This window comes from Salinisphaera sp. G21_0 (genome assembly GCF_017744115.1).
GTDB lineage: Bacteria > Pseudomonadota > Gammaproteobacteria > Pseudomonadales > Endozoicomonadaceae > Endozoicomonas.
Genome location: NZ_JAGHQW010000049.1, coordinates 1 through 40,810, shown reverse-complemented (window position 1 = coordinate 40,810; position 40,810 = coordinate 1). Strand labels below are relative to the sequence as shown.

At 49.0% G+C, this 40,810-nt stretch carries 38 protein-coding genes and 1 pseudogene; 18 read left to right on the top strand and 21 right to left on the bottom strand.

Going from position 1 to position 40,810, the window contains the following annotated elements:
- Nucleotides 1–323, top strand: a 323-nt coding sequence (locus J7439_RS19740) for a hypothetical protein (protein ID WP_209203669.1), incomplete at its 5' end; no start/stop codon positions are given.
- A 111-nt stretch (nucleotides 324–434) separates the two neighbouring features.
- On the opposite strand, the gene J7439_RS19735 is transcribed toward J7439_RS19740, so the two are convergent.
- Nucleotides 435–1,865 carry a transposase gene (locus J7439_RS19735; protein ID WP_209203668.1) on the bottom strand — a complete coding sequence of 477 codons (1,431 nt, stop codon included), beginning with the start codon at nucleotides 1,863–1,865 and terminating at the stop codon, nucleotides 435–437.
- Between J7439_RS19735 and J7439_RS19730 the strand changes: the two genes are divergently transcribed.
- The 6 genes from J7439_RS19730 (at nucleotide 1,864) to J7439_RS19705 (ending at nucleotide 7,668) form a co-directional block, all read left to right on the top strand.
- Nucleotides 1,864–2,124 carry a BatD family protein gene (locus tag J7439_RS19730; protein WP_209203667.1) on the top strand — a complete coding sequence of 87 codons (261 nt, stop codon included), beginning with the start codon at nucleotides 1,864–1,866 and terminating at the stop codon, nucleotides 2,122–2,124. The two genes, J7439_RS19735 and J7439_RS19730, sit on opposite strands and share 2 nt — an antisense overlap.
- Before the next feature lie 26 nt (nucleotides 2,125–2,150).
- Entirely contained in the window at nucleotides 2,151–2,462 is a 312-nt protein-coding gene (locus J7439_RS19725; protein WP_209203666.1) for a hypothetical protein, read from the top strand.
- Nucleotides 2,463–2,488: 26 nt separating this feature from the next.
- The gene (locus J7439_RS19720) at nucleotides 2,489–2,656 is read left to right on the top strand and encodes a hypothetical protein (protein ID WP_209203665.1); all 168 of its coding nucleotides are present in this window, start codon (nucleotides 2,489–2,491) and stop codon (nucleotides 2,654–2,656) included.
- Nucleotides 2,657–2,879: 223 nt separating this feature from the next.
- The gene (locus J7439_RS19715) at nucleotides 2,880–3,149 is read left to right on the top strand and encodes a hypothetical protein (RefSeq protein WP_209203664.1); all 270 of its coding nucleotides are present in this window, start codon (nucleotides 2,880–2,882) and stop codon (nucleotides 3,147–3,149) included.
- Nucleotides 3,150–3,694: 545 nt separating this feature from the next.
- Nucleotides 3,695–6,682 (top strand): DUF4200 domain-containing protein, encoded by a 2,988-nt coding sequence (locus tag J7439_RS19710; RefSeq protein ID WP_209203663.1) that lies wholly within the window; start codon nucleotides 3,695–3,697, stop codon nucleotides 6,680–6,682.
- A 443-nt stretch (nucleotides 6,683–7,125) separates the two neighbouring features.
- Nucleotides 7,126–7,668: a hypothetical protein gene (locus tag J7439_RS19705; protein WP_209203662.1), complete on the top strand. Its 543-nt coding sequence runs from the start codon at nucleotides 7,126–7,128 to the stop codon at nucleotides 7,666–7,668.
- A 62-nt stretch (nucleotides 7,669–7,730) separates the two neighbouring features.
- Here the strand turns inward: J7439_RS19705 and J7439_RS19700 are convergent, their stop codons facing one another.
- The 3 genes from J7439_RS19700 to J7439_RS19690 all read right to left on the bottom strand — a co-directional run bounded on the left by J7439_RS19700 (nucleotide 7,731) and on the right by J7439_RS19690 (nucleotide 9,859).
- The gene (locus J7439_RS19700; protein ID WP_209203661.1) at nucleotides 7,731–8,081 is read right to left on the bottom strand and encodes a hypothetical protein; all 351 of its coding nucleotides are present in this window, start codon (nucleotides 8,079–8,081) and stop codon (nucleotides 7,731–7,733) included.
- Nucleotides 8,082–8,094: 13 nt separating this feature from the next.
- On the bottom strand, nucleotides 8,095–8,688 hold the full coding sequence (locus tag J7439_RS19695; protein ID WP_209203660.1) for a hypothetical protein: 594 nt from the start codon (nucleotides 8,686–8,688) through the stop codon (nucleotides 8,095–8,097).
- Nucleotides 8,689–8,872: 184 nt separating this feature from the next.
- Nucleotides 8,873–9,859 carry a lytic transglycosylase domain-containing protein gene (locus tag J7439_RS19690; RefSeq protein WP_209203659.1) on the bottom strand — a complete coding sequence of 329 codons (987 nt, stop codon included), beginning with the start codon at nucleotides 9,857–9,859 and terminating at the stop codon, nucleotides 8,873–8,875.
- Nucleotides 9,860–10,372: 513 nt separating this feature from the next.
- On the opposite strand from J7439_RS19690, the gene fkpA reads away from it, so the two are divergent.
- Both fkpA and J7439_RS19680 read left to right on the top strand, forming a co-directional pair.
- Complete coding sequence (gene fkpA, locus J7439_RS19685) at nucleotides 10,373–11,119, top strand: FKBP-type peptidyl-prolyl cis-trans isomerase (protein WP_209203658.1); 747 nt, start codon at nucleotides 10,373–10,375, stop codon at nucleotides 11,117–11,119.
- A gap of 72 nt (nucleotides 11,120–11,191) precedes the next feature.
- Nucleotides 11,192–11,365, top strand: a complete 174-nt coding sequence (locus J7439_RS19680; protein WP_209203657.1) for a hypothetical protein — start codon at nucleotides 11,192–11,194, stop codon at nucleotides 11,363–11,365.
- On the opposite strand, the gene J7439_RS19675 is transcribed toward J7439_RS19680, so the two are convergent.
- On the bottom strand, nucleotides 11,366–12,709 hold the full coding sequence (locus tag J7439_RS19675; protein ID WP_209203656.1) for a sodium-dependent transporter: 1,344 nt from the start codon (nucleotides 12,707–12,709) through the stop codon (nucleotides 11,366–11,368).
- Nucleotides 12,710–12,924: 215 nt separating this feature from the next.
- Between J7439_RS19675 and udp the strand changes: the two genes are divergently transcribed.
- Together udp and J7439_RS19665 are read left to right on the top strand one after the other, a co-directional pair.
- Complete coding sequence (udp, locus tag J7439_RS19670) at nucleotides 12,925–13,698, top strand: uridine phosphorylase (RefSeq protein WP_209203655.1); 774 nt, start codon at nucleotides 12,925–12,927, stop codon at nucleotides 13,696–13,698.
- Between the two features lie 109 nt (nucleotides 13,699–13,807).
- Nucleotides 13,808–14,773 carry an OTU domain-containing protein gene (locus J7439_RS19665; RefSeq protein WP_209203654.1) on the top strand — a complete coding sequence of 322 codons (966 nt, stop codon included), beginning with the start codon at nucleotides 13,808–13,810 and terminating at the stop codon, nucleotides 14,771–14,773.
- Here J7439_RS19665 and J7439_RS19660 read toward each other — a convergent pair.
- From J7439_RS19660 to J7439_RS19645, 4 genes are all read right to left on the bottom strand, one after another.
- On the bottom strand, nucleotides 14,708–15,337 hold the full coding sequence (locus tag J7439_RS19660; protein WP_209203653.1) for a PqiC family protein: 630 nt from the start codon (nucleotides 15,335–15,337) through the stop codon (nucleotides 14,708–14,710). The genes J7439_RS19665 and J7439_RS19660 overlap by 66 nt on opposite strands.
- Nucleotides 15,334–16,287, bottom strand: a complete 954-nt coding sequence (locus tag J7439_RS19655; protein WP_209203652.1) for an MlaD family protein — start codon at nucleotides 16,285–16,287, stop codon at nucleotides 15,334–15,336. Before J7439_RS19655 ends, J7439_RS19660 begins: the two co-directional genes overlap by 4 nt.
- A gap of 82 nt (nucleotides 16,288–16,369) precedes the next feature.
- Nucleotides 16,370–17,140: an ABC transporter ATP-binding protein gene (locus J7439_RS19650; protein WP_209203651.1), complete on the bottom strand. Its 771-nt coding sequence runs from the start codon at nucleotides 17,138–17,140 to the stop codon at nucleotides 16,370–16,372.
- A 2-nt stretch (nucleotides 17,141–17,142) separates the two neighbouring features.
- Nucleotides 17,143–18,261, bottom strand: coding sequence for an ABC transporter permease (locus tag J7439_RS19645; protein WP_209203650.1), 1,119 nt, complete (start codon nucleotides 18,259–18,261; stop codon nucleotides 17,143–17,145).
- Nucleotides 18,262–18,947: 686 nt separating this feature from the next.
- Between J7439_RS19645 and J7439_RS19640 the strand changes: the two genes are divergently transcribed.
- Nucleotides 18,948–20,078, top strand: coding sequence for a hypothetical protein (locus J7439_RS19640; RefSeq protein WP_209203649.1), 1,131 nt, complete (start codon nucleotides 18,948–18,950; stop codon nucleotides 20,076–20,078).
- Between the two features lie 109 nt (nucleotides 20,079–20,187).
- On the opposite strand, the gene argR is transcribed toward J7439_RS19640, so the two are convergent.
- Nucleotides 20,188–20,646, bottom strand: coding sequence for a transcriptional regulator ArgR (gene argR, locus J7439_RS19635; protein ID WP_101745646.1), 459 nt, complete (start codon nucleotides 20,644–20,646; stop codon nucleotides 20,188–20,190).
- 640 nt (nucleotides 20,647–21,286) lie between these two features.
- On the opposite strand from argR, the gene J7439_RS19630 reads away from it, so the two are divergent.
- On the top strand, nucleotides 21,287–22,447 hold the full coding sequence (locus J7439_RS19630; RefSeq protein ID WP_209203648.1) for an HD domain-containing protein: 1,161 nt from the start codon (nucleotides 21,287–21,289) through the stop codon (nucleotides 22,445–22,447).
- Between the two features lie 16 nt (nucleotides 22,448–22,463).
- On the opposite strand, the gene J7439_RS19625 is transcribed toward J7439_RS19630, so the two are convergent.
- Nucleotides 22,464–23,978, bottom strand: a complete 1,515-nt coding sequence (locus J7439_RS19625) for an NTP/NDP exchange transporter (protein ID WP_209203647.1) — start codon at nucleotides 23,976–23,978, stop codon at nucleotides 22,464–22,466.
- 503 nt (nucleotides 23,979–24,481) lie between these two features.
- On the opposite strand from J7439_RS19625, the gene J7439_RS19620 reads away from it, so the two are divergent.
- Nucleotides 24,482–27,565 (top strand): hypothetical protein, encoded by a 3,084-nt coding sequence (locus J7439_RS19620; protein ID WP_209203646.1) that lies wholly within the window; start codon nucleotides 24,482–24,484, stop codon nucleotides 27,563–27,565.
- A gap of 147 nt (nucleotides 27,566–27,712) precedes the next feature.
- Nucleotides 27,713–28,606 (top strand): D-hexose-6-phosphate mutarotase, encoded by an 894-nt coding sequence (locus J7439_RS19615; RefSeq protein WP_209203645.1) that lies wholly within the window; start codon nucleotides 27,713–27,715, stop codon nucleotides 28,604–28,606.
- Nucleotides 28,607–28,762: 156 nt separating this feature from the next.
- Here the strand turns inward: J7439_RS19615 and J7439_RS19610 are convergent, their stop codons facing one another.
- On the bottom strand, nucleotides 28,763–29,701 hold the full coding sequence (locus J7439_RS19610; protein WP_209203644.1) for a hypothetical protein: 939 nt from the start codon (nucleotides 29,699–29,701) through the stop codon (nucleotides 28,763–28,765).
- Between the two features lie 420 nt (nucleotides 29,702–30,121).
- Between J7439_RS19610 and J7439_RS19605 the strand changes: the two genes are divergently transcribed.
- Both J7439_RS19605 and J7439_RS19600 read left to right on the top strand, forming a co-directional pair.
- On the top strand, nucleotides 30,122–31,396 hold the full coding sequence (locus J7439_RS19605; protein ID WP_209203643.1) for an ankyrin repeat domain-containing protein: 1,275 nt from the start codon (nucleotides 30,122–30,124) through the stop codon (nucleotides 31,394–31,396).
- A gap of 135 nt (nucleotides 31,397–31,531) precedes the next feature.
- A pseudogene (locus J7439_RS19600) lies at nucleotides 31,532–32,371 on the top strand (RNA-guided endonuclease InsQ/TnpB family protein).
- Nucleotides 32,372–32,420: 49 nt separating this feature from the next.
- Here the strand turns inward: J7439_RS19600 and J7439_RS19595 are convergent.
- Nucleotides 32,421–32,948 (bottom strand): metal-dependent hydrolase, encoded by a 528-nt coding sequence (locus J7439_RS19595; RefSeq protein ID WP_209203641.1) that lies wholly within the window; start codon nucleotides 32,946–32,948, stop codon nucleotides 32,421–32,423.
- Entirely contained in the window at nucleotides 32,945–33,841 is an 897-nt protein-coding gene (locus tag J7439_RS19590; RefSeq protein WP_209203640.1) for a hypothetical protein, read from the bottom strand. The genes J7439_RS19595 and J7439_RS19590 overlap by 4 nt, the downstream gene beginning before the upstream one ends.
- 142 nt (nucleotides 33,842–33,983) lie before the next feature.
- On the opposite strand from J7439_RS19590, the gene J7439_RS19585 reads away from it, so the two are divergent.
- Nucleotides 33,984–34,169, top strand: a complete 186-nt coding sequence (locus J7439_RS19585; RefSeq protein WP_209203639.1) for a hypothetical protein — start codon at nucleotides 33,984–33,986, stop codon at nucleotides 34,167–34,169.
- Nucleotides 34,170–34,212: 43 nt separating this feature from the next.
- On the opposite strand, the gene J7439_RS19580 is transcribed toward J7439_RS19585, so the two are convergent.
- From J7439_RS19580 to J7439_RS19550, 7 genes are all read right to left on the bottom strand, one after another.
- Nucleotides 34,213–34,821 carry a hypothetical protein gene (locus J7439_RS19580; RefSeq protein WP_209203638.1) on the bottom strand — a complete coding sequence of 203 codons (609 nt, stop codon included), beginning with the start codon at nucleotides 34,819–34,821 and terminating at the stop codon, nucleotides 34,213–34,215.
- Entirely contained in the window at nucleotides 34,799–35,545 is a 747-nt protein-coding gene (locus J7439_RS19575; RefSeq protein WP_209203637.1) for a hypothetical protein, read from the bottom strand. The genes J7439_RS19580 and J7439_RS19575 overlap by 23 nt, the downstream gene beginning before the upstream one ends.
- Before the next feature lie 23 nt (nucleotides 35,546–35,568).
- Complete coding sequence (locus J7439_RS19570; RefSeq protein ID WP_209203636.1) at nucleotides 35,569–36,789, bottom strand: protein kinase domain-containing protein; 1,221 nt, start codon at nucleotides 36,787–36,789, stop codon at nucleotides 35,569–35,571.
- A gap of 28 nt (nucleotides 36,790–36,817) precedes the next feature.
- Nucleotides 36,818–37,438, bottom strand: coding sequence for a hypothetical protein (locus J7439_RS19565; protein WP_209203635.1), 621 nt, complete (start codon nucleotides 37,436–37,438; stop codon nucleotides 36,818–36,820).
- Nucleotides 37,362–37,679: a hypothetical protein gene (locus tag J7439_RS19560; protein WP_209203634.1), complete on the bottom strand. Its 318-nt coding sequence runs from the start codon at nucleotides 37,677–37,679 to the stop codon at nucleotides 37,362–37,364. Before J7439_RS19560 ends, J7439_RS19565 begins: the two co-directional genes overlap by 77 nt.
- 263 nt (nucleotides 37,680–37,942) lie before the next feature.
- The gene (locus J7439_RS19555) at nucleotides 37,943–38,416 is read right to left on the bottom strand and encodes a hypothetical protein (RefSeq protein ID WP_209203633.1); all 474 of its coding nucleotides are present in this window, start codon (nucleotides 38,414–38,416) and stop codon (nucleotides 37,943–37,945) included.
- An 833-nt stretch (nucleotides 38,417–39,249) separates the two neighbouring features.
- Nucleotides 39,250–40,392 carry a serpin family protein gene (locus J7439_RS19550; protein WP_209203632.1) on the bottom strand — a complete coding sequence of 381 codons (1,143 nt, stop codon included), beginning with the start codon at nucleotides 40,390–40,392 and terminating at the stop codon, nucleotides 39,250–39,252.
- Between the last annotated feature and the right edge of the window lie 418 nt (nucleotides 40,393–40,810).

The window sequence follows — 40,810 nt, the reverse complement described above, 5'->3', positions numbered from 1 at the left end:
AAGAGCTGGATCGTTTTCCGATATTGGGGAATAGAGAACTTGAACTATTGGAACCCTATCGGAAAGAGATGATACTTCCGCAGTTAATGAGTGTTCTCCAAAAGATCAACCATTATGATGTGGATCAGCAGACACAAAACGCCTGGTATTCAGCCTTGGAATGCAGAAAAAAAGACCCTCTTGGGCTGAACGAAATTGACATTGACATTTGGGAATCGGATTCTGATTTATTGTCGCTGGATTTTGATTTATTTGCGACCGAGTCAGAACGGGTCAACAACAACCCAGCTATTCCCGCTGAATATACGCCTTTGAGCGTATAATAAATCTCAAGCACACTATGTTCACAGTACACAAAAAGCAGCCTCCACTCTTGGTGGCTATTTGATGATAAAAAAAACTGAACCCTGAAGTCAGACTACCACTCAATTGTTCTATGAGCTGTCGTAAGGTACTACTCCCGCAACAGCCCGGTTGATAATTGCATCAAAGAACCCTTCCCAGCTAATGATCAACCAGGTCTGGAAATAGCCTTTCATCAACTCCCAGAGATGCGTCATTACCCCTCTCGTTCGCTCCTTCAAAGCTTTTTGGAACTCAGGACTGCCCAACTGTTGCAGTTGATCAACCAGAAAAGCCAGTACCGTCAGGTAAGCGAGGTTGGTGGCCAGGTGTTGCTTACCGTGACCGTAGTTGTGCTCAAGGTGGTAGTCTTGCTTATTCAGGGTGTTGAACGTCTGATTTTCAATGTGCCATCGGCATCGGCCTCCTTTCATCAGGGCTTCAATGGTCTTTTCGGTTACAGGGATATCAGTCACCCAGCTCCAGGTATGGCGGTCACCTTTTTTGTCCGTTTCAACAAAATCCAGTACATTGACTTTCTCGTCGGGGTTGGACTTGTTAAGAGGAACATCGTTGGCAAAACGATACCAGTGTTTAACGCCAGTCTCCGGGTCAGTTTTGACAAAGCGCGCTACTTTCTCCTGCTTGTCCAGCTCATCCATAGCCTCAATCAGCGGCCCATGATTGCCATCCTTGGCAATGATGATGTAATGCCAACCGTAGCTCTTGATTAGACGAATGGTCGGTCCATCAGCATACAGGCCATCCAGCAAAATGATCAGCTTTAAATAAGGGTGATCTTTTTTTACATTAGCGAGAAAACGCTTGATTGCACTCTTCTCGCTGTCATTTTTGGTGCAACCATCCTGTCGTACAATGGCCTCGGGAGCCAGTGGTATCACCACTTTCTGGTCCGGATGAACAATACAGTCCCCCATCAGCTGATGATAAAAAGCTTCACCGGCTTTGCCCTGGTTCTTTGTGCAGCAGTCGTCACAGCTCAGTTTGCCGGAGAAAAAGGTTTGCGTACCATCAATGGCCAACAGGTAGTGGTTTTTCAAGCGGCCAATGGGAAACTCAAACTTTTGCAGGTACCCGGAACGCTGAACACGTGCAAAGAGTTTTTTGAAAGACTTCTGGAGCCAGTGCGGTGAAACAGGGTCCATTACCTCCCGCATTCGGGTGTCACAGGGCACCCGGCCATCAATGACATCAAACAGGGTTTCCAGGTTGTGGACCCGGACGGGGTCAGCCCGCTCGCTATCGAAGCGGAGCATGGAAGGCATTTTCACCTGCATCATGGCAAAAGCGGATTTGGTAAAATTGCCAAAAGGGATGCCATTCTTGCACTGATTGGGTCGATGATCAGGAATTTCGTCCAGACAGTCAGTAACCAGTTTGATCAGACGGCTGGCGGTCAGGTGTGAGCAATTTTTTTGAACGGGCTTGGCCCTTGGAGGCTGACCGAGAATAGCGCCCGTAGCGAGGATGGCAGAAAATTGACGCACGGATTCCATAGCCATGATTCCAACCCGTCCCGGAAAAATCACGTTGCCCGCGATTGAATACACCTGGTTTGATACAGCAAGTGGTGAGACTAAAACCTCCAGACTGCCTGCAACAGAGATAGATGTAGCCGCCGATCCAAACGCTAATACCTTAACCGTCGCCTCCCAGACCACATTGCCAACAGACAAGCCTGCTGAATGCCCGGAACCTGCCAGAGTCAGCGATGCAACATCGCAGGAATCTCCCGGCATCTGGCAGACACAAAGCCAATAATAAACAGCAAGGACTATCTCCACGAATTGAGTGTTAAAGCAGGCAATCCCATGCTGAAGAGCACCACAGTGGAGTGTGCACTCAAATACATAGACACAGAGAGCGAACTTCCTCCATTGTCGAAAGCATTGACCTTACTGAACCTGCCCTGCATGAAAAAGGGTTGGTCGGGCGTTGACCAGGCTGTTGAGAACAATCCGATCGATCTGACAAAATTATTGAGGTTTGCTACCTCTCCCACATTTAAAGACCAAGGCATAGAGAACGCCATTCTTGGAGCGAAAGACCATTTCCTTAAAATCGAAACTTATTTTAATAAGGTTTTCTCTAACAGATAAAAACCAGGGCATTGTGAGAGCCGCTAATGAAGCGAAAATCCATTTCCCTGGACTCACAACCAATTGAACCTTCTGATCAACAGTTTCTGGCAGTGCAACATATTGGCTGCCAGATTCTGGTAATGCACAAAGCCATTGTCTTCCCGGAACAGATATTTGCTGATATTTTGCCTTACACAGTATTCTCTGCTTAACCGTCTAATAATAAATTGTAATCAGGTATATTTAACAAAAGCCGTCACTCCAGCCTGACCAACTGAAACTGATGGGTGAAAGTCTCATATTGATCACGTCCACAGGCCTTGAGCTACAGCAAACAGACGTAACACCAAATTTTTTTCAACCTGAATGGAGAGCAGCCAAACACAGCTATGATTCTAACAGCAAAGAAAGAGTCAACTGTGAGAGGCCGCTCCGATGGAAGTATGTCAGTCACTGACCAATGTCGCCAATGATTCCTGTCCTGCAATTGACCAACTGCAGCAAAAACTGACTCTCCTTCTTCAGTCCAATAATCCCATCCAGCATTTTGAGGATCATGGAAACGAAATTCACTCCCTCTTTGTTCAGGCAGAGCGAGAAATACTGGATCCTGACACTCAGGTCACTAATTCAAAGTGGTTGGTTCGACTGTGGCTGGATGCTGCTATCGGTAACGTACCGGGCCAAGGTAAATATGGTCAGTGATAATGTGATTCCATTTTCATCAGGGAAGGATGATCTCGAACGTTAGTACTCATCAATATGAGACTTTCACCCAAACCGATCACAGTTAAAATGGAAAATTTTTCTATAATACAGTTTAAAAAAATCGGGATAAATTAATTAAGAGAACTTTTAGAATGCCATTGCCTCCTATGAACATTGATCAAAGGGTACATTATCCAGGGCTAAAAGTTTCAGGATTGCCTGTCACACCTGATGCCAAACGCGGCGATGAACAAAACCCGGTTCCATTAAATTGCGAAGCTTTGATACCCTGTAGCGCTAATCCATATCCTGTTCAAACTACAGATATTTCTGCAAGGGGCATCCTTCCCGTTTCACCAGTTCCAGTTCAATTTCTGGCTACAACCCAAATGACCGGTCAGCCGGTTGCTGCCGTATATTGTGGAAATCAGCCTGTCATTCCATTGCCGCAACAACAACCGATCAGTATGAACACACTGCCATGGCCAATAGAGCCAGACACTTACAATGCAGCATGCCATCCATTTCCCGGGCAGAATTTTATGTCAGTACCTTCTGATCAAATGCCAGGCTGGCCACTTTCCTGCCTGGTTGAGGGCCTTACGCATGATAAAGCGCTTCGCCAGGGATTTGAGAGCAAGACTGCTCCGCCTGAGGAAACCATGGTGAAAGTGGCTAGAGAAATAGCAATAATGACAAAGGTTAATCTGGATCCGGAAGCAAACGAGTTCGTGCCAAAAACACTGCAATGTTCTCAGGAGCAGGGATCCCGGAGAGATGACAGACAACCGGCAAACGCTTTTGCCATCAGCAATGAAAAAGCATGCCCATCCCAACAGCTGCACGCAAAGGATGAAGTACCGGTGGGAGCTATAAAACTCCCACAGGTTACAGGTCCGGAATCTAATGAGGCTGGTGCTGAGTTAATGCCTTCATCAGCCCCGGATGACGCGAATAGTCCCGGGACATATTTTTCAGTTCAACAAGTCCTGCAACTAGGGCACCCCGGTGCTGCCAGAAAAACTCCCTGGGCACTCAGGCTGCTTTACCTCGACTGCTTCGATTTTCATCAGAAAATGCGCACCGATAATACCTTTGATAAACAGGGGAACAGGATAAAGCTTTCCAGGAGCGAGTTAAAAAAACAACACAAGACACTACAAAACCAGCTGAGGGAAAATAACAGCACGGTAAAACTACCTCCGTTACATAAAATAAAAAAAATGCCATCGACTGATATACTTTTGACCAGACCAACAAGTTATGTAGATATTCACCCCCTGAGCAGTCAATTAAGCCGTACTGCAGCTTCATTAGACCCGAATAAGTTTATTAAGAGGGAACAAGTAAGAAACAGTCTGGCCGCACATTTGGCATTTTATAAGTGTTCTGGCAAAGAGATGAACCAGCTGAAAGAAATGGCCAAAACCAAAGAGGCAAGAGGGTACGTGGAAAAACTGGAAACAGATGATCTATGGAATCTGGATTTTACCAGCATGTACTATTATCCCTATTTTGACCAAAAGGTTGTTACACTCAAAGCCCCATTCATCAGGTCGGCAGAGACGATTTACTGTCATCCACGTTTGTCCAGTCAAGCGTTGTTACAACATGGAAAAAAACTTTTTGCTATCAGTGAAAAACAGCAAGCCATTAGTGAAAGCCATGATAAACAATTAGCAGACATTATCAATACCATCACGTCATTAGCAAAAACCCTGAGTATCAAGCTGAACCAGCAGGTGGATAACAATACGCCTGTCAAGGTGCCAGAAACTTTTTCCAGGCAGTGCATTCAGTGGCATATACAATTTACCTCTGATCTTTTTTACAAAATGATTAAATTGGGTGAGGAAAATACACAGGACATTGGAGATGCTATTGCCTACTCAATGGATGCTCTTCTTGTGAGTATTAACACACTGTCTGACTATTCTTCAAAATTTACCGAAGAGTTCATAATGCTTGCTGAGTCACTGTGCCTCTTGCTGCAAAGTCGCCCGCTTCAGCATTCACTGATGCAACAGGTAGCACAAGTACCCGGCAACGTTAAAAGCATTTGGCTTAAATCTATAGAGCAACTGGAAAGTACGACCCTGATGATTCTGGTAAAATCATTGCAGCACCCGGGGCTCTTAAACACCACCATGTGCCTCTTTAAAACGCTATCTGACCATGAAATATTTCGAACGGGACAAGCTGGCAATAACAAGATATCCATGATCCGATTAGCCAGAGTAGCAGCAGAGATTACTAATAATTTATTAACAACACTGACCAATAATTTCCTGGATGACCTTTCGACTCATAATCAATTTATACAACAGCTGAACAATTGCTGCTCGATACTCAATCAAGTGCATCAAAAAGTCATTAAGAAATCCAACCTTGTTCACACCGAGTCACAAAATCTGGAAGCTTGTATAAAGACTCTCCATGAAGCATGTCAAATTCGACTCACTCAAATTGACAAGGTACGCCAGGATTATCTTAATGAATTTGAGAGTGAGAAAAACAGCAATCAGGAGATATTACGAGAAAATATGAAAAAAAGGGAGCGGGCGAAAAAGAAGCAGGAAATAAGAAACAAAAGAAAACAGCAGCTTCAACAGGAGATCACCAGAGTAAAATCTGAACCACAGGAGAAAGAACAACCGGAATCAGATCATGCAAAGCTGGTTAATAGCATGAGCAAGCGATTGCAACTGTTTAATAAAAATCTTGAGTACGGTGAAAACTATGTTAGCGAACTGACGACAGTCGATTCTGTATTTCCTGAAATACAACAATCCCCCGTATTGGCTGTCTGGGTTTATGGTGATCTTGCCTACAACCTATACAATAAGTGTACGGATAAATTTAACCGGGCCACACTTTTTGTCGAGAAGTTCGACAAAATGAGAGCCTTCTGTGATGATGCTCTTAAGGAAGCTGCTCAACATCCATGGCGGTATGACGCCCAGTGGCTATATGATAGAAATCCAAATCAGCCAATCAGCATCAGCAGCATCAATTTCCTTACGCGGTTATCTGATCCAGAGAAGATTCAGGTCCTGATCAAACGTGCATTCACCAGCGCCTCCCTGTATCAGTCAGCCCTTGATCGAGGCAGAGATGCCGCCCATCAACTGACTCAGGATATGATGGTCGGCCTGGCTAGTGGGGAAAATGATCTGCAAATGTATCACCTGCAGCAAAGGGTAGCGTTTATCATTGAAGAAATGAACGATGTAAAGCAGTACCTGAAAGACCTGCAACCGGTGCCTGACATATCTAATCTTTTAGCAACAAGAAAGCAGCTTTTTAAAACACTTAAAACAAAAGAGGTTACCAGTGTGCCAGACGGTGGTAAAGCAGATCAGGGCAAAGAAGCAAAGGACGCCGTTTATAAAGCACTGCTGGAGAAATCAGAAAGTGAGTGGAAAGTTGACAGCTCAGTTTGTGAAATGCGCAATTCTGCCGAACAGCAGCTTGAGCAAGTCATTAAAGGTTTTACAGAACTTAAAACACAGCTGGAAGTCGTGCAATAGTCTCTTTCAACTAAGCAATATCCGGGTTAATAGCTAATATTTATAATTGGCTGACGTAAATATCAAATGGGCTGTATCAGGGTTGAACTTTCATAATGAAGGAGTGGTCTTAGGGTGTAATTCAATAGTTCAGTAATGTAATGTACAGGTTTAGCCCGGACTCAAATATCTCTTATGGATATCCTTGTTTACAGGAGTTGCAAAAAAATCCCTTACTATTACTGGCTGAGGTTTCAAGCTCACAACTCAGCGGGTTCGGTTATCCTGTACAGATACTTAAGCAGTCCCATTCTGGATATTTAAAACAACAATTACCGAATCAGGGTACACTCGGTTCTTCACGTACTCCAGGTGTTTTTTCAACTTCCCATTTACCCCCCTCTGTACATTCAACAGTTACTTTTTCCCAGCCACCACCACGCTCCATTGCCGCAGGCAGTCCGTTGATCAGGTACACTCAACAGCAAGCTCCTGCTAAAACTGTTGAGTTTAAAGCAACTGAATTTTCCGGCTCCGGCGAACTTCTGTCCCCCACGCCTGATCAGCCCCTGGCACTTAAGACACTAAAAGAGGTGAGAGAGTCCGATAACCACAGGACGAATAGAGCCAGATATGCCGCATCCGAAAAAGGCAGGAAGGCCATAGCCAGGGCCAAAGCTAAATACCTGGCATCCAATAAAGGCAAAGAGACCATGGCCAGGTCCAGGGCTAAATACCGGGCATCCGATAAAGGCAAAAAGACCATAGCCAAATACATGGCATCCGATAAATACAAAGAGGCCAGCGCCAGAAGATGGGCCAAATTCGCCGCAACTGATAAAGGTAAGGCAGACCAGGCCATAAGGTATACAAGGACAACAACCTATCGATTGGCTATAAAACAAGGCTTGAGTGAAAAGTTGGCGAGGGAAAAAGCAGAGCTGGCAGCTGGGGCAAAAAAAGCAGAATTAACACCAGAGCCCCCAGCTTTTCAGTCACCAGACTGAAGGAGCATTGCCAATCCGGAAGCGAGGTGCATCTGATGTAGCGCCCTGTTCGTTATGTGAGTTTATTTACTCAACCAAATCTGTGAGATGGTTGGATTGGAATGTAAGCATGTTTCTCTAACCTTCAATTGCACATCAGAATTGGTGGCAAATGCTGACAGCACCATAGATCGGACGATATTGTTTGAAATCACCTCAGCCTGTGAATCATAATCATTGTATAAATCCACTTTTACCAAATCGCTTCGGCAACCATATGGACCAATAGTACGATCAACTTTGAAGTAAAAAGTTCTGCTTCCCTGGGCATGGGCACCAACACTGATTACCTTCAATCCAGTTTCCGTACCGGCCGCAACAGTCGTTGATAAGAGTGAAAGCAATAGTCCAAGTATGCTAATGAATAGTCGCATTTTTTTCTCCTTTTCAGTCAACCTTCTGGCCGCTATTCAGTACCTGTGTAGTTGTCCCCATGATTTTACGTCCGAGTAAAATAGAAGGTCTGTATGGATGCAGTACCGCGGACAAGCCTGAAGGGTTATAGTCATCATCCGCAGGATTCTGGTGACCTGAGTAGCCACCGGCATCGCCACAATTGTGATAACAGCAGGGGGTATGTATCCATACGTGGCTATTGCCATCTCCTGCCACGATTGCCACGATTGCCAGGACAGTTACCGCAGCGACAGCTACACCGGAGAAGATCAATTCAGATCCATGTCTTGGCAGCTCATAGTACAGGCGTGAAATACAGTTGAAAGTCTCTCGGGCGGGTTTGATGGTATATTCCAGCAGGCTTTTGTGTGGTTTTCCACGGATCACATCTGTGGCAATTTTCCCAATACCATAGACAGCACCTCCGGTGGCAGCGAGCCCGGTAACAGCCACAGCGGTAACGTAATAGGCAGCAAAAACACCGCCATTTACCACCGTTGAGGCAATGCGAAATGGCATGACACAAGCCTTTCCAGCAGCTTTGCCGATACTTGACCATACGGAACGGCGACCGTTTCCCTCCATAGCAGGAGCAGGAAATTGGGTCTGACTGACACTCGTCGAAATTGGAGCGACACCTGGATAGCTCATAAAACCACCTCCTTGTTGATATAAAAATTAAGGTAATGCTTTATCAGACTCGGAATTTACAAAGGTATTCAATTTGATTGACTAACAAGACGGTTAGGAATAGTGTCATTCAGCCTGATTAAAATGCCTGGAAATAAATATAAAGCACCCTAAGCACCAGCTGGCGACAATAAAGACAACCAGCGCTGGGAATAACACACTCTGGAGAGTGATAGCCCGACTTGACTCTGGAAAAACCATAGCCCTCTACCACAGAAAGGGCTGGCAACCTGATGCCATGCTTACCCGGCAGAAGAACCACATGGCTGAGGGCCAGAAACTTGGCCACATGTTTTCGGGTTTCAGCTGGCAAATCAAGGCTCCAGAAACCCGCATCTGAATATTCTCCCGACGCTTTAGCCTGAGCAATGCTTTGTTTCACCCGGTAAAGGCCAGCGTTATAAGCAGCAATGGTTAACATCCAGTCACTGGTTCTTTGATAGAGGTACTCAATATAGGTCAATGCGACATCAGTGGCTTTTTCCAGGTCAGTTCTTTCATCACACTTTTTCGACACCTTAAGTCCGTAAGCCCTGGCTGTTCCGGGCATCAACTGCCACAGCCCCATCGCCCTTGCCGATGAACGTGCTTTGAGGTCAAGGTCGCTTTCGATCAGCGGTAGCAGGGCCAGCTCAGCCGGTAGACCTCTTTCCTGAATCTTCCTGTTCAAATAAAATTGATGCATCAGGATTCGCTGGGACAGACGGTTAAAATAATATTGGGGAAATGCTTTCAGCTGCTCGTTGACCTTCGCATTGTGATAGTAGGCCATTAACCGAAAACCATGGCGTAACGACTGCCAGCCATCTTTTGGGTCATGAATGCAGACCGACCGGTAGGGCTTATCCATTTGACGCTTATCCGTCTCTGCCATGTCCCCCTGTCCATGGCATGGCACAGGCGAAAAGCCCATGAAGACAAGAACCGCTGCCAACACCAGAAAATACCAGCCCGCCCGACAACCCGCCAAAAGTGGCCCGTCTTTTACTGAACTTTTATTGCACCAGGGTATCTCACGCTGCTTTCCGGACTGAATAAAAACGATAGTGCTAACAGCAGAATCCAAGCGACAGCTCCAAAGCAAACAATGGCTAACGTAAAACTCTATAAATTGAAACCAGAGATTTAAACTGGGACAAAAAGACAAAGATCATAAAAATATAGCGTATTTTACACCGGAAATTGGAGGCATGCTGTTAAAGACCGACCGACAGAATCCCCCCCCAGACAACCTTTTCCCCGGTAAACAGTTGGTCAAATGGAATTGAATCGTAATTCGTGGAATTGATATCTTCATGTTCCTGCAATAATTGATAGCTCTTTCTATCAACGCCTCAATTGATAACTTAAGCAGACCAGCATAACGTCGCCCCATTAAATTCAGAGAGAATTGATTTTGTATAAACCGGTAATGATATACCGTAAGGTAATAATGTGTTTTTTTTGAAAAATTATTGTTATTTGGTTCAACTGGCGTAAAGGCTGTGCCATTATTGATAGGGTTTTTACTTTAATCCTGATACAGGCAAGATCGTTCTGGCCAATACGGCATTTCTGGCCAAAAACAACGGAAACTGATATGAAGAAGGTTATTAAAATATCTGCTCTGGCAGCCGCTGTACTCTTGGCAGCAGGCTGTCAGGAAAAGACCACCCAGACTCCTGAAGTTGAGTTAAACACGGATGATCAGAAAGCCGCCTATGCCATTGGTGCCTCTGTCGGTAACTTTGCCAGCCAGACACTGAAACAGCAGGATGAGCTGGGTGTTGTCCTTGAGCGTGCGCTGGTTCAGCAGGGCTTGCTGGACGCCCTTGCCGATCAGGTCAAAATGAACGAGGAGGAGATGGGTGCAGCTCTTCGGGCTCATGAGCAGAAGATGAACACCGTCGTTCAGGAGAATGCTACGAAGAAGCGTGAGGAGACCCGTAAAACCGGTGCCAAATACCTGGAAGATAACGCTGGGAAAGAAGGAGTTTCCGTGACTGAGTCCGGCCTGCAATATGAAGTTATCAAGCAGGGAGACGGTCCAAAACCAACCGCAGCCGATACTGTTACCGTTCATTATACCGGTACGCTGACTGACGGCACTGTTTTCGACAGCAGCAAGCAGAGAGGGCAGCCAGCGACGTTCCCCCTGGCAAACGTGATCAAGGGCTGGACTGAGGGTGTTGCCCTGATGTCTGTTGGCTCTGAATATCGCCTGACGATTCCCGCTGAGCTGGCATACGGCGACCAGGAAGTTGGCTCCATTCCAGCAGGCTCCGTGCTGGTATTTGAGGTTGAGCTGATCAGCATTGAAGGCAAGGAAGAAGCCGCCAGCGAATAAGCCACGAAATAAATCTTCAGGCTGGTTACAATAACGGGCAGTACGACGACTGCCCGTTATTTTTGGTGAAATATGAACCTGATCTCTATTTTAGTACTTTTGTTCATCACCCTGTTTGTTGTGGTTAAGCTGACGGAGCGCCATGGCAAACCGCTGACTAATGAGCAACAGGGTAAGCTTGCCAAAATCGCCATGGTATTAATTTTTGTTATGTTAGTGGCGGCTCTGATCAAATCTTTGATGTGATCAAAATTGGAACAGTTCACCAATAATGACCATCAACAGCAATGCAGGGCTGACCCAGCGGATCAGGAGCTGCCAGGTTTTCAGGGATTTGCCCTGCATTCCCAACTGTTCAGCCAGCACTTTTCTTTCCATGATATAACCGCAAAAATAAAGCACCAGAAGCCCAACGGCTGGCAGCATAACCTGGGTAGCAAAGGCGGTATAAAGGTCAAACAGCGTTTTGCCATTTAAAGAAACCTGCTTCCAGACACTGAAAGAGAGCCCGGGTATTAACCCGACCAGAAATATCATAACACCTGCTATGGCGGCTCCTGTGGCGCGGAAGCCTGAACACAGGCGACTCATCACCACCACCAGCGGTTCAGCCAGATTGACTGCCGATGTCCAAACCGCCATGACCAGAAGAAGAAAGAATAAGGGCAAAACCAGCGAGCCAAAGGGCATTTGAGCCAGGGCAACCGGCAGGGTGATAAACATCAGCCCGGGACCTTCCGCCACCGACAATCCTTCACTGAATACCACGGCAAAGGTGGCAATACCGACCATCACTGCCACCAGCACGTCAAGCAAGGCAACCACCAACACCGCCTTAATCACCGACTGCCTCTCCGGCATATAAGCCCCATAGGCCATCAGACAACAGGCACCAATGGCCAGGGTGAAAAAAGCATGGCCCATTGCCTCCAGTACCACACCGCTGCTGACCGCCTCAAACCTGAAAGCAAACAGGTAATCAAGGGCTGGCGCAAAACCACTGAACTGACTGGCATATATCAGTAGAACCACCAGAATCATGTACATCAGGGGCATCAGCCAGTTGTTCAACCGTTCAATGCCTTTGGAAATGGCTCGACCACTGATGGCCACGGTCATAACAATAAACAGACCGTGGTATAAAACCACCTGCCAGGGAGATTCCAGCAGCTGTTGAAAATGTATCGAAGTCGCTTGAATGCTGTTGGCTGTAAGTTCCCCCGTGAGCGACTGGAAAAAAAAGTGCAGCACCCAGCCGGACACCACACTGTAGAATGAGAGAATCATTGTGGCCGCCATCGTTCCCATCCAGGCCAGCTTACTCCAGTGCCTGGTGTGGCCAGCACTGACCGCCAGCTGGCGCAGACTGCTGGCGGGTGAAGCCCGCCCTGCCCGGCCAACCACAATCTCGGCAACCATGACTGGCAACCCCAGCAACACCACAAAAATAATATAAAGAAGGAAAAACAGGCTTCCTCCGTTTTCACCGGCTACATAAGGGAAACGCCAGATATTTCCCAAACCGATGGCAGCCCCGGCAATGGCAAAAATAAACGCGCGATTGGAAGTGATTCTGTTTTCAGGCGGCATGGACTGTCCATTTTCTACTGGTATGTACTGACCAACAGGTCATTATCAGCATAGACGCAAACATATACTTATATATCGGATGGACTCTGAAGGATCCCAGAGCAGGCCTCCGATCAAATATTGATCCAGATCGATAAACACTCCCCATGGATGCGTCTATGATGGATGCTATGAAGTAAAGTTCAATGATCCAGGGGATGTTCCCGGAGGCATTTATGAGCAGCAGCGAAGTTTTTCATCTCGGTCTGAGCCAGAAGGTTCTGAATGGTGCCACACTGGCCATTGTCCCCGGTGATCCGGAGCGGGTCGAACGTATTGCCGAACTAATGGATAACCCGACCAGACTGGCCAGCCTCCGGGAGTTCACCTCATGGCGAGGGGAGCTGGAGGGTCAGTCTGTCGTGGTTTGTTCAACCGGTATTGGTGGACCTTCCACATCTATTGCCGTAGAAGAGCTGGCACAACTGGGCATCCGGACTTTTCTGAGAGTTGGCACCACGGGTGCCATCCAGCCCCATATCAATGTCGGCGATGTCATTATCACCACCGGTTCTGTCCGCCTGGACGGTGCCAGCCGACATTTTGCCCCTATCAGCTATCCTGCCGTTGCTGACTTTCAGTGTACCCGGGCACTGGTAGATACCGCTGAACAAGGGGGGCTTAACTACTGGACAGGCATTACTGCCTCCAGCGACACCTTCTACCCCGGTCAGGAACGTTATGACACCTTCACCCAGCGGGTCAGAAAAGAGCTACAGGGCTCTATGGCAGAGTGGCAGTCGATGGGGGTGCTTAACTATGAAATGGAGTCCGCAACCCTTCTGACCATGTGTTCAGCCATGGGGCTTAAGGCCGGGTGCGTTGCCGGGGTCATTGTTAACCGTACCTGCAATGAAACGCCGGACACTGAAAAGCTGGCCAGCGTTGAACCCAACGCGATTAACACCGTGATCGGAGCAGCAAGACGCCTTCTGGGCAGCACTGGCTGAATATTGAACCATGCCCCGGATGGGCACGGGTATAAGATTAGGAATGATACGACGTTCCGGTGAGACTCCTTTGATACAATCGTTACCAATACCTTTATCCAGCGGTCCTGTGGATCGACCCGTTGATACTCCTCCAACAGATCAACCACAGGCAAGCTGGAAGCGCTGGGCAGTGTGTATATTCCCAGCGGCTAACGCCATCGTGTCCGCAGCATTTACCTTGAGTGCGATCGCTTCAGGATGCTCCTTCGCAGCAGCAATTTTTGGAGTTCTTACCGTAATTTCTACAGACTGCGCTATCAATGCCTGTTCACTAAACAATACCCTTTCTACTACTCCTTCTACATTTTCCCGCGGCATCAATAGACTGAGTGACATACTCAGCTGCCTGTCTGAAAGCACCTCCAACATTGTGTACAACCAGGGGTACGAAGTTGTCGATGTCCCCGGCGATGGCAATTGTTTTTTCCATGCTGCCCTTGTGTCATGCGTGCAATGCTCCGGCCGGGATGCTCACACCTTACGTCAACAAGTGTATGAAGAAGCAAGAGAATGGCTACAGGATTACGAAAACAATCATTCACGTTTCAATGAATACGAAAGCTGCCATTCTGTGCCGGAAGAAGACCTTTACTTCTATTTAACGAGTGATTCCGAGCACGACGGCATGACCGGTCTGGACGCCATCAAATGTGATGGCGAATGGATGTATACAGTCATCGTCCCCCTGGTAGCCAGAGTGTTGCAAAAGCCAGTCATTACAGTAAATGACAAGGGCACTATTATGAGCGCTGTTGATGCTTATGGTTTCTACTTCCCCGTAACTGACGATCAGTTGAAAAACTTTGATTTAAATGGGATTGGAGACTTTGTATTACTTGAGAACATTGACAGCAAGCACTTCAGAGGCTGCAGAAAGCGCAACATCATGCCTGAAGATCAACACAGGAAGGTGTCCGAAGATACCATTCCCGAACCACCTGCCGGGCAGATTGCCTCACATGAACCCTTATTTGCCAGGCCCGGGAAAACCCTGAAGCATATCGTTTGCAACCCTTCCCCAGACCTGGCTTAACGCCTGAACCAGAGCTTGTGTAGAAACATCACTCTCCAGCGGCAGTGTATAGACTCTCTCCTGCCGGGCAATGACCTGCTGATCCTGCCCTTCCAGAGACCAGGCCACGTTCATCCGTAACTGGCGGTCCACCAGCGCTATGGACTGAACATCAACAAATGCGACCACTTCCGGGCGTTTATTCCGGACCCAGGGGCCGGAGCTTATCCAAGTGCCAGAGTGAACCTGTTGACGCAGATTTTGCACCATAGCCTGTGTCAGCAGCTCTGGTAAGGGCTCCCCCCAGTGATCATTCGCAGAGGACTGTAAACGAACACCACCATCGCTCCAGGTAATCGTTTTCTTATCCAGCCAACCGGCAACACTCACCGGAAAAACCCCCAGTGTAGCGGTGTCCGGCAGCACAGTCTGCTCTTGTGAAACCGTTGCCGCTACCAGCGTATAGTCATGATAGCTGGGGTTCCTGACGGAACAGCCCGAGATCAATATGATCAGGAAAAAAGCCTTTGCAGCAGCAGCGTTCTGACCCATAACAAGGTTCAATATGCGAAGGTAACGGCTCACCGTACATCTCCTGACTGTCTACCAAAGATAATCGAATCGGGTTGGCGTTGCAGCAGGTCAGCCAGATCGTCCACCGCCCTGGAAGCACGACTGATGTCTTTTGAACTCTGCGTCAGCTGGTACATCAATGGTGAGTCAGGTGCCAGTGTCTCTTCCGCTGCGGACATGGTTTGCTGAAGTTGCAGCATCGTTTCATTCAACTGCTGCGTGGCGGCAGGCAGCTGGGTTTTCAGTAATGCTGTCACTTCCCCGGCATCCCGTGACATGGATGCAAACTCACTGCGAATGCCCGCCATGCTCGAGGCCATCTCATTGGACATCGCTGTCATACTGACAAATGCCTTATCAACATCATCAATCAGTTTGTTCAGGCGATCATCTCCAGTCAGCCGGGACAGATTATCAAGAACTTCCGTTAAACTGCTGGCCATCTCCGCAATATTAATGCTCTCAAACCGCTCAATAAACTCTTCCAAATTATTGGGCACTGTGGGAATCTGTGGATACTCGGTGGCCACAGGCTGCATTTCCGGGAAAGAGTCAAAGAAATCCACTTCGATATAAAGCAACCCGGTCAATACACTCTGCAGTCCAATCTGGGCACTGAGCCCCTGCTTCAGCAACTGTCCCAGCACATTATGGTCACTGCTTTTCCCCTGCTCACTGATGGCATCCGGGTACATATCAATGGTGACCACATTCAGGACCTTCTGGTGATTGTGATACAGCCTGGTCTTGATGGTGACCACTTCACCAATTTTCACGCCACGCAGAGTCACGGGAGCACCAACATTCAGGCCTTTGATCGAGCTGTCAAACAGGACCTGATAACGCTGAACCGCCTTCCTGGAAAAACCATCCACATTAAGAAACAACACCAGGGCAAACGTCATGGTAATGATCAGGATGACAAAAAGGCCAACGGATACTGACAGGGATTTTCTATTCATAGGCTTCTCTCGGAAAAGCGAGCCTCACTAATTAATTCATTGAGTCTTAATTCATTGAGTCGCTTTGTAAATTCCCCCATCTTTAAACCTCACCTCTGGACAGGAACGCCCTGACCAGATCGTGTTTACTGTGGTTAAGCATATAGTCGGGAGACCCGGTATCCAGCTGGGTTTTGCTGTTGGCATCGAGGTAAACCCCATTGCTGCCAATGGCAAAAATACTGGCCAGCTCATGGGTGACAATCACGACGGTAGCACCGGTGGAATCTCTTAATTGCAGAATCAGGTCATCCAGTCGTCTGGCACTGAGGGGATCCAGTCCAGCCGATGGTTCATCAAAAAACAGGATATCCGGATCCAGGGCAATGGCCCTGGCCAGCCCTGCACGTTTACACATACCACCACTGATCCGGGACGGGTAAAAGTCTTCAAAACCGGCCAAACCCACCAGCGCCAGTTTATAACGCACCATATCCTGAATATCTTTACTAGACAGTGTCGTATACTGTGACAGTGGCAGGGCAACATTCTCGGCCAGTGTCTTATCACTGAACAACGCGCCCCCCTGATAGGTAACGCCCCAGCGTTTACGCATCGCCAACTGTCGCTCCGGGGATGCGGCAAAGTAACTCTGCCCGCCAAACAGGATATCGCCCTCTGCCGGCTGGTAGAGTCCAATCATATGTTTCAGGAGCGTGCTTTTACCGCAGCCACTGCCCCCCATAATGACAAACACATCACCTTTGCTGATTTGAAAATGCAGGTTGGACTGAATCAGGTTGCTACCATACTTCATGGTCAAGCCACGGGCTTCAATCACCACCTCCTGACCTTCCTGTTGCAGTTGCCCCATGCTCAAATTCCCAGGTGATAAAAAAGGATATTCAGCCCGGCATCGGCCACCACCAGATAAATAATGGCGGTCACTACCGCATTGGTCGTCGCCTGACCTACCGCAGCGGAGGAACGACCACAAGCCAGGCCGGCACGACACCCGGCCATGGCAATCATCAGGGCAAACAGAAAGCTCTTGGCGACACCGGTCATGATATCACCAAAAGAAATAGCATCCCGGAGCTGGTAAAGGTACATCAACCAGGTAATATCCATACTGGTAGCCACCAGCCCACCCCCGAACATGCCCAGAATATTACTGTACAGACAGAGCAGAGGAATGGTCAGAATCAGGGCCAGGGTTCTGGGTAACACCAGATAATCCATGGGTTTTATGCCCAGAGTTGTCAATGCATCAATCTCTTCATTAACCTGCATGGTGCCCAGCTGGGCGGCATAGGCGGCACCGGTTCGACCGGACATAATCACCGCCGTCATCAATGCTCCCATCTCACGCACCATGCCAACCCCCACCAGATTGGCGACATACACCTCGGCACCAAACTGTCGGAGCTGGACCATACCCAGATAAGCCAGAATCATCCCGATCAGAACACTTTGCAGAGTGATCATCGGCAAGGCAGAAGGACCGGATTGATGGCAAAAGCTAATAATATCTGACCAGCGGGCGGATCCTTTCCGGGATAACCAGCGGCACAGGGTCAGTGCCAGTTCGCCAATAAAAGCCAGCAGCTCCATCGCCTCATCACCCAGGCGGGCAACCCGGTTGACCAGCCGATGCAACAGGGATGGGTTTCTGTCCGGTAGCGCCTTATTGGGCGGTACGGTATTGGCAAGCCTGAACAGATCCCTTACATCCTCAGGCAGACCACTGAGATCAAGCTGGCAATGGGAAGGCTCCAGCATGCGCTGGCAGGCCAATAGCCAGGCCAGCAGTCTGGAGTCCCACGAGAAGTCATCACCGGTAATAAAGGCAACGGTTTTTAATTGATCATAATCCGGTAAAGCAGAAAGCTGATCCAGGGCTGGCAAAACACCATTAACCGTCCAGCTGCCCTGAAGAGTGATCATAACCTTTGGGTCAGACACTTTATCAAAGGTCAGTGTCGCCTGGTTCATGCTGGTTAATGCCTTGAAAAAAGGGCCAATAATAACAGGAAAACACCACCAACAGGCAAGCGTAAAAAATACTTACTGAATCATTGTTCTTTCACTATCTATTATCAAAACGGCTAAAGCGGGAACTATTTACCAGATATGCTTTCTTACTAAGGGATTGTCCCGGAAAAGTTTGCGGATTTCTGAGTTTCAAAGTTACGTTCGTCCTGATTGCTGTGCTTGTCGAAACTATTTTGGGACAGTGCCCTAGGAGACTGTCCGAGAATAGACTGCCCTACTGCGGTGGCAGCAAATTGGTCTAAAAAGTCGGAAATTTTTAGTAAATAGAACCACTATTAACTAAAAATTTCCGACTTTTTATCCTCAATTTTCTGCCATCCTCGCTACGGGCGCTATTCTCGGACAGCCTCCCAGGAGGCTATTCTCGGTCAGCCTCCCGGCTCCTACATTCTTGAAGTAACCTCAACCAGGTAATGTTCGCCATTATGAACCAGACATTGAGGGTGATTCACCCATGTGGGTCACAATATCTACAACCCCTGATCCCTACCACACGCCTGTTATGGTTAGGACGGGAGACGGGGAGTATCGATCCACTCGAAACAAAACTATGTCCCGTTACAACCCTACCATTGCCTCCCCCCGCCTCTTCAGTGTGGACCCCTACCTCTTCAGAGGTAGAAAAAATGGGCACAGCAGCCTTTCATAACCCGTTTGCTGTTCCAGACTACAGTCCCAGACCTGAAGAAAACCCTATATGCGAAGCGTTACTGCAAATAGTGGAAGGCAGAAGGTATATTGATCCAACAGATACCGATAAACCACCTGCTCCCAGTACTTTAAGGGGAAAGCCCATCATTGAAAACCCCACGCTCTTTGATGGAAATGGAACTGGCAGGCAAAACGGTTCACTGACGCAAACCGCTTCCTTGTGCAAAAAGGGAAAATCGAGATCAGGTATCACCGTTGCTGGTGAGACGGCTGTTGGTCAGGCAAATTCAGCCAAAGCACTCCCCGAGATACCTTCTGTTAACCACTATGCCATTATAAGCACGCTCAGAGCATGGAACGGAAAAGTGATAACCGCTGACTTTGGATATATCAATAAAGAACTTAGCGCAGGTTTTGCCAGCTTTTCCCCCGGGGGGAGTAGACTGCGCATTCAGGTACACTTCAGAAAGGATTTATCAAGCAGCGGATTACCGCTACATACACTGCAAAAAAAGTACGCTATATCAGGTAATTTGTTATTTGATGACGATGCGATGGTAAAGAGAGTTATCTCAATGCCTGCCCGATGCTTTATGAAAGAATCGCAGCAGCATATCCCACCCCACCCCATTCATCTTGCTAAAAACAGCATAAAAATTTTTAAAAAAGATTCAACGACACAACATTTACTACATATCCCCATCTTAACGAAAGGTCAGCAGAAAGTTTACAATACAATTACGTCGCTTTTTAACAAACTGCTCGATACCGATATTGTCAGCCTGAAAGGTACACCCAGAGCGAAATCCACACTTCAGGGGCAGGCATGCTGTCACCTCAAATCCGGCCAATTACTATTTATCAGCTTTAAAATCCCTGCTACTGCAATAGACCAGAGAGTAGATCCATCAGCTTACCTGAAACAGGGTAAAATTCGTGGCAGATTGAGATACGACCCAAAATGGTTATTCTCGAAAATATCAAATAATTCAACAATACTTCACTCATCACATCCCGGCATCCTACCAAATGAAAACAAGATTTTTTTTCCTGCCAACAGCATTACATTGTATTTTGAAGATCCCTCTCACTCGTCAACGTCTTAACCCGGATATTTTATAAACGTGGCCAGCCCGAACCACACATCTGATCACTGTAAAGCATTGCTACCAAGAGCTACGGGCACAAAGAGTGTTCCTGCAAAAACAGGAACACTCAGTTAAACATCCCGGCAATACTCAGCGTAATTTCTTTAATCTCCTGCACACTGGCAGGTACCACAAGAATAGTGTCATCCCCCGCCACACACCCCATAATCCCACCTTTTACGCCAATAGAGTCCAGGAGCCTGGCGATCATCTGGGCAGCACCCGGGCTGGTTTTGATCACAATCATGGACTCATTATGGCTAACGTCTTCTACCAGATCTTTTACCGCAATACTGGAATCCATCTTGCCCAGCTCAGGAGGCAGGCAGTAAACCAGCTCATTCAATGCATTGCGCGCCCGGACCGCACCAAAACGGCTGAGCATGCGCGATACCTTGGACTGACTGATATTGTCAAACCCCTGCTCCTGCAGAAGAGTCACCATCTGGCCCTGGGAGCCACAGCGCTCTTCTTTAAGCAACTGACGGAAAGAGCGAACCAGGGCATCCTGTTTTTGGCTAGTCATAGTCGTCAAATAACCTTCCAGAAAAAATACTGCTTTCAGGGTTATCAGTTATCGGAACATCCTGAGTAATGCAGCATTTTTAATCAATCACGTTCAGGAGGTCATAGACCTCCTTACATTCCTCGTTCCCATGCTTCTGCGTGGGAATGCATATCCAAAAACCAGCACAACCTTCAATTTTCCACTTGCTGAATGTGTTCGAAGGGTGAGAATTATAAATTGGCGACAATTATAGACACTTACCGTGCTAATATGGATTTTTATTCATTTTTTTGCTTATTTTATCTAATTGCTGGCGGATAAAGCCAACAATAGGCTGCCTACTAAGCCAGAAAATATGATTCCATTTGGCCAACTACTTAGCTGTCTGATTTTTTTTGCAGATCCCGACCTGCTGGCTACACTTGTCGGTGGTCATCCAGGCCGTGCTTACTAGTGCAGAAAAGCGTTAATACCCGTACATCCCGTTCATCCTGAGCTTGTCGAATGATGGTGCCACCGTACTTCGACAAGCTTCAGCACGAACGGTATGGGTAACAACGCTTAGCTACACTAGCTGTCCGAGAACAGCCTGGCTGATAACGTTCATTTATAAAACAGTCAGGCACACCGGATACATAATTTAGCAATGATCAAATTATTGAGCTGTCTGGTACCATTTATCGTTATCAGCCATGAGCTGTCCGCCGACGGAAATCAAACTGACATTGAAAGTCACATTGAAAGCCATATCGAAAGCCATATCGAAAGCATCGACACCTTTTACGGAACAATACCGTTTAAGGCAATGGCAAATGATCAATCCCGGCTACTCGCTTCCCTTCTGGCCCACCCGGCAGTCAACAGGCTGAAACATATCAACCAGTACGGCCCCATACAAATGGTGGACTCACAGGGCAGTAACAATGAACCCTACTCCCGTTACGACCATTCTCTTGGTGTCTTCTATTTACTCAACCGTTTCGGTGCCCCCTTCCCGGAACAGATCAGTGGCCTGCTCCATGACCTGCCCCACAGCACCTTCAGCCATGTGTCTGACTACCTGTTTTCTGACAGTTCAGCAGGCAACCCGGACTATCACGATTCACAGTTCACCAACTTTGTGGACAGGCACAGCATTACCCCAATCCTGAACAGACATCATCTGTCGCCTGAAACCATCCACCCAAAAAAAAATCCCTCGTTTACCCGGCTGGAACGGCCACTGCCAGACCTTGCTGCTGATCGGCTTGATTATATAGTGCAGGGCGCTGCCAGACGGAAAAAACTCACCAGTCAACAGGTGGATGCTATCCTGGCAGACCTGTTCTTTGACCCGTTATCGCAACACTGGTATTCCAAAAGCCTGGAATCCGCGCGGCTGACCGCCGATGCCAGTATTGAACTGAACCGGCATATTTTTGTTACCGCCTGGGGACGGGTTCTCTATCTCTGGACAGCCGATGCCCTGAAACAGCTGGTCAGGGCAGGAGAACTCCATGCCGATGATCTGTTTTTTACCATGGGTGACGATCAGGTCTGGCAGAAAATACACCAAAGCACCTTGCCCGGTGTACGCACGTTGGCCGGACAAATGTTGACCGCCTGGCATAAGGTGCATGAGGTCACCCATCCCGGGCCAAATACCATAACGTTTAAAAATGTCCGTTGTCGTATTGTTGACCCAAGAGTGGCAACCAATCACTCCGGAAATAACGTAACCAGCTGGCTGCGTGTTTCCGATATCGACCCGGCATTCAGGGACCGTTACCTTACCGAACTCAAGCGATGCCAGCTTTTTTATGCTGAGGTTGAGCCGTAATTAATAAAATGCAGCATTATGCTTGTTCCATATGCCTCTGCTCAGTAATTTCCGAGAACCGCCTGCCCAGGGAACGAGCAGATGCAATCCAGATCGCGAAGAAACAGAGAACAATCACCGCAACATAGGGCGCAATGGCAGACAGTGACCCCAGCATCACCATCAATATCTGCTGTATCAATGAACCCGTGGATTTTCCGGTGGGATTACCAATAATATCCACTGCCGCCTTGCCCTTTACCTTCTGTTCCGGCGTCAGGGGGATATAACTCATCTCCTTGGTGGGGTCGAACAGGGCGTATTTGGTCGATTTACTCAGAATATTCTGAATTGCCCCCAAAATAACCGTCAGCATTAACGGGGCAATCCCCAGGGAGAGTATCAGGCTTTCAGGCAACCAGTCGCGGAACAGGACAAAACAGAAAAACAGGGACCCGGTGACCAATAATATGACCGGCGTACACAGCGCCGCGAATGTCCAGCCGAAATACCGGATCACATTATTGGTGAGAAACAGCATCATAAAAATCGTCACCAACCCGGTGCAGGTTGAAAACAGTCCCATAAACTGGTTGTAATTATTCGGGTCCGGAAACTGCATACGAAGCTGATTTTTCCAGGTAACCTCCACCATATTGATGCACACCCCGTAGCTGATCACCAGCAGGGCAATGCACAGGAGGTACCTGGAATGAATAATCATTTTCAGGCTGTCGCGCAGGGACAGGCTCAGTTTTTCATTGGCTGGCTCATGGGCCCCCAGCTGATGGTATAAGCTGGGATCACTCAGGACATAACGGTTCATCCACCAGTAAATCAAAATAATCAACGCCCCGCCCAGCGTCAGAACCCCAGTCATCAGATTAAGGGAATACCCCCAGCAATCCACACCTTCGGGCAGATTCTCCCTGACTCCGGAGGCAATATAGACAAAATAACCTGCCGTGGGCAGCGCCAGATTGCCCATCATGCCAAACAGGGCATAAAACCGTTTTGACTCGGCAATGGTATTGATATGGTTGGCAAATCCCCAGAACAGCATGGACAGGCAGACACTGCCCCACAACTCCGACATGACATAAAACAGGGAGAAGGTCCAATTACGCATCACCGCAATCAACCCCTTGAACCCCGGTGGCAAAACACTTTGCAGATAGTCCGATGTATCATGAAAGTGCAGGGTTTCGCGGTTGGGATAGAGCCAGAGCGCAAAGAAAACAAAGAACAGAATAAATGTGGTAATCACCAGGTAAAAAAGCGTATTCCTTCTGAACAGGTTACTCATGCGCGAGTAAATCAGGGTAAACCCGATGGCAAAAGGGACATTAACCCAGAGCTTCAGAAATGGGATAATCTCGGCACCGGAACCGGCACCGGTGACCACCAGGGTATCTTTGGTATCCCTGAGAATCGTATAGTTAAAAAGAATAAGGTAGAACATCAAAATCATGGGGATAAGCTTTTTCAGCTCATGACTGTGAACCGGCCAGAACCGTTCCCGCCATTTGCTGAACTCAGGATCAGAACTCATTCAGAAACCTCCGAAACAAATAACGTCGCCCCTGTAATACGGCCTAACATAAGCCGAAGAAACAAACACGGAAGTCCACTATCAGCCTGAAAACCTGTTCATGAGCCAGATGCAGCCCATTACCGGGGGGAGGTTGTCAAAGAGAATTGACTCCCTGACCTCTCTGTTCAACCCTGAAACAACAATAGAAAAATAATGGTTATTTCATTCAATTACCAGTTTCAAAAAAAGAACGAAATAAAAAACTTTATAAGTTGTTACATTCGGACAAACAAATCAACAAAACCCTAAATTCAGGCGAAAAAACTCCCATTGAATCATCGTTCGCTCTTATAAAAAAATCTCTTATAAAAAAAACCAAAACATAAATAACAAATATTTATCACCACCAGACGCATTACAGCCTATTTTGAGTGATTAAATATTTATCACTCCGGTTTCTTATCTCAATGAAAACAGGTTATTGCTACTACCGTATTCTTCTTATGTTTTTATGCCTGTCAATGGCAAGTTTGCTGCCATATTCCGGTACTAGCGTCTTTGCAGCGGTTCATCAGGCTGAAACTGACCGGCAGAAGCAAACGCAGCAAAGCAAAAACGGGGAGATCAGTCGTCTGGTGAACACGCTGAAAACGGCGGTTGCCTGGGGCCTGGTGCCATTAAGTTCAGAAATTGCCCTGAACATCAGCAAAAATTATTTAAAACAGAATAATTACACCTTTCTTCAAACCTTACTGAGAATTCACGGCAGTAATATCCGGCGCTCAACCAGCCAGCATTTGACCGACAATCTCAGCGCCCGGCTGGAGAGCTTCAGTTACAAAACGTTGTCGGACGAACATCTGAAAAAGCAGACCGATGATCTGCAAACCGATCTCCTGTTCCGTTCTCTGTTTACCTTTTCCATTCTCAGCATGAATGCCCAGAAAGCGAGAAAAACCTATTTCCGTCTGCAGGACATTCTGGACAACATTGCCTCCACCGCCAGACTCGCTTTGACTGATGGAGATTATGACCGGGCCAGTGCCATGATTGCCCTCGCCGTACAGACCATGGTTTACATTCATCCCGAAGCCAGGGCCAGTGACGGGGCTGACAGCATCAGGACCCATTTCAATTACCATATTGACTGGTCCGATATTCCGGAGTTTCGCAACGACATCCAGCGCCATCTGCAGACCATGGATCCACTGGTCAGACGCTCAACATTGATTAACCTGCGTTACTGCGATCTCCTGAACCAGTGGCAAATCAGTTATCAGGACTGCAGCGACTTTGAAAACGGTGCCATAGAGGAACTGGAGGGCATGGCCATCATGTCCGAAAAGGGGACCAGGCCCGGGGTCATCCAGTCCGCCCTCAAGGGAGTTCCTGAGCACTACATCAGAAACTCCATTTTCATTATGGGGGTCTCTGTGCCGGCGGTACTGCTCTATTTCCTGGACAAAAAGAAGACACCAGTGATCTACACCGTGGTTGACCATTTTGCCAGGGTAACCGGTATGGCAACCACCAAAGCAAATATTGAACGGTTCTCCTCCAATACCCGCCGCAGCCTGGAAAACTGGGGAGCCATTGACACCGGCAAAGGCAGTTCAACATCGCCCACCGGGGAATTCGCCAACCATTACTTCAACACCCTGCAAAAAAATGCCACCGCCATTCTGGCCGAACAGCCCAACTTTGCCCGCTCCAATGCCCAGCGCGCCCTGGAGGCCCTGGTGGTCAACCTGGCAGAAGCCTTCAACCTGCAGAGGGTCGATGACGACCAGGCCAGTGCCGGTTTGCTGGCCGCAGCGCTGGTTCAGCATTACCGCGAGAACGTTGAAGTCACCAATGATGACAGCCTGATCCGTTCAACCCTGCTGGCCTACCGGCCACTGTATAGCCAGGAACTGATCCCTGAAGTCGTGGGGGCCCTGGAAATACTGGAACCTGAATACAAAACAAGTTCAAAGGTGAGGCGGTGGTATCAGCAGCAACTGACCACCTGGTTCAGGCTTTCCTCCCCGGATGGCTCAGCACAGGATCTGCCGGAATTCCCCGATATACCATGGATCAGCCAGATTCCCCAAATGCCTTCCGGGAAACCACGGCCACGAACCCCGGACAAATCCTGGTATCAGAGCTACCTTCCGGACAAGGAAACCATATCCACGATCACCATTCAGGGTACAGCCCTGGGCTATTCAATACTGGTGGCCATCCTTGAACCCCTGACTGTCCAACGGCTAGTGGCTGGCAATCCTCCCTACTGGAATCTGGCGTCTTACTACCTGTTGACCTCCATGTTCGAATTTGGCCTGCGTTCCCTGGGCGAACCAGCCATTGTGCACCTGCAAACGGTGATCAAAAACGGGATTGGCAGCACCACAGGTATTCTGTCGTCAGAGGACAAACAGATCCAGGACGAGCTGGCCAACAAAGTCAATGCCCTTAACCGCAAGCTCAGCATTGAAGCCCAGACCAGCCGCTCATACCGTGCCACACTGGAAGGCCTGCTAACCCGTTACTGGAGCCTGTCCAGTCATCTGCTGGCTCACCCGGAACATTATCCACAGTCCCGGGCGGCTGCCACACTGGCCCTGGCTGCTTATACCCAGCGTTATTTTCACGCCGAATTTACTGAAGACAACCTGGTGATGAAAACTCTGGCAGTAGCAAGACTGAACTCTGCCTTTGAGATACTCAGGGAGCAGGGTGAAATTGAACACTTTTCCCGGCAGGTTTTCGCTGCCCTGAAAGCCCTGGATCCTGCATTTGCCAAACAGGACATCAGAAATATCTACCTGAAAATGCTGCAAGGCTGGGGCCTTAAACATGACATACAGACGACAGCCAAATCACAAGATGTGCTGGACACCTGGGCATCTTACGGTGATTACCTGCTGGCAGCCGTGGGATTCTCAACCCAGGCCATGGTGAAAGCACTGGTCCATGACGAAAAAACGGTGGATGTGATCAGCCGGTCGATGGCGCATTTTTTTGTCAATATTTTTGAATATGGTACTACTGACTCATTAAGAAAGAAGATCTACGCCTGGTCCCGGCTGAAAATGCTCAATGTCGTCTCCTTCTACCCGGAGGAAGAGATGATTGGTGTCAATTTTGCCAACCAGGAAATGACCGATTCTTTTCGCCGCCAGAAATTCTATTTTGGCAAACCGGAACTGGATATGCGGACGCAACTGATCCAGATTATTACCTCTATCGCCAACAGTTATTATCAGGCAATCCTAGCGATCGATGCTGACCGCCAGAGTGATGATGTGATCGATCAGGAAACGCTGGATAATGTGGAAAACCTGGTGGCCCTCACCGTTCTCCGGCTGGTTCTGTTTGCACCGGATCTGGCAGCCGATGACCTGTATATCCTGCAATCGATCAGCATACTTTCCCTGCCCATCAGAGATGAACTGCTTGCCATGCGTGAGCCAATCATTGCCAAAATAAAAGCAGCCCTTGATTCACTGGAGGTTGATGACAAAAGCGTGATAGAAGACTGTACTAATAAAGCCATATTGATTATCGATAACTGGCTTCAGCCGCCTCAACAGAGTACCTTCTCGGAAATCGCATCTGAATAACACCTTGTTTTGCTACGGAGCCCCTGCGGTAAAGCTGTTTTTTTGTTTGAGCCCCGTTTTTTTCCTGACAAGCCACAACGAAAAAACGTAAGTTGTTTGTTACCACTTGCCATATTCGGCACTGTTACTTAAAAAATGGTTCACCCAATGTTCACCAGCAATCTGTCTACCGAATCAACCCTCAGCCCATGCATTACCAGGCATAGCCTGGATGGCCTGCCCATTCTGAAAATTCAGAGCCCTGAATGTGAAGCGGCAATATGCCTCCACGGCGGCCATCTGCTTCAGTTCAAACCGACCGGGCATCATGACGTTATCTGGCTCAGTAAAAAAGCAATCTTCTCACAAGGCAAAGCGATACGTGGTGGCGTTCCTGTCTGCTGGCCCTGGTTTGGCCCGGTCAGTGCTCCTTCACACGGGTTTGCCCGAATCAGCACCTGGCAGTTGCTGGATCATGGGGAAAATGAACAGACCGTTACCATTCGCCTGAAACTCTGTGCCTCCGAAAAGACCCATGAGATCTGGCCCCATGATTTCAGTGCCGTTCTCACCTTTACCCTGGGAGTAACCCTGCGCATAGACCTGGAAATGATCAACACCGGTGAGCGTCCCTGGCAATGGAGTGGTGCTCTGCACAGCTACTTCAATATTGCCGCAACCACCGAAACCTGGATTACCGGTGTCGGCACTTCCTACCTCGATAGCCTGCAAAATGATCTGCCCTGCGAAACCTCAGAAGCCCTGATCATCAATCAACCCATTGACCGGATTTATACCGCCCCGGATGCCACCATCGCCATCCATGACCGGGGTAATCAACGCATTATCCATGTTGTTAATACCGGGCATAACTCCGCCGTTATCTGGAATCCATGGAAAGAACTAAGCAGAAATATGGGTGATATGAGCGACGATGGTTATGAGACAATGGTTTGCGTTGAGGCAACCCGCTATGCGAAAGATCTGGCATCTGGTGTCTTGTTGGTGCCCGGTGAAAAAAATATATTGAGTACTGAAATCAGTGTTACTTCTGATAAATAACCATCCGAAAACGAAACCTTATTGAGGTGAGCACACTCTATGCATAAAAACCCACGCCACTTTCTCCTGCAAGATATTTCATAAAAATTTGCTGTGACCACAAATTGAGCACTTTATGGTTTCCGGCATTAAGGTATCGTCGGAACCGGTAAGCGATCATCTGTAAGTGCAGAGATCCATTAATAATAATTCTCTTTTTTTTGCATTAGCTGCTGACTCTCCTTTTTTCCTCGCTTCTTTTTCACTAAAGCCTTTTTTTAAGGCTGATCTATAGGCGTTTGACTTGGCATTTGATATGGCCCTGGTCACCTTGCCTTTAACAGTTGCGGCGTATTTGGCATCGTTTTTGGCTCTGGCCGCCTTGCCTTTATCGGATGCGAAGTATTTGGCTCTGGCCACCTTGCCTTTATCGGATGCGAAGTATTTGGCATTGCATTTGCTCTTGGCCGCCAGGCCTTTCCCGCACTCACGGTAAGTCTTCTTGGCAGACCTTCTTTTCCCTGGCGCAAAGGAAGCCTTCTTTTCATCGGTCTGCTGGTGAGCTACTGAGAGCGTGAGGGGCAGAGGTTCAACAGAACCGGACGATTCAGGCGCGGTAAACTCAGTGGTTTTCGTTGTAATTTGCTCATGTGTGTCTTTAATTAAAGGATCAATCATAGCAACGGGACGTGATGATGGCTGAGAAAAACTCAACAATGAATTGCTCAGGGAAAATTTCTGAGCTATTAGCTGAACGTTTGTCAAGGTTAAATCTGTGAATGCAAAGTCGTCATCAACAGGTTCGCGGGAAAAATCACAAGATAAAACCTGGTCAAGGTCTTCCAGAGAAAGTTGAGGTAACACTGACTCATTTTCAGGGGATGGTAATTGAGAAATTGAAAAATCATCAAGCGAACGAAGAGAAGATGGCATGTCCTGATTTATCATACCCTTCCTTAAATATTCATACTGTAATGAATGACCTGTCTGGATAGAACAGCCCGTCACACCTGGCTTTGAACTGGAAGAGCCAGAGGGTACTAAAGGTGATTCTGAAGGCTTCTGCAAACAGGAAGAAACAGAAAAAAAATTTGAACCAGCGTTACATCTGTCCATTGGATTATTGCATTATAGAATTATTGAATTACTGCTTGAGACCGCTCCTGGATGATAAAAGTTCCTCTTTGACCCCAAAAGTAGATTAAGGGTCCAAGCAAGCAGGATTGCTGGCTGCCCGGCGACTACGTGGTATGACTATTGCAAGATGAGGGAAATTAGGGCGAAAGAGGAAAAAAAGAGACAAAAACTGTTGAACATCTATAATTTCTTTTCCAAATTTTATCGAGTTACCAGTTGATGGATTCTATCACGAGTTGTTTTTCTACCTGCCGGGTAACCGCTCAAAACGCCCCCTTATCGGGATCGGGCGCTGTACCTTCCTTTTCCAGTGCTGATGATGACGATAGATCAAATCCAAATGGTGAGGCTCCGATACTGGCTGCCTGTCGCGGCAAAAATCTTCCCTGGGTACAAGAGTTGCTGGAGAACGATCCGGCTCTGGTGAACAGATCATTCCTGTCGAATGTTGTTGATCCTGCCTGGCATGTGTATCCGCTCTACATCGCTGCCCTTCACGGGCATCTCGATGTCGCGAAATACCTGGTCAAGGCTATCAGCGAGGCCGTGAAAACCCTGCCGGAGGCGGACAAGTCCACGGCCGCCGGGAAGTTCCTGTCGGCCGCTTGCAAGGACGGAGCGACCGCCCTCATCATCGCTGCCCGGCACGGGCATCTCGACATCGTGAAATGCCTGATCGAGGCTCTCAACGAGGCCGTGGAAACCTTGCCGGAGGCGGACAAGTCCACGGCGGTCAGGTCGTTCCTGTCGGCCGCTTGCAAGGACGGAGCGACCGCCCTCTTCATCGCTGCCCAGTACGGGCATCTCGACGCAGCGAAATACCTGATTGAGGCTTTCAACGAGGCCGTGGAAACCCTGTCGGAGGCGGACAAGTCCAAGGCCGTCAGGGCGTTCCTGTCGGCCGCTTGCAAAAACGGAGCGCCCCCCCTCTACATCGCTGCCCAGAACGAGCATCCTGACCTCGCGAAATGCCTGATCGAGGCGCTCAACGAGGCCGTGAAAACCCTGCCGGAGGCGGACAAGTCCACGGCCGTCAGGTCGTTCCTGTCAGCCGCTTGTGAGGACGGAACGTCCGCGCTCTTCATCGCTGCCCAGAACGGGTATCTCGACGTCGCGAAATGCCTGATCGAGGCTCTCAGCGAGGCCGTGGAAACCCTATCGGAGGCGGACAAGTCCACGGCCGTCAGGGCGTCCCTGTCGGCCGCTTGCGAGGACGGAGCGACCGCCCTCTACATCGCTGCCCAGAACGGGCATCTTGACGTCGCGAAATGCCTGGTCGAAGCTCTCAACGAGGCCGTGAAAACCCTGCCGGAGGCGGACAAGTCCGCAGCCGTCAGGTCGTTCCTGTCGGCCGCTTGCGAGGACGGAGCGACCGCGCTCTTCATCGCTGCCCAGAACGGGCACGGCGCGGTTCTGAATTTTTTGCTTGAACAAGGCGCTGACCCGGAACAGAAATGGTTTTTTTGCTTTCTCGGGAAATACCGGGTCTTTAAATGGTTCTTCACCAGGTCGCCTTTGAAGGCTGCAGGCAAGAGCGGCCATTTATTTACGAAACGCCGCTTGGAATGCATCCTTCAAGAAAGAAAGCTGGCCGTCAAACGGCCAGAAATAATGGCGATGGAAATGGAAGAGGCTGTCACCTTAATGCCGGGCACTGAGGAAACGGCGCTTTGATCATAAATCGCGTCAAACCCAGTACTTTCAGTGCTGGGAAGGATAGCGACCAGTTCGCTAGAACTGGCAAAATCACCGGAATGCCAAATTACAGTAAAAACAGGAACTTTTTGTAGTTTTTCAGGACAAAAAAATATGGCAAAAACGAAAACACTAAAAGTTCGGGTAAAAGACAAACACGCCAAATTACTCAGTAAAATGGCACGTTCGGTCAACTTTGTCTGGAACTATATCAACGAACTGAGTTTCCGTTCGATCAAAGAACGGGGTATGTTTTTGTCTGCCTATGACATACGCCCTTACACCAAAGGCGCAGGGAAAGAACTCGGATTGCATAGCCATACTTTGCAGTGCATTGCTGCCGAATATGTGACTCGCAGGAAACAGTTCAAAAAAGCAAGGCTTAACTGGCGAAAATCCCGTGGTGTGCGACGATCTCTTGGCTGCAAAGAGTCGGCCACCGATTCCAACGGTAATGGTGTTACAGGCCGTGAATACCGGATGCTGGAGCAAAAATCAGGTATCGCCCAAAGAGCCAATAACAAGCAAAGAGCCAAAGCGATTCACGCCAAAATCAAAAACAGGCGGCAAGACGCCTTACACAAATACAGCCGCAAACTGGTAAATGAGAATGCAGCCATCTTCGTTGGCAATGTATCCAGTCAGGCTATGGTGAAAACCAAAAAAGCCAAATCGGTTTTGGATGCCGGATGGGGATTACTGAAAACCATGCTGTCTTATAAGTGCGATCACGCAGGCGTGGTTTTTGAAATCGTCAACGAAGCCTACTCCACCCAGACTTGTTCGTGTTGTGGGGTAATTCCCGACAGCAGTCCGAAAGGTAGGGCTAGTCTTGGAATAAGAGAATGGGTCTGTTCAGAGTGCTGAGCTGAACATCAGCGTGACGTTAACGCTGCCAGAAACATTCTTGCGCTCGGGCATGAGCGTCTCGCTGGAGGAATCCCACTGCTTTAGCTGTGGGAGGATGTCAATCCTGTCGCTCCCCAACTTATAGTCGCTCGCCTCAGAAAATCCGGAACCGGTTCACCCGCCACTCATACCCATCAATAACACCGCTCTCGTAATACCCGGCCCAGTCGTAGAAAAACGGTGCCCAGCTGCCACTGGGCATCAGGTTCATCAGGCCAATGCAGACAAACACCACGCAAGCACTGATCCCGTACTCCACGGGTTCCCCGGTCCGGAACCGTCCACCAAACAAGTGAAAACGCCGGTCCGAATAAGGCGACAGCGGCACACCAGACACCGTCATGGCATCGGTCAGAATATGCGTCACCCCACCCCAACAAAACGCTGTAAGAACCGTGCCTAACCCATTGTCCGGCAGAAGGAAAATCCCGGCCAGCCACGCCAGCGCCCACACGCTCAGGTAGTGGGTCACCGTCCGGTGCTTTACCGGCCTGCCAACAAACTTCAGCACCCACTCCATCCAGTCCGGCGCAGTAGCCCCGATAATGGTCGGCGGCACCAGTCGTACGTCATAAACGGCAGTGACCGACCCGGCGATCAGTACATGGTTCACCCACTTCATGGTGCGCCGTACACCTTCGGGTCCGGACTGACATGGACTTGCACACTAAAATCTCCTGAGGCCTCATCGGGATCAATATCCCAATCAATCCTCTCAACTGGCCTGGTGTCATAAAAAACATCCAGGCCACAAATCATTAGTCCCAGGTCTTGCGCCACTCTGACTGTGCTCTTGCCATTCACAGTAGCTCCCAGGAAGGCTTGCACGAAGGCGTCGGAGTCAAACCTGTCTTTATGCTCAACCAGGCACTCGATGGTTTGTCTATTATTGATCCCACATCGTTCTATGATGGTCGGTAGTTCCAATAGCCAGCTCTCATAGCGGGCAGTCTGTTCAAACTGGTGAACAATCAAGTTGCTCATGTAAAAAACATGTTTGGCAGCCTTGCCTGTTTTATAATTGCGATAGAATTCCCAGTGCGTCCGGGTTAATTTATTCTCAAAATCGCAATTCCAATCGGTACCATCCTCAAGCACCCCGCTCCCCCTGGTCATGATGTTGCCAAGGCTGTCATATACCGTCCTGGTCTGTTTATTTATGATGGCGAATTTATCGGCATAATCGCTCTTCAAAACGGCTAGCAGGTTTCGGATCTGCCGGTCCCACCAGATCTTCTTCTGGTAATCCCCCAGGGTTTGTTCAGTGCCTAGCGTGTTCTTGATCATCCTGTACCTGTCCGTCAGGCTGACCTCCTGAGGCATCAAAGCCCCAAGCTGGCGTTCAAGCACCTGGCGCAGTGCCGGGCGCTGGTCCTCCTCCTGCTCTGCCAGGCGCACAATCCGCCCGTCCGCCGTCATGCCAAGGGCGTTCAGTGGCTCATTGCCGGGGTTGTCCGCCAGGTAGCGCTCAATGGCCTGTGTCGTTGCTTCCGTCGCTGCTGCTGTGGGGTTCACTGGGAATAGCCTTTTCCGGGTGAGGGGCCAGTACCGGCAACGCCGCTACCTGTTTCAGCCAGGCATTGGACCGTGACCGTCCCGGCGATCAGATGGTTCACCCACTTCATGGTGCGCCGTACACCGCCGGGTTTGGGCTGACATGGAGCTGCACGCAAAACTTTTTATTCGCCTGCTCGATGTCAATCGGGTCCGCAATCCTGACCACTGGCTGTCCCTTATAAGTAACGGTGATCGATCCAATAATCAGTCCAAGGTCCCGTGCAACTCTATCCGTGCTCTTGCCGTTGTCCGTCGTTTCCAGGAAGGCCGTTCGAAAATCATCTGAAGAGTAATCGTCTTGATGTTGTTTCAGAGTCTCGATAGTTTTCTTATTTAGTTATCGAATCCCGCTCAATAATCTCAGGCAGTTCCAGTAGCCACTCGGTCGTGTCAAAACTCAGCTTGAACTGCCGGGCTATCACATTGCTCATATAGAAATCTTTGGGATTTACAGCCCCGGTCTTGGCGTTGTCTATGAATGTCCAGTGGCGTTGGGTGAACTTGTTGATAAAAATATATTCGGCGAGAGGCTCGCCCGGTTGGTTCTTGCCTTCAGTGTTCGCATTCCCGCTGGGGGTGATGTGAGTTGAAGTCAGCTTATCGAGTTTAACCAATTCAGTGGCATACTCCGTCTCCAACTCCAACAGCCGGTTTCGGATCTGCCGGTCCCGCCAGAGCCTCTCCAGATAACCTCCCAGGGTTTGTACATCAGTGCCTAGCGTTTTTTTGATCATCCGCTGCCTGATCTTCCTGCCTATCTCCCGGGGCATCAAAGCCCTAAGCTGGCGTTCAAACTCCTTGCTCAGTGCCGCCCGCTGGCCCTCCTCCTGCTCCGCCAGGCGTACAATCCGCCCGTCCGCCGTCAGGCCAAGGGTGTTCATTGGCTCATTGCCGGGGTTGTCCGCCAGGTAGCGCTTAATTGCTGTTATGGGGTTCACTGGGAATATCCTTTTCCGGGTGAGGTTCGGGGTCCAGTACCGGCAACGCCGCTACCTGTTTCAGCCAGGCATTGAGCAACGGCCGTTTATCGTCCGAACACTGCCCGGTAATGCCTAACCGGGCCGTGGTAATGTCCGCTTCCGCCTGGATCAGTGTTTTGTGCGCGCCAAGCAGCTTTTCCATAAACGCGACCTGTTCATCCGTGCTAACAATGCCCTTTTTCACACGCACCTGTGAGCAGGCTTCTAAGGCCCTGTAGAGGGTGATTTCATTACGGGTAGCGATGGCCGTTAAAAACCGCCCTATGTGCTCTGAGGTGGCTGTACGGCGAAGATACTCCCGCTGTCGGTTCATCTCCGTAGCGGAAAACAGCGGCATGCTGGCCACAATGCCAATGTACTCTTTCCCGAGGGTGGTGTTGTCGGCGGTCACTACACCTTGTGTGCGCAACCCGGCCTCCAGGTTCAGCTCCACATTGAACTTGGTGGGTTCCGGGTAGCAGTTGACGGCCTGCTGGAAGATCCCGTCACTGTCCAGCCTGGGGGCAGGCTCCAGCGGGTTCATATAGCCCTGGTAATCCACCTTCTCCCCGGTCAGGGTAGGCAGCTCGAACGGTTTCACCTCCGGCGGGGCCTGCTTCTCCCCGGTGAAGGCATCCAGCAAGCCCGCCTGTACTGGCCAGCACACGAAGCCGAAAAGAATCCCTGCCAATCGCCGGTGCATCCTGCGCCTCCTGTTCTGTTGAATTAACCGGTAAATTGGCTCAACGCCTCCAGGCTTCGTTGCTCCGGGTCCGGGTGTAAAAGCCCTCTGAGCGCCTCCCTGGCCGCAGCAATATTTTCAGGCTCCCAGCCTTCCATGGCATCAGGGATGGCGGCCAGGCGGCTCTCAAGGTGCTGGTGCCAATTCTCCGGTTGGGGGGATTCCGTGTCGTGGTAGCGGGTACCGGTCATCAGTTCGTACAAAACGCAGCCCGCCGCCCAGCAGTCCCCTCGTTGCAGGGTATGAAAGTCAGGTGCCTCCGGCTTCTCCGGCAGCTCACCGAGCGCGGCACGGTCCAGTAACCCATTCAGCGCTTCGATTTCTGGCGCACGGTAGCCTGGCGTTGATCCCAGAGCGCTCAGCGGTGGCCTGTGGTCAGGGTTGCCAAAATCAGCGGCACTCCCGAGGTCGATCAATTTTACGGTCATGTCCGGCATCACAATCACATTCTGGGGCTTCAGGTCGTTATGGGCGATCTGCTGGCCATGCAGGTAGCTCAGTCCATTCGCCATTTGCCCAACCAGGCTGGCCGTATCTTTGGCCGTTAGATGCCGGCTGGTCAGGGCACCCAGGTTGGCAACGCCTGATTCGGTGTACAGCGTGATACGGGTAACGGGGTCGCCCTTCAGTGTTTCGCGGCTCACCTCAGCATCCCTTAGCCTGACGATATTCGGGTGCTCAAGCCTCTGCAAAAGTCGGTATTCCGGGTCTTCTTCTGCGCTGTCAGCGAATACGACGTAGGATTTTTTGGCCAGGAGCTCTGATGAATTAACAATATCAGGGGGTGTTTTATGGGTTACTTCCCGGATGCCAGGCACCTTGTCTGGCCCGGTTTGAGTCATTTTGTTAACCCGCGCCCGGATCGCTTCGACATTGTCCAGCGGGGTATTGTCGTGTTGCGCTTGTGGTTTGGTTTCTGGCTCAACGCCAGGCACCTTATGAACAAGCTTGACCTGGCCGCTGCTAGTGCCAACCCCTGCGGGTCTAAATGTTTGATAACTCAATGCCTGTGGGACTGTGTCAACGGCTCTCTCCTGAAGAGTGGTCTTGCCGGTTAACCAGTTCCAGATTCTCCTGAAAAAACCTTCCGGCTTCGCCCGGGTTATCTTTCTCAAACCGTCACTGCCCTGAGGCGTTTCTCCGGTCGCTGTCTCTTGCCGGTTGGGCTCTGTAACAGGGGATGATGTGGTTCCTTTGATATCCATAAGTGCTCCAGTGTTATCAATCCGTGATTTATTCTGCCCTCGATGCCCGCCGCCCACTGCCCAGCATCTTCGTCCCGCCCAGCACCAGCCCGGCCTCCCACCAACCGATCCCGACGCTCATGGCGATCATCACCCACATTACAAACGTGGTGGCATCGTAACTGGCCTCACTCTGCAAATGGGTTCGCTGAGGTTCCCGGCGCTCCACGATGGTTCTCAGGTTTGGCGGCAAACGGTTCTCCTGGCTGGCGCTCATCAGCCACACCCTGGCCGACATCACGCAGGCCCGGGCCGCCTGCAGCTTCCGCCCGGTGAGCCGGTGGGCATCGTCCACAAACAACAGCGCCCCGGTCTCATGGATATACTCCGCCAGCTGGTCCGCCCGCTGCTGCTGGTTCAGCTGGCTCCAGGCCCGCTTTGGCTGAATGTCGTCCGCCCGCCGGGCATGGCCGCCCTGCTTTTCCAAAACCGCCTCCCGCTGCTGCTCATACCAGCGCTCCACATGGGGCGCGTCGGTCCAGCTGGAAAGCGGCTCCGCCTTATGTTTCGCGCCCCAGATATCCTGCCAACGCTCATGGAATCGGCTCAGCCATCGGGTCTTGCCGGAGTCCGCAGCCCCAACGATCAGCTGGCACTGCAGCCGCTTCAAGGATTTTTCCGTGCGGATCTTGAGGTAACGCGCCCTTACACCCCTGTTGGTTCGCTGTCAGTGGCGCTTTTTCCGGCTGTTTTCCATCTACGGTGTAACCCCGTTTATTCCGAAAGAAATCCCCAGAAAAAGCCGAAGGCTTATGGGTAAAAAAATCACCCACAGATTGAGAATAGCTACTGTTCGAAAAGCCGAAAAAAAAATCGTTAAATCCGTTGAATTTCAGGCGGGTTTCAGACAAGGGCAATGAGTGTCAGCCGGTGGGGTTGGGCAGCAGGTGTCAATTAATGTTCAGCAACCAACAAGCCGTTATTTTGCGGGATGTCCGTCATTTGCAAGTGTTACTTCTGATAAATAACCATCCGAAAACGAAACCTTATTGAGGTGAGCACACTCTATGCATAAAAACCCAAGCTGCTTTCTCCTGCAAGATATTTCATAAGCATTTACTATGACCACAAACAACATCAGCAACCTCTTTCAGGACATTTCCCGGATTGCGCGTTAAGTGGTTTCCGGCATTAAGGTATCGTGGGAACCGGGAGGCGACCGGGTGTAAGGGCAACGACCCATCGATAATAATTCTGCTTTTTTTGCATTAGCTGCTGACTCTCCTTTTTTCCTCGCTTCTTTTTCACTAAAGCCTTTTCTTATGGCTGATCTATAGGCGTTTGACTTGGCATTTCCTATGGCCTTGTTCACCTTGCCTTTAACGGATGCGGCGTATTTGGCACTGCATTTGGCTCTGACCTCCTTGCCTTTATCGGATGCGGCGTATTGGGCTTTGGCCGCCCGGGCTTTCCCGGACTCACGGTAAGCCTTTAGGTAAGTCTTGCCTTTCTCGGACTCACGCCAAGCCTTCTGGACAGCCCTTCTTTTCTCTAACGCAAGGGAAGCCTTCTTTTTATCGGTCTGCTGGTGAGCTACTGAGAGCGTGAGGCGCAGAGGTTCAACAGAACCACCGGACGATTCAGGCACGTTAAACTCAGTAGTTTCCGTTGTAACTTGCTCATGTGTGTCTTTAATTAAAGAACCAACCATAGCAACTGGACGTGATGATGGCTGAGAAAAAATCAATGAATTTATCGGGGGTAATTTCTGGGCTATTGGCTGAACGTTTGTCAAGGTTAAATCTGTGAATACAAAGTCATCATCAACAGGTTCACGGGAAAAACCACAAGATAAAATTTGGTCAAGGTCTTCCAGAGACAGTTGAGGTAACACTGACTCACTTTCAGGGGATGGTAATTGAGAAATTGAAAAATCATCAAGCGAACGCAGAGAAGATGGCATTCCTTGATTCATCAGATCCTGCCTTAAATATCCATAATGTAATGAATGACGTGTCTGGGTAGAATAGCCAGTCACACCTTGCTTTGAACTGGGAGTGCCAGAGGGTACTAAAGGTGATTCTGGAGGATTCTGTAAACAGGAAGAAATAGAAGAAAAATTTGAGCCAGTGTTACATCTGTCCATTGGATTATTGAATTACTGCTTTAGATCGCTCCTTGATTATAAAAGTTCCTCTCTGACTCAATAGTGATGTAAGACTCTTCGAAAGCCAACAGCTCACTGATGAGTAGACGTTGGCGGTCGGGTGTTTCCCGGCTGATGGTCAAGAAACTGTTGAAACCGGGTTCGTCATGAGTACTGTGTCTTAGTGGTTACATCTCTAACTACCGGGGGGGAGTCACTTAATGTCTACCCTAAGAACTATCGCTAAGCTCTGTAAGGCAGTTGGCCAAATGGAATTGTATATTTCTGGCTAAGTGGGCAGTTACTATGCAAGGCACAACGCAACGAGCATAGCCTTAGCTATTCCAAGGCTGATTAATCCAGCCCATGCCAGCCACTCTGGGTTCTTTGTCATTTTGATGGTCAATTATTGAAAGGTAGAATGGGCGATCAAAATCAAAGTTGAGACATTCTTTAAGAGGCGTATAACAACATTCGTATGCAAGCATACCTGACGCTGCGGCCACATCTGCTCCTTTTTCATTAATATTCAGTGCTGCATTATGCGTACCGATGACTCCAGCTTCCGGGTATGCTGTTGTAAATTGATAGTCGAATTTTAATTTTGGGAGCGTTAGCTTCGCTTCCTCATTTTTTGTTTTTCCCAGGATAGACGATAGACCATTTGACAAAACCCGATTGAGATCTTCGCTATTGTGATTGGGGTCCTCTGGTGGTGGTAAAACAAGCACCGCTTTCATTCCTGTTTCTTCAACAGGAACAGCTACAAAATCATAGCCTTCTGAATTAGTGTGTGTTACAGAGTTGTTATGATAGCTACTTTTCATCCACTGAATTTCCGGGTGGGTTGTATTTTTCCATGTCATTGCTGAACTATCTACATCATCCATCAACTCAAAAGGTTCTACCCATGAAACATGTTGAAATAACCAAGTGACCAAGCGAAAGATAAGGGCTGGATCTTCCAGATTTCTGGGATCAAGAAAATCAGTAATCATGCCTTGAGTATCTTCTGCAATTCGCGCATTGAGTTCTGCTGTAGCCCGTGCATAACCCTTCTGCTGTATTAACTCTACACTGGTTGTATGTGGAATCTGGAGTTGTTCCAGGGTTTTGTCAACATGTTCTTTTTTTGACTGAATATGTATGCCTCCTACGGTGTTCTTAATATTGGGTCGAGTTTGACCAGACCCGATAGCACTTCCATTTAAGCCAGCCTCATTCAATACTCTGGCGGTGATTGCCTCTGTTGTATTGACCAAGAGAGGTGAAGTAACCACGTTAACTGATCGATTAGGTAATAGTACCTTAACAAATTGTCGTACATCACACTGAAGACCTTCAAAAGAAGGTGTAACGGTTTCTGGTACTATCTTATGAATACCTGAGGAACCCATCGGTTGTGGAGAATATAAAGCGTTTGTATCGGTTGCAAGATATTGAGGGCTATTATTGGTGGCAAGCGCTGAATTTTGCATTTTGGTTCAAAACTCCAGACTAAATATTTATTGTTTGAATCTACGTATTGTCTTACATTCAAAAACGCCAAGATAAGAGCAATCAAGAATAGAAGGCATTATGATTCTGTAAATTATTATTTAAACAAAATATTATAAATTGCTTCTGCCCATGGGCTTTGATCTTGAGACGTCAGACAGCACTGTCACCTTTTGCTCCTTTACCCCTCATATAACCAGCGTCTTTTTAACGCCAGGCCCGAGGTAACTGTCAAAAATAGGTCTTCAGATTTACTTCTTTGTTTTTGTAAAGTAAGCGTTCAAACAGGGGACAGACTCCCCCTACTTGTCGAGATCGGCTTTTAATGGATTGGCCCCGAATTTCTCTTTCCAGAGTCGCGGTATCAGTTCCCTGATATCACGGGCCGGGTGGAGGCTG

Excerpts from the sequence above, each read along its gene's own strand:
- J7439_RS19730 (WP_209203667.1), top strand. The coding sequence starts at position 1,864 with ATGATTCCAACCCGTCCCGGAAAAATCACGTTGCCCGCGATTGAATAC.
- J7439_RS19735 (WP_209203668.1), bottom strand. The coding sequence starts at position 1,865 with ATGGCTATGGAATCCGTGCGTCAATTTTCTGCCATCCTCGCTACGGGC.
- J7439_RS19720 (WP_209203665.1), top strand. The coding sequence starts at position 2,489 with ATGAAGCGAAAATCCATTTCCCTGGACTCACAACCAATTGAACCTTCT.
- J7439_RS19715 (WP_209203664.1), top strand. The coding sequence starts at position 2,880 with ATGGAAGTATGTCAGTCACTGACCAATGTCGCCAATGATTCCTGTCCT.
- J7439_RS19710 (WP_209203663.1), top strand. The coding sequence starts at position 3,695 with ATGTCAGTACCTTCTGATCAAATGCCAGGCTGGCCACTTTCCTGCCTG.
- J7439_RS19700 (WP_209203661.1), bottom strand. The coding sequence starts at position 8,081 with ATGCGACTATTCATTAGCATACTTGGACTATTGCTTTCACTCTTATCA.
- J7439_RS19695 (WP_209203660.1), bottom strand. The coding sequence starts at position 8,688 with ATGGAGGGAAACGGTCGCCGTTCCGTATGGTCAAGTATCGGCAAAGCT.
- fkpA (WP_209203658.1), top strand. The coding sequence starts at position 10,373 with ATGAAGAAGGTTATTAAAATATCTGCTCTGGCAGCCGCTGTACTCTTG.
- J7439_RS19680 (WP_209203657.1), top strand. The coding sequence starts at position 11,192 with ATGAACCTGATCTCTATTTTAGTACTTTTGTTCATCACCCTGTTTGTT.
- J7439_RS19675 (WP_209203656.1), bottom strand. The coding sequence starts at position 12,709 with ATGCCGCCTGAAAACAGAATCACTTCCAATCGCGCGTTTATTTTTGCC.
- udp (WP_209203655.1), top strand. The coding sequence starts at position 12,925 with ATGAGCAGCAGCGAAGTTTTTCATCTCGGTCTGAGCCAGAAGGTTCTG.
- J7439_RS19655 (WP_209203652.1), bottom strand. The coding sequence starts at position 16,287 with ATGAATAGAAAATCCCTGTCAGTATCCGTTGGCCTTTTTGTCATCCTG.
- J7439_RS19650 (WP_209203651.1), bottom strand. The coding sequence starts at position 17,140 with ATGGGGCAACTGCAACAGGAAGGTCAGGAGGTGGTGATTGAAGCCCGT.
- J7439_RS19645 (WP_209203650.1), bottom strand. The coding sequence starts at position 18,261 with ATGAACCAGGCGACACTGACCTTTGATAAAGTGTCTGACCCAAAGGTT.
- J7439_RS19640 (WP_209203649.1), top strand. The coding sequence starts at position 18,948 with ATGGGCACAGCAGCCTTTCATAACCCGTTTGCTGTTCCAGACTACAGT.
- argR (WP_101745646.1), bottom strand. The coding sequence starts at position 20,646 with ATGACTAGCCAAAAACAGGATGCCCTGGTTCGCTCTTTCCGTCAGTTG.
- J7439_RS19625 (WP_209203647.1), bottom strand. The coding sequence starts at position 23,978 with ATGAGTTCTGATCCTGAGTTCAGCAAATGGCGGGAACGGTTCTGGCCG.
- J7439_RS19620 (WP_209203646.1), top strand. The coding sequence starts at position 24,482 with ATGGCAAGTTTGCTGCCATATTCCGGTACTAGCGTCTTTGCAGCGGTT.
- J7439_RS19615 (WP_209203645.1), top strand. The coding sequence starts at position 27,713 with ATGTTCACCAGCAATCTGTCTACCGAATCAACCCTCAGCCCATGCATT.
- J7439_RS19610 (WP_209203644.1), bottom strand. The coding sequence starts at position 29,701 with ATGGACAGATGTAACGCTGGTTCAAATTTTTTTTCTGTTTCTTCCTGT.
- J7439_RS19595 (WP_209203641.1), bottom strand. The coding sequence starts at position 32,948 with ATGAAGTGGGTGAACCATGTACTGATCGCCGGGTCGGTCACTGCCGTT.
- J7439_RS19585 (WP_209203639.1), top strand. The coding sequence starts at position 33,984 with ATGGAGCTGCACGCAAAACTTTTTATTCGCCTGCTCGATGTCAATCGG.
- J7439_RS19575 (WP_209203637.1), bottom strand. The coding sequence starts at position 35,545 with ATGCACCGGCGATTGGCAGGGATTCTTTTCGGCTTCGTGTGCTGGCCA.
- J7439_RS19570 (WP_209203636.1), bottom strand. The coding sequence starts at position 36,789 with ATGGATATCAAAGGAACCACATCATCCCCTGTTACAGAGCCCAACCGG.
- J7439_RS19550 (WP_209203632.1), bottom strand. The coding sequence starts at position 40,392 with ATGCAAAATTCAGCGCTTGCCACCAATAATAGCCCTCAATATCTTGCA.